Consider the following 57392-nt stretch of genomic DNA (forward strand, 5'->3'; position numbering starts at 1 on the left):
TACCGCGAAACCGAAGACAGCATCAAACAGCGAGAGTTGCGCGCCGCCGAACGCAAGGCGCATGGCCCCGGTGCCGATCTACTCAGCCGGGAACGTCCCACCAAGAAACAACGACGCCAGATTCACCGCTTCAAACAGCAAACCACATGAGCTTAACCAACATGCCTGACGCCAGCTGCGCTGATACTCTCAGCCGCTTTACCTTTGACGATTGCGCCGTGCGCGGTGAACACGTACTCCTGCAAAACAGCTTTCAGGAACTGCTGGCTGTTCACCACTACCCCCCAGTTGTCGCCAACTTGCTGGGGGAGCTCAGCGCCGCTGCCTGCCTACTGGCCGAAACCATCAAATTTGATGGCACCCTGACCCTGCAAGTGCGCAGCGAAGGCGAAATTCCGCTAATCATGACCGAGGTTACCAACCAGCAAAGTTACCGCGCCATTGCCCGGCAGGCCCAAGAGGCCACCAGCGAGGATTTCGCAACCCTGTTTACCAACGGCACCCTGTGCCTTACCGTGCAACCGCGCAGTGGCAAACCCTACCAGGGCATTGTGTCACTCGACGGCAACAGTCTCGCCAGCAGCTTGGGCAACTACTTTGAGCAAAGCGAGCAACTCGCCACTCGCCTGTGGCTGTTCGCAGACAAACAGCGCGCAGGTGGCATGCTGCTCCAACAAATGCCGGGCGACAACAGTAGCGACCAATGGCTCCACCTGATCCAAATGGCCAACACCCTGTCAGCGCAAGAGCTACTTGGACTCCCTCGAGAAGAGCTTCTCTACCGCCTTTACCACCAGGAAGCCCTGCGCCTACACCCTCAAAAAACCGTGCAATTTCAATGTACTTGCAGCCATGAACGTCTCGAAGCTGTACTGCTTTCCCTCGGTGAGGCAGAACTGCGGGACATCCTCGCCGAACGGTCATCCATCGATGTGAACTGTGAATTTTGCAACCGGTTCTACCAGTTTTCCGAAAGCGACATCGACGCACTGCTCGGGAAACAAACACCGCGCGACGCTCATTAAGAGGGGTTAGCGCTGGGGCAGCTTTTTTGACATAATGGCGCCCCCGAAAATTGGCTGCCCTGCAAGCCGGCAGCGGTTGCCCCAAAGTTAGGCCCCCAAACAAGAGCTGCAAGTCGCGACTTGAAAGCCAACGGGAGCGTTTTGACAGGACGAGAGAATGAGTGCAGAAACGATTGTGTATACAGATTTGGCGCCGTCGCGGCTGATCGAACAAGCGCTGGCGCGCGGCGAGGGTGAACTGGCCGACAACGGTGCCCTGGTTGTCACCACCGGCAAACGAACCGGCCGTTCTCCCGGCGACCGCTTTATCGTAAAAGAGCCCTCCACCAGTGACTCCATCGAATGGGGCAGCGTTAACCGCCCCTTCGACGCCGACAAATTCGACGCCCTCTGGAACCGCGTAGAAGATTATCTCGCCGACCACGATCGCTTTGTTTCTCATCTCCACGTTGGCGCTCATGACGAGCACTACATTCCCGTTGAAGTTCACACTCAGACTGCCTGGCAAGCCTTGTTCGGTCGCAACATGTTTGTGCGCCCACACAAGTACAACCCCAAAGGCAAAGAGCAGTGGACCATTCTCAATGTGGCTGGCTTTGTCTGTGATCCCGAGCGCGACGGCACCAACTCCGACGGCTGCGTCCTGATTAACTTTGCCCAGCGCAAAGTGCTGCTGGCTGGCATGCGCTACGCCGGTGAAATGAAAAAGGCCATGTTTTCAGTGCAGAACTTCCTGCTGCCTGAAAAAGACGTTATGCCGATGCACTGCTCCGCCAATGTGGGCGATGAAGGCGACACCACGCTGTTCTTCGGTCTGTCTGGCACTGGCAAAACCACGTTGTCTGCCGACCCTGACCGCTTCTTGATCGGCGACGACGAGCACGGCTGGGCCAAAGGTGCCGTTTTCAATATTGAAGGTGGTTGCTACGCTAAAACCATCAACCTGAGCCAGGAAAACGAGCCCATCATCTGGGACGCTATCCGCTTTGGCGCCATTGTTGAAAACGTCGTAATCGATGCCGATACCCGCACACCCGACTACAACGACACCAGCCTGACCGAAAACGGCCGCTGCTGTTACCCGCTGGAGCATGTTGACAAGCGCGTACCGCAAAACTCGGCTGGTGAACCGCAAACTGTTATCTTCCTGACCTGCGACGTATCCGGCGTACTGCCGCCCGTGTCCATCCTCAGCAAAGAAGCGGCAGCCTTCCATTTTCTCAGCGGCTACACCGCACGCGTTGGCTCAACCGAGCTTGGTGCAGAAGCTGGCATTCACCCAACGTTCTCAACCTGCTTTGGCGCACCCTTTATGCCGCGCCCCGCTGGTGATTACGCAGAATTGTTGATGAAGCGCATCGCCGACTTCGGCTCACGCGTTTACCTGATCAACACTGGCTGGACCGGTGGTTCAGGCGCCGCCGGTGGAACCGGTTCACGCTTCCCGATCCCGGTAACACGCGCGGTTGTCGCAGCAGCTCAAAGCGGCGCACTCAACAACGTGGAAACCGAGCACTTGGATATCCTTAACCTGGAAATTCCGAAAGCCATCCCCGGCGTCGACGAGAAATTCATCAACCCACGTAAATCCTGGGGTGACGAAGCAGCTTACGACGCCGAAGCCACAAAACTGGCCAAACTGTTCCAGGAAAACATCAAGAAATTTGATGTTGCGGATGCGATCATTGCCGCAGGCCCCAAAGCCAGCTAAGCAAGGCCCCACTCTACTCCAAAAGGCGCACCCGCAAGGCTGCGCCTTTTTTTATCCCCAAAACCGGGGTCGTATCGAGTATTTTTTGAACAGCCCAGCCCGCCAACCACCAAGCAAGAAGGCAATACCAAGCGACTCAAACAGTTAGAAAGAAGTGACGGGGCGCATTGATCAAAAAATACTCGATGCGACCCCGGTTTTTACGAGGCGAGCGCGTCGCCGAACCAGAAGCGACGTAGCGGGTTGCTGTTGAACGGGCGCCAATGACCTTCTTTTTGCGCCAGGCGTTCGGCGACGGCGTACATCACAGCTGCGTTGTGAGTCAGGCCCATGTGACTACCGGGCACCCTCACATTTTCGGTCTCACCGAAGGGTTCATCGTCTACGCAATAATGCCAGTCAGCAACACCATCGCTGGTGCTGTATATCGCGGTAGAGGGCACGGGTGGTGTTTCCCGCCAGGTATCAGCAGCATCCAGCATGGGGTCATCAAGTCCACCTGGGTTGAGAAACTCATAGAGCTTAGCCACCCCACCAGAAATACCATCCATTGTGGGCACATTGAACGGTGACCCAAGGGTGATTACCTGACGCACAAGGTCCGGCTCCGCATTCGCCAAGGCGCGCGCATAGACACCACCTAGGCTCCAGCCCACCAGGCTCACTGTAGCTCCGTTGTGCTGACTGGATATGTCACGCACGTGCTCTATCAATCCATCCAAAAATGCCTGACGGATTCCGGTGTTACGCCCCTGTTGCCAGCCATAACTAACAAACCCCGAAGCTTTCAGGTAGCGCCGCAACAACGCGGTGCCACCGTCACCAGTCATAAACGCAGGCACAACCACCACCGGGTGACCATCACCTCGCGCAATCCTGCGAAGCACCGGTTGAAACGACGCCGCAGCGGTTGCTTCAAGCAAAGCTCGCAGTTCCAGAAACGCTGAAAACAGATTAGGCCCGGTTGGGGCAGATTGATTCTTCATTGATACCTCTCTCGCGACAATGTGTCTTTTACTTGTTATCCGGTATGCCGCGTCTCCAGACTATAACTGTAGCGGTTACAAAATATCAAAACCTATTTCACATCGGGTGTAGATACGCACTTGCCGCATCTGTTCGTTTTTTCACCAATTGAAAATTTTACGCGATTAGTATGTTTATTCTAATTTTTCTCCGTATCTTTGCCCCCAGATTCAGAGAAGGTCGTTGGCTGCACCCTCTGAACAACTGACAACTCCCTATTTCCAGAGGTGTACACCATGAGCAAGAAACAAGCCGAAACCCAAAACGCGTTCGAAAAAGCCACTACCGTTGCCCGTGAACTGTTCCTGGCCAACCTGGGCCTGGCTGGCAAAGCCATCGAACAGGGTCAGGAGTACACTGAAAAAGCCCAGAAGTCTTACAAAGAAACTTCTGACAAAGTTCAGTCGCTGATCGAGAAGCGTGAAGAAATTTTTGCGGACCTGGTTAAGCGCGGCGAGAAAGTACAAGCCGACGCCCAAGCCAAATTCGACGAGCTTGCCGCCAAGCCCAAGTCGCTGGTAGAAGAGCAAGTTGAAGCTGTAAAAAGCTCTGTTGAGACGCTGAAAGAGCGCATCAACAGCCGCAAAACCGAAAACACGGCTGCTGCCGAAGCCTAAGGCTTCCCAGCAACCTGTTTGACAGGAATACCCATCAGGTCTTTTTTTTGCACGGTGCGTCTCAGGACCACCGTGCTTTTTTCATAACAAGACCCGGTGAGAAAGCCGTCAAAAATTCATCACGTTACGGAGTTACAGCAATGAGCAACGAAAAGACCTCTCAGCTGAAAGAAGTTAGCGATATGGCCAAAAACATCTGGTTGGCGGGCCTCGGCGCGTATGGCCGCGCTTTTGACGAAGCGCAAGAGCGTTACGAGCAAGCCAGCAAAGAATCTCCCCGCCTGTTCAACGAACTGGTCGAGAAAGGCCGCAAGCTTGAAACACAAGCGCGTACCGCTATCGATGATGTGACTGCCAAAAGTAAAGGCACTGCCACTTCCATCGAAGAGCGCATCAACAAAGTCCGCGCCAATCTTGGTCTCGGCGGTGTATCCGTAGAAGACTTCGAGCGCCTGGAAAAGAAAGTTGACGCATTGACCAAGAAACTCAACGCCATGTCAGCCGCTCCCAAAAAAGCGCCTGCTAAGCGCGCAGCGTCCAGCAAAACTACTGCCGCTGAGTAATTGAGTTACTGCTGCACAAAGGGCGACTTCGGTCGCCCTTTTTTGTGGACAGCCACGCATGAACATGGCAACGTTCGACGCACATTCCAATACAAAAGCCCATGAAAACTCGCGACCGCATACTGCTGACCAGCCTCGAACTGTTCAACACGGAAGGTGAACCCAACGTCACCACGGTCGACATTGCTAACGAGCTCGATATCAGCCCCGGCAACCTGTACTACCACTTCAAGGGCAAGGAAGACATCATTTCGGCGCTCTATGAGCACTTCCACGAAGAGCTTAGCGAAATCCTCAACGCCCCCATTGCCAAGCTCCTGAAGCCGGACGACGCCTGGTTTTACCTCTATCTCGTATTCGACGAGATCTTCAAGCAGCGCTATTTTTACCGCAATTTAACCGACATCTTGCAGCGCTACCCCGCTATAGATAAAAAATTTCGCCGTCTACTGGAACAGAAGGTACGCGCGGCCCAGGCCATCGCTATCACACTGGTGGAAAAAGGCGTTCTTGAGCTACAGCCCCACCAGCTGGACCGGCTTTGCGAAACCGTGACCATGCAGGTTACCTTCTGGCTAAATTACGACATGCTGCGCAGCAAAGACCTGCCTCAACAGCTACTTATCCACCAGGGGGTATTCCAGGTCATGTCGATGATTGCTCCCCACCTCACGGACACCTACCGCAGTTTCTACGACGACTGCTGCGCGCTCTACGAGTCTCTCATTGCAGATTTGATCTGATCGCGGTTGCGCAACAAAAACTTCGTCACAACCCCTCTGTCAAGACTCGCAGCACTGGCCGCCTTTCTGCATAATGCGGCGCTCGAATGTTAATAACACGCAGGTTGTTCGCGAATGAAACAGATCCTCCAGACCATCGCCCAGGAATTAAATGTACCTCAGCGCAATGTAGACGCCGCTGTACAATTATTGGACGAAGGCGCCACGGTCCCCTTTATTGCCCGCTACCGCAAAGAAGTAACTGGCGGTCTGGACGACACCCAGATGCGCGAACTGGAAAGCCGGCTGGGCTATCTGCGAGACCTGGAAGACCGCCGTGAAGCCATTCTGAACAGCATTCGCGAGCAGGACAAACTCAGCCCAGAACTGGAACAGAAGATTCTTGCCGCAGACACCAAAAGCCGGCTAGAAGACCTGTATCTGCCCTACAAGCCCAAGCGACGCACCAAAGGCCAAATTGCCATTGAGGCCGGGCTCGAGCCTCTTGCCAATGCCCTGCTTGGCAATCCAGAGCTCGATCCGGAAACGGAAGCCGCTGCCTATCTGAATCCCGAGCACAAAATCGAAACTGTGAAGGATGCTCTGGATGGCGCCAAGTATATTTTGATGGAACGCTTCGCCGAAGATGCAGACCTGATCGAAAAGCTGCGTAACTACCTCTGGGAGCAAGGCAAACTGACTTCGGCTCTGGTGGCCGGCAAGGAGCGTGAGGGCGAGAAATTCAGCGACTATTTTGAGCACAGCGAGCCGTTGAAAAACACCCCCTCACACCGCGCACTGGCCATGTTTCGCGGCCGCAACGAAGGCATTCTTTCCCTCAACATCCAGTTTGACGATGCCGACACCAGCCCCTGCGAAGCGATGGTTGCCGACCATTGGAAACTGCGTTTCGAAGGCCGGCCTGCTGACAAATGGCTGAACGAAGTTGTGCGCTGGACCTGGAAAATCAAGCTCTATATCCATCTGGAAACAGACCTCCTGAGCCAACTGCGCGAACGCGCAGAAAACGATGCCATTCAGGTGTTTTCATCCAATCTGAAAGATTTGCTGTTGGCAGCACCCGCTGGCCCTCGACCAACCATCGGCCTGGATCCCGGCCTGCGCACAGGCGTTAAAGTGGCGGTGGTAGACGCCACCGGTAAGGTGCTGGACCACGGCGCCATTTTCCCCAATCCACCGCAAAACCGTCAGGCCGATGCAGCCGCCGTCCTGCTAAAAATGATTAAACAGTACAACATTGAGTTGATCGCCATCGGCAATGGCACCGCCAGCCGGGAAACAGACAAGTTCGTTGGCGACCTGCTGAGTGCTCACCCGGAATTAAAAGCCAACAAGGTCATGGTCAATGAATCAGGCGCATCGATTTATTCTGCGTCCGAGTACGCGGCCAAGGAATTCCCGGATCTTGATGTAACCATTCGCGGCGCGGTCTCAATTGCCCGCCGCCTGCAAGACCCACTAGCGGAGCTGGTGAAAATCGAACCAAAATCCATCGGCGTCGGCCAATACCAGCACGATGTGTCTCAGTCTGCACTGTCTCGCTCACTGGACGCCGTTGTAGAAGATTGTGTAAACGCCGTTGGCGTGGACGTAAACACAGCCTCGCCTGCCCTGCTTACGCGTGTTTCCGGGCTGAATGCCTCCATCGCCGCCAACCTTGTTCAGTATCGCGACGAACACGGCATGTTCACTAGCCGCGAAACCCTCAAAAAGGTACCGAGACTCGGCGACAAAACCTTTGAGCAGGCTGCAGGCTTTTTGCGGGTTATGAACGGCGAAAACCCGCTGGACAGCTCCGCCGTCCACCCTGAATCGTACTCAGTGGTCGATAAGATTGTTCAGCAGTGTGGCCGGCAGGTCAGCCAGCTACTGGGAGACAGCACCTTCCTGCGGGGGCTGAAACCGGAACAGTATGTCGACGACAAGTTCGGCTTACCCACCATCCGCGACATCATCGCAGAGCTGGACAAACCCGGACGCGATCCTCGCCCAGAATTTAAAACCGCCACATTCAAAGACGGCATCGAGAAAGTCAGTGACCTGGAACCGGAAATGATTCTGGAAGGCTGCGTCACCAATGTCACCAACTTTGGCGCTTTCGTGGATGTCGGCGTTCATCAGGATGGGCTGGTACATATTTCTGCCCTTTCCCACCAGTATGTGAAAGACCCCAGAGACGTGGTGAAAGCCGGCGATATCGTCAAAGTGAAAGTCATCGACGTGGATATTGAGCGCAAGCGCATTGCCTTGAGCATGCGCCTGGACGACAAGGCAACCCCACAGGACAAAGCATCGCGCGGCGCCAATCGACGCAATAATACCGCGCCTAAACAAACGCGGCAGAAAACGACGGAACCGGCAGCTGGCAATGCGCTAGCAGCCGCTTTTGCCAATGCCAAACAGGGCAAGAGGCTTTAATTACAGCCCGGCGTCATGTAGATGCGATTCACAGGCAGGCCTTTCTCATTAGAGTTCGGCCTGCTCTTCGCCCAGTTATCGGGCGCACGCTGCACTAGGTGCGCCTGGCAATTCGTCGCCAGCCAGTTCCCGTGCGCTTTCCTCAAAGCGCACATCGCCAGGCGCCAACTGTATCACCCTGTCAATGATCTGCTGCGCCCGCGTGCGGCAACCCACTGCATGCAAGGCATACGCATAGTTGTTTAGCGCCAGGGGGTTATCGCTCTGCAGACTCAAACCGCGTTCATAGTATTCAACCGCGCGGCCGGGCTGATGCTGCTCCAGCAACCAGTTGGCATAGACAAACTGAGCGCTGGGCGACTCAGGCCAGTGCAGGGCAGCCTGCGACAACGCGACCTGTAGCTGATCATTGCCGATCGTTCGTGTCTGGCGCATCTTGTCGATACTGCTCAGATAAGGTAGCGCCGCCGCCGTTTGTGGAATCTGATCCAGGGGGGTCAGTACCAACCCCCAGTGATCCACACGGGCCCAGGTACGCATGAAAGTACCAGCGTCTATAGCATAGTATGGCCGCTCTCCGGAATGCAGCAGCAACGTTCGACCGTTTTCTGAATACCCTACCACCAGTGCATAGTGCCATTGCGGCCACCAGTTAAAGGCCAGATTCTGCAACACCAACACCGGATGACCAGCATCGAGCTCCTGTAGCAATGCATCCAGAGAAGGTTCAATCGGATAAGGCAACAACCCATTGCGGCGCGTGGCTGCCGTCATCTCCAAGGTCAGCGAACCCTTGCGCCCCGGCACATAGACCTCATCCACCAACGCGTTAAGGGTGGTAGGCACCGCATAATATTGCAGGGCTGAAGCCAATGCGGCTGGGCCACAGTGAGCCGCATCCTGAGACACGAAGGGTACGTCTAGTTTTAGCGCCTTTGCCTGCGGCGGTAGTATCGGACTAACACGGGCGCAACCACCGAGAAAAAACAACAATAGAAAAAAAACTCGCCGACAAGCGGCGAGTTTTTTATGCAAAGCCTTAACCATATTGGCTTCGACCTTTTCCAACAACGCTTATCGCGCCGATCAGTTTACCGGCCGAATAAACGGGAAGATATCAGTGGCACCAATCACATCGGTAATTACAAACACAATAAAGATCGTGAGCACCACACCCACCAAGCCTGCACCAGCAGGGGCTTCCTGCAGCGCTGTGTTGAGCTCAGCCAGTTCAGCTGGAGTCATCGCATCAATTCGAGAATCCACATCGGCTGGAGATACACCCATCTCCACCATTTGCTGTTTCACATCATCTCTATCGAGATAGGCCTTCAGCGACTGCTTGCTTTCAAACTGTTGTTGTTCGGCAATCATCTCTGCGGATGAAATAACGCCCGCTTGTGCCCCGGACACTAGCAGCCCGCTCCACACCAGCATAGCCGACAATATCAATGCGATCTGTTGTTTACATTTGCGTTTAAACATAAGCACTTCCTCCTGATAGGCAGGGTATCATTCTAACAGCGGATTCACCGTAGCGCTGCAGGTTGTTAATATTCACAGCACCTGTCAGCCACCGACCGACAACAGACTCCCATAGACAAGGACCTCAGCCATCTGTTGCGCAGCACCAAGGCTATCGCCGGTAAAGCCACCCAAACGTTCGCGTAATTGTGCGCTAAATCCCACTCGAAATACGGCAAGGATCACAGCCAGCATCAACAAAGTTTGCCAGTTAACTAAAAATACAACCGGGATCAAGGGAATGGCTGCCGTACGCAACGCGCCTTGATCGATAGAGTTAGACATGGGTTTGCTTTTGCCGTCAGTCTTGGCATATGGCAGTGACAACATCAGGCTGATAGCCAACCAGCGACTGACAACCGCAGACAGCACAATTGCCAACAGCGCTAAGGTAAACGGCAGCAGTGTCAAAGCGGCCACCCGCCAGCACAGCACAAACACCAAGCCCGCAACCCCAAAGGTGCCCAGCCGAGAATCGGTCATGATGGTCAGTCGCTGTGCCGTATCAGTACCACCGAAACTGTCGCAATAGTCAGCAAAGCCGTCCTCGTGGAAAGCGCCGGTAGCAACAACAACTGCAGCAACCGAACACAATGCGGCAAAAAATGCGTGTCCGAACACAGCGTTCGCCAACACGTAAACCAAAGCCTGAAACAGCCCTAACAACAAACCCACCCAGGGGAAAAAACGTGCGGCGCGATTGAGCGCTTCAGGAGAGTAGTCAATGGTAACCGGCGCAGGAAAACGGGTCAGAAAGGTCCATGCCAACCAGAACTCGTTACTGTTAGAGCGGAAAGCTGGCGATGTTTCAGGAGTGGTCATGGCATTGATTTCGCGCAAAACGCCAGCTTAGCCCGTCCGTGTGAACAGGGCCAGTACTCGGTGGGCCGGTGCGCACTGTCCGGCCCATGCTATCAGCCTGTAATCAATGCACGTTGATGGCGATACGACGTGGCTCGGCTTCACGAGATTTGGGTACAAAAATCGCCAGAACGCCATTGCTGTACTTGGCGTCGATATGCTCAACATCAGCGGTTTTCGGCAAGGTAAAGCGACGCAGAAAATCGCCACGCCAGCGCTCCTTACTCAGGCTACTACGCTCACCCTCTTCCCAATCGCGCTTGCCCTTCACGGTCAACTGCTGGGACTGATGGGTGATTTCCACATCGTCCGGGTTTACGCCCGGCAGATCCATGGTAATAAAATAACCGGATTCATCTTCCGCCAGATCAACAGCCGGGCTCCAGTTCTGCTGATCGTAACCAGCATTCACCAGTCGACTGAAATCACGACGAAAATCATCCAGCCATGCATAGGGTGTATAAGTAAATGCAGTCATAATTCACCTCCAGATACTCATTCAGGCACCGCGTCAAACGTCGTGCCTTATCCGCTTAATAAGGGCAAACAGCACAATTTCAAGCCCCACCCTCTTCAAGAGCTGTCGCTCAGAGAGTAGACTTACTGTCCTTCATGCGACCAAGGAGCAGGATAATGACAATCAGCACCGGCGATAAAATCCCGTCAGTCACTCTCAAGACGATGGGCAAAGAAGGTCCAACCGACATCAGCACCGACGATATTTTCAGTGGCAAAAAAGTTGTGCTGTTCGCAGTACCCGGCGCCTTTACGCCCGGCTGCTCAATGACCCACCTGCCAGGATTTGTGGTCAATGCCGACAAGATCAAGGCCAAGGGCGTAGATACCATTGCCTGCCTGTCGGTCAATGATGCCTTTGTTATGGGTGCCTGGGGCAAAGACCAGAATGCCGACGAAATCCTGATGCTGGCTGACGGCAACGCCGAATTCACCAAGGCGTGCGGACTGGAAATGGACGGTAGCGGTTTCGGCATGGGCACGCGCTGTAAACGCATGGCCATGATCGTCGAAAACGGCGTAGTGAGTCATTTCGCGATTGAACCACCCGGTGGCATCGTTGAAACCTCCGCCGAAAAAATCATGGAGCTGTTGTAAGAAATTGTCCGAGTCGATGCGGTGAACAATCTTGGTGAACAGTAATTTTTGTGAACAATAGCGCACCACGTGTTCTGGTATTTGACTCGGGCGTCGGCTCCCTCAGTATTGGCCGGGAAATTCACTCCCGGCTGCCTGCCCTGAACCTGCTTTATGCCCTGGACTCAGCTGGATTCCCTTACGGCGAGTGGGACGAGAACAAGCTTACCGAGCACATCTGCACAACCGTAATGGCACTGGTCGAGCAGACCAAACCCGACCTGATGGTTCTTGCCTGTAATTCTGCCAGCACAGCCGTGCTACCCGCCCTGCGTCAAAAGCTCAGTATTCCTGTGGTGGGTGTTGTTCCCGCAATCAAACCCGCCGCCAAATTGAGCCGCAGCGGCGTGATTGGCCTGCTGGCCACCCCCGGCACCGTGCGCCGCCCGTATACCGCTCAACTGATCACAGACTTTGCCCAGAACTGCACCGTAATTTCTGTGGGGAACGCTGAACTGGCACCGGCAATAGAGCGGTTGTACTGGAGCGGAGATCAGGCCGAAAGCCTATACGCTCGCATTGCCGATACCTTTGCTCAGCACCCGCGTTGTAACGAAATGGACACCCTAGTACTGGCCTGCACCCACTTCCCCCTGATAGCCGGCGAGCTATCGAAGCATTTTCCAGGTGTGCACCTGATCGATTCCGGCGAGGCCATTGCACGCCGGGTCGAACAACTATTAGCACCGCAGACGGGAGGTGGCCACGCCGAGCAGCGCGCCCTGATTATCGGTGACCGCCCTTTCAGTGAGACCTTCCGGCAACGGCTACAGGCGCTTGGCATAGAGCATGTTGTGCGAATCAGCGTGCGTTGACGCTATCCAACTGCCGATGAACCTGCCTTGAGATAGCGTCCATGTTATCAACGGTCCGATTGTAAGCGTTGAGACGCTCCAACAGGACCTCTACATCAACATCGGGCTCAGAGAGTTTCAGGGCATCGAGACAATCGAGATAGGACTGCGCGCTCTGCTGATAGGCTCGCATATCGCGATAGGCCGCTAGCATGTCCTCTTTCGTCGCAGAGGCGGCATCGGGAACCGTCGGCAAGGCGGGTTCCGTGCACTGGGCACCGGCCTGAGCAGACAGCACCAGGCTAAACATAGGCAAGAGTAGAAATCGGCGATGATGCCGCAAACTCACAGACATAATTATAATTTTACCGCAATTTTCGCGCCCCAACCTTAACAGGTTGCGCGCAAAAAGAAAGGAGGCATTTGCCTCCTTTCCCGATACTTGCTGTCGTTATGCTTGCGCGCTTTTTTAAAGTGCGCGCGGATCAAAGTCCACATAAAACTGGCTGTACCATTTGCGGAATTTTGCGATTGGACCATCGCCATCACAGAGGATCGGGAGCGGACGATAAATTTTGTGCTCCCAGATCGGCGCATCTTCTCCCAGCTGGCCCACGATATCTTTGACTATCGCGGCGTTAACACCACCTTTTTTCACCTCGCCATTCACTTTCGGCTGGGTAAAAGCAAAGCGGATTTGCACAGTCTCGTTGTCTATAGGCGTCGTCAGACCCATCAGGCAGGTTTCAGCAATCCCCTTAAATCGGGTATAGCCCTGGCCGGGACCAAAACTGGCCGTGTGGATTTCGCCTTTCACTTCACCACGCGGGGTAGGCATATTGGCTTTCTGCAAGCCGCGGGATTTCGGACCGTCGTAGGTGGTTTCCCACTCAGGAAAAGAAGCCGTCCCGTGTACATAGCGGAAGTGCGCTGGGTCGGCTGCATTCTCTGCCATTTCCTGCGGGTGGGTTTTCAGTGTCCACTCATAGCGATCCAGAGGTGACCAATCGTCGCTGTTCATTTCTTCGTGAGTTTCCACTTCCCACAATGGCTCAACACGCTCCGGGTGATACCAGGCCCAGATGATCTGGTTGGTTTCACGGGTTGGGAACGCATAGAGACATTGCTTGCCGGCAACCTTGGGCGGCATATTTTTGGCGTAAGGCACATCGGTGCACTCGCCTTTCTCGTTAAACTTCCACGCATGAAACGGGCAAACGATCGACTCGCCTTCAATACGGCCGCCCTTGCCTTCATTGCCATGGATGCCGTAGCCCAGGTGGGCCCCCAGGTGTGGGCAGTAGGCTTCAAGTAACACAGGGGTACCGCTCTCTGTGCGGAACAACACCAGATCCTGATTGAAGTAACGAACCGCACGCGATTCGCCAACGGCCAGCTCATCGGCGTAGGACACGGCGTACCAACCAAAAGGCATCGGCATAGGGTAACGTTCAGACATTGTATTCACCTCACTCGTCTGCCGGGCGATCCGGCATGGCTTTCAATGCCCGTAACTGTACGCTGATTGGCCGTGCAAACAATGACAAATCCTGTCATTTTCGTGGCGTCTATGGCCATAAAATGCCTAGGATGGAATTATTGTCCGATTTAGACAAGCACCGACACTAGATCAACACATAGGTTGCCATGGCAATAATGATCGCCCCCAACACACTCAGTACCACGCCCCGACGGGCCATATCGGCCACCCGCAGCAGGCCACTGCCGTAAACAATGGCATTGGGTGCCGTAGCGATGGGCAGGGCAAAAGCACAACTGGCACTGATTGCTGCCGGTACCATCAACTGCTCAATCCGCAAACCCAGACCCAGCGCTGCGGCCCCGAGAATTGGCATCAACAGGGTCGCTGTGGCCATATTGCTGGTGGCCTCGGTCAGAAAAGTGACGCACAAACACAGCGCCAGCAGTAGCAACCACAGCGGCCAGTGGTCAAGCGCAGAGACCAAACCGGCCACCTGCTCAGACAGCCCGGAAACCGCAAACGCCTTGGCTATACAGATGCCGCCGCCGAACAAGATCAGAATGCCCCAAGGCAATTCTTTGGTTGCTTCCCAGTCCAACAGGCGCCCGCCCTTGCCGTCACCAATGGCAAACAGGCTGGCTGCCGCCAACAAGGCAACCGTCGCATCGTTGGCGCCGGGCAAATTTAACCAATGTGACCAACCGCCAAAGGGTTCAGTGCGTGTAATCCATAGCAGCGCCGTTGCCGCAAAAACCGCCATTACCCGACGCTGCGCCGAATCCCATGGCTCCCTTTCTGGCAAATCTGCCGTAATCGGCGCCGAAAGCCCCCGAGACAGCCACCACATGGCTGTTGGCAGCAGCAACAGGACTACCGGTATACCCCAGCGCATCCACCCCAGAAAGCTAATTTCTTCACCGCTGATTTCAGTGTAGACCTGCATGAATACCAGGTTTGGCGGCGTACCAATGGGTGTACCAATACCGCCGATGCTGGCGGCATATGCAATACCGAGCAACAGGGGTATCGCCAGTGCTGGACGCTTGAGGCGATCAAGAATAGCCAACGCCACCGGCAACAACATCAAGGTGGTCGCTGTGTTAGAAATCCACATGCTCAGCATCGCTGAGGCCAGCATAAAACCAATCACCAGGCGCCGCTCACTGCCTGCGCCCACCCAGTGCAATGCCATGAGAGCCAGATGATAGTGGGTGCCCCGTACCGCCATGGCCCGCGACAGAATAAAGCCGCCCAGCATCAGCAGAATGATGGACGCGCCGTAGGCCTGCGCAACATCGGTGCTGCTGAGTACGCCAAACAGCGGAAAAACCGCCAGCGGTATCAGCGCCGTTACCGCAATGGGCACCGCCTCGACAAACCACCACCCGAGACAAAATGCAGTGACCACCAAGGTCACCAGTGCATCTCGCTCCAGCCCGGAAATCTGCCCAAGCACCGCAGCAACCAATGCCAGCAGCGGCCCCCAGAGCAAACGCAAATACGGCATGTCGAAAACCCTGTTATTGGTCAGGCTTAGGCACTTTTAGCAGCCTATTACCTGCGTAAGAACCGATATACCAGTAGTTACCCCACTCTACGGCAACCGTACCCGCACCCATCGGCGCACCTTTTTGTTCGAACATCACCTGCGACGTCAGTGTCTCGGGATCAACGGCCACCAGCTGAAAGCGCGACTCACAGGCACCGTTATGAACATCGCCACATAAACCAGGCAGCAGACTATCTCGAGGATGCGAGGCCACGAGCAAACGACCATTGGGCAGCCAACTACTGTTATCCGGATGCTCTATCGCGACCTCACCCAGATGCTCGCCGCTCGCGCGATCAATTTTGCGCACCACATTATTGGTGTAGAGATTCAGGAATAGCGTTTTACCATCAGCGCTAATCTGAATGCCGTTGGGAAAAGATCCCATACTGCCTGGCTGAATATCTATCCCAGTATCAGGCCGCCAACGCCAGACATGTCCTTTCTCTGCACCAAAAAACGTTCGCACCAGCGCCCAGAGGTTATCTTTCGGAAACATCTGCGTTACCAGTAAACCACCCTCCGGGAGAGCCACAGTATCATTGATAAAGGCACCCTCTGGCATCACCACACAACCGCGCCAGTGCAGGGCCGCCGGCTCCGCTTGCCATTCGAAGAACTCCACCGACTCACGACCACCATGATTCACCACCAGCAACTGCCAGCGGCCATCTGCACGCTGCGACAGGTGAATACCATGCGGGGAGATTGCCGCGCCCGGCGCACCCGGACAGTCGGCGCTGCCCCACTGCGCTGAAGCAACACGCTGACCGGCCTGCGGATACAATGGCAGTGTTGTGTCGGTTTTGGGGTCGAACAGCACCAGACTGCCTGCGCTATCACCCGTGATTCCGCCAAATTGAGAAAGTATCAATTGCTTTCCATCAGGCGTCAGTTCGATATCTTCCGGTGCCTGCAGATCACAGATCGGTACACGGTCCCCAACGCTTTCGCATGCAAAATCCCGCTGGGCATTACAGCCCGCCAGGCACACTGTCATCAGGACGAACGCCAAGCGCTTCATAGCCTCTTCCTTATTCGTTATTGGCACGCGCTACACACTAGCGAGCAGCGTAAGCCAGCGCAAGCCCTCCATAAAATCGGGGACAGACCCCACTTTCGAGCGCTGCGCTGACTGCATCTCCAAGCCAACAATCCAGAAAAAAGGGAGGCTGCCCTAGGTGTTGAATGACAGCCATACGAACAGAAACGCCACAAAAAGCAATGGAGCTTAACGCCTGACGGGGTTTCACCGCACAGTGCTACAGCGTGTGCGGGTTCACCATAATGCCGCCATCTACATCCAGCGTGGTGCCGGTTATAAACGACGCGCGATCGGAGCATAGGTAGGCTACCGCGTCGGCCACTTCCTCGGGCTCACCTAGCCGGCGCATGGCATGCACTTTCGCGGTGTGTTCCTCCGCACCAGGCACTTTGGCAAAATAGTCCACAATGGCCGGTGTGCGAATCCCTCCGGGATTTATTGCGTTAACACGAATACCCTTTTGGGCGTATTCGGCAGCAGCGGTTTTGGTCAGGGCAATCACGCCGCCTTTAGCTGCACTGTAAGGCGCCTGCATCGCTTCCCCTCGAACCCCAGAAAGCGATGCGATATTTACAATTGCACCACCACCCTGTTTCAACATCTGCGGTATCTGATACTTCATACATAGCCACACACCTTTCAGCGTGACATCTTGCGCCAGTTGCCAGTTTTTCGCCGTCACATCTGGCAACAGCGCAAAGCCACCACCGAAAGCCGCATTATTGCTGACACAATCCACGCGACCAAAGACGTCAACAGCCTGTTCGACCATGGCCTTCACATCGTCCTCATTCCCTACATTGGCGCGAATCGCCAGTGCTTCGCCGCCCGCTTGGCGCACTAACTCGACGGTTTCTTCGGCGGTTTCCAAGTGATAATCCACCACAGCCACCCGAGCACCGTCTCTTGCAAAGGTAAGCGCGGTGGCGCGACCAATCCCACTACCACCGCCCGTAACCAGACCAATTTTTCCTGACAGCAACATCTATGACGCCTCGGCAAACAGTTTTTTGTGCAATTGCGGTGCAAAAATTACCGCGCGATGATGATGTTCCAGAGCGGCTTCGCTACTGGCCAGCCAGAAGACAATATCTGCGATCGCCTGTGGCGGGGTTGGATTAAAGCGCGCGGCAATCTTGTCATCAAAGCCATTGGCCTTCATCACTTCAGTCAACACAAAGCCCGGCTCTACCGAAAAGAAACGCAGCGCGCTGTCTTTATGCTCCACCCGCAGCGAGGGCATCATGCGAATCAAGGCCGCTTTTGACGAGGGATAAACAAAACCCCAGCCGCCTTCATCCGCAGGTGCCGGCGGGTCATTTAACGCCGAGCCCGACACCATATTGATCACCGCTCCGCTGTTGCGCTCCAGCATACCCGGCAACAGTTTCTTCACGAGCGCGAGCGGCGTTAACACATTACCACGATAGACCTTTTCCGCTTGTTCCAGCTCTACATCCAGCACTCGCTGCATATTGCCTGGCCCTTGGTAACAGGCGTTATTGAATAACACATCCACCCGACCAAAATGGGTCAGGGCCTGATCGGCAGCAGCGAGCACAGAATCCGTATCGAGAATATCCGAACGAATCAGCAAAACATCAGCGCCATAAGCGCGAGCCTGTTCGGCGGTCGCTTCGAGTGAACCGGGCAGCGCAGTCGTTGTCGACTGCCAGCTGCCGTACTCGTTCTCTTCGCCTTCTTTTACTGTGCGCGCTGTGAGCGCAAGATCATATCCCTGCTTGGCAAACTCAATCGCCGTAACTGCGCCGATACCGCGACTGGCGCCAGTAATAAAGGCAACCTTTCGGCTCATGACTCACCTCCCAACGGACGATCTTCGGTCCACACAACGTTCAGATCGCGTTTCAAGTATTTGGCCACACCCTCACGAACTTCAATGGTTTCCTGATAGCGAATTCCCATATCCATCTTGTGTTCCACATCGTCCTTGACGTAAAAGTGGGAGGCAATGCAGTAAGTCTCGCCGCTGTACCTGTCGCCATCCCACTCACCAAACTGCGAGCCAATCAGGTGAAAGGTGCGACTGTATTGCCGCAGAAATTCCAGGTTATCAATAAACACCTGACGCGATTCTGCGCCAAATCCAGGGCCGTGCTGGGTGAAATCCGGCCACATGATATCTTCGGCTTCTTCAAAATTGCGATCATCCACAATGCGCACATATTCATTGGCCAGACGCCAGGGTTCATTATTCTTATCCATAGCTTTTCTCCCTTTAGGAATACTGTTTTTTCACTTCTGCCAGACGTCCAAAGAATTCGTCGAACATGGCGGCGTCGTAAACAAAATACAGTGGCAAGATTTCTATATAGGTGGCTCCCGCTTCCAACATTGCAGGAATGGTATCAATCGTGGCCTGATAATCCGGGTTGCCGTCGGCGCCAAACTTGTGCTCGACCATAGCGCGAACTTGAAGCTCGGCCGGATCGCGCCCAGCGTCTTCAAAAGCACGTTTCAATGCGGTAACGCCTTCGCCAAATACCTTGGGGTCTTGCTCAATGGGTATCCAGCCATCAGCCACTTGCGCAATGGCCTTGCAGTTTTCTTCATTAGCTTTTACGCCCACCCAGCACGGCACTGTGCTCGGCGCAGGACGACAATAAATATCGTTAAAGGCTATTTTCTCACCCTGATAGCTCGCCGGTGCATTAGCCCATAGGGCTTTCATGGCCGCGATCTGTTCAAACAGGTATTGCTTTCGCCCCTTAAACGGCAAGCCAGACGCCTCATACTCTTCACGCTGCCAGCCGGTACCTAACCCCATCACTACCCGACCCGGCGCCAGCGCGTCCAATGTGCCAACCTGTTTAGCCAACAGGGCCGCCGATCGCAAAGGTGCAATCAGCACGCCCTGTGACAACTCAATTCGGTCGGTGGCGCCGGCAATGGCAGACTCGATGGTCATCGGTTCCAGCCAGGGTGTTTCCGGTGGCGACGGAAATTCACCGTAGGGGTAGCGGTCAGTTCGGCTACCCATCACCACGTGATCGGTCATCGAAAGCTGATCAATGCCCGCCGCCTCGGCTTTTTGCGCGACTTCGATCAAACCACGCGGACTGCCACCGTAAAGGTTTTCCAACCCATAAATACCAACGCTCAATTTAAAACTCATCGCTTGCTCCTTTTTTGAATTCGCTCTATTTCCAATGTTATCAATGCCCCCAGTGCGGCAAGGGTACGCCGCAGAGACGTACCGCGATCAAGTTCGCCACGGCTGTAAGCCAACGCAAAATTCTTGGTAACGGCCGTGCAGTTATCGAGCAGCAACCGCGCGGACAGCGCGTCTACCCCCAGCTCCAGAAAATAGCGGTGCCAGCGGAACTCGTAACGCGCCACCAGTTCTCGGTGGTAGTCGCTGAAGTCTTCGTTGATTTCCGGGACCGCTCTAAGAATCAAACCGGCACAGCCGTATTCATCTATCACATCCCAGATCAGGGCTTCCAGGCTCGCACTGCGACTGCTGTCGCCCGCCAGAAAGCCCTTTATTGCCTGATACTGCTCTTCGCAGGTGAACTGCTGCTCGAGACGTTGATAAAAAGATTCGGAAATGGCGAAGTAAAGATCCGATTTCTTGGGAAAGTAGGAATAGACCAGCGGCCGGCCGCAACCGGCAAGCTCTGCAATGCGGGCGTGTTTGAGTGCGTCAATGCCTTCAAACTCAACAATATAGGCCGCCACCTTGATCAGCTGTTCACGCCGCTCTTCGCGTGATGCGCGTTGAGCAAGCTCAGCAATAGCGTTTAATCGATGTTGGGCGGCGGCGGTCACCGGCGAGTCCTCCGTTGGCGGGAGGATCACTTTCTCGCTTTATTGACAAAGTGTCAACAAGGTGAGGCTACGTCATTTGGATGAGTCGCGATGGCTAGCAGTACTCTACAGCGAGAGCAGCCTAAACGAAGGATCTGTGGTGTCACGCGCAGACACCGCATTAACGTAGCCACGATGCAGGTCGTGAATGGTCTGCATATCCAGCACATGTTCGCGATGATCTATGGCCCACTTGCCGTCACGTTTTGACCACTGGTCGAGATAGCGCCCCCGACCGATAATTTCACGCTGCCCGCCATCCTCATCCGGCAGCGACCACAGTACAACTGTCACGTAGGTCTCACTACATGCCAACTCGCCGTTCACCTGGATAATATGATTGGTAATCTGATGGGAATGGCGCTCCATCAAAGCATGAGCATCCCACACCCAATCTACAAATTCGCGCCCACTACCCTCAAATATATCGTGATAAAGTGCCGTACCGGCGTCATGCCACACCGAATAGGCTAGGGCTTTGTCCATACGATCAAGCCCCCGACAGTAGTTACAAAGTACTTCGTATATTGCCTGTTTTTCCTGAAGCGAATTCATTGCCAGCCACCCATAAGATCAATCCGGTATTTCACGAAAATACTGCAACCCACTCCATCCCCGCAACATACGCCCCCTTTATGGTTAAGGATCAATTACCGGGAATGAAAGGCTGTCGCCGGTTTAACAACGGACGCTGGTAGCTAGGATCATTTACATCCCGGCTTGGCACACCGTTCAACGGCAGATCGGCAACATCAGCAAATGGAATATCCATTGTCGGCACCGTACCCGACCATTCAATCGCATTATTTCTGAAGGCAATTTTCCACTGACCAGCACGATATTCCAGACGATCAATATAGCGGCCTCCCGCCATCCAGTTGGTGTCGTCGCGATTGCGGCCGACATACAGATAGTATGTTTCCGAGTGAGCAATATCCCCGTCAATGTCACAACTGTGATTAAGCAGATTGTGCTGGGTCGCGGCCTGCCCCTCGCTGTGCATCGACTGCGCCCATTCATACAGCGAAACGGGATCGCCGACGAATATGCCCGCTGATATTTGCGCATCTTCGTGAAAGGCTGACAAAAAAACCTCGCGATCAAACCGATCAATTCCGCGGCTGAACCGCACCAAACAGTCGTAAATTTCCTGTCGATGCAGTAGTTCTTCCAGCTTCGCCATTTTCTCAGGCGTCATTGATACTTGTGCGTCCGTCATGCAATACCCCGCGTGTTAGCTCTGTGCATTTTCAGTCGTCAATGGGCGCCCACAGTGGGGCCCCGCGCGATCCTCGCAACGAGGGTACGACTTTTCCGTCAATGTCTTTCACCCCGTATTCCTGGGCCAGTTCTGCGGTGATAAACGTGCCGCCCGAATAACGCAAGACCTGCGGATCACTTGCCAGCGCCGCAATGACACGCCCCGGGAACTCAGGCGAGCATGCATCATCGGGGCGAGTGGCAGCACCACCTTTCAGACCCGGAATATTTTCAAGATTGCGCTCTGCCCGCTCGGTCAGGGTAAGCCCCTGCCAAAGTGACAGCGACGTGATTCCATGAGGCTTCAGTTCAATAGCCATATCACGCGACATGCGATCTACCGCTGATTTGCTGGTACCAAATACAACACCGTAGGTGTATGCGACACCCGTATATCCGGAAATGGCCACGATCAAGCCCGAAGACTGGGGCGTCATGATTTGCGCAGCGTGCCAGGCTGCAACAAAGTTGGAGCGCACGCCAACGTCGATCATTTCCCAATTGGACAGGGGCTTTTCCCAGAAAGGTTTCTGTTCTGTGAGATCATCTGGGAGCGAGAAGGCGTTGTTCACAAGAACATCCAAACGGCCTTGTTCCTCGCGCACGCGATCGAATAATGCGGCCACATCACTGTCGCTGCTGTGATCCACCCTGACAGCAATGCCTTTTCCGCCACGTTTCGAGCAGGCTTGTGCAGTCTCTCCCACAGTACCGGGCAGTGCGTGCTCACCGTGTGCAACGGTTCGGCCTGTCACATAAACCGTGGCTCCCTCACTCGCCAAAGCCAGCGCAATGCCCTTCCCTATACCGCGGCTCGCGCCAGTTACAACGGCAACCTTTCCCTCAAGACTCGCCATTCGCTGCTCCCTTCTCACTTCTGCGCGTATCTGTGATCGCGCTATGCCCTACCAAAAAACGTCTTACTGTAATCATCTGTGGTTTTCCCAATAAAATGACTACCACTGAATGACTGTCCCATTAATCCCTGCGACCAGTCTGCCGCAGCACCCCAGTCCTGATGCCAGTCATAAAGCATGGTGCGCTGGTAAATACGCCACTCATTGCCCCGTTTTTCCAATGCATCCAGATAGCGCCCACCGATGACAATATCCCGAAAGCGGTCAGCTCCATCCTGACCACTATCAATACGGTGGTAAGACATGACATGTGTTTCCACCCTGCTGTTATCTGACGATGCATTTGTCGGGTTGTCCGAACTCAGCTCGACAAGTGACTGCCCGAGTATATGTTGTGTCAGCACAACTGCCGGAGAACCAGGAAGCACCCAATGCAGATACTCTTTCAATGTTCCCGCAAAGATACCGAAATCCAGCTGCGCATCCGGCCAGAAGCATGCAACAAGCTCCGCTTCACAGCGCCGGTCCTCACCGCGTGCCAGTCGTGCTATGCAGTCACGAATTTTTTCCCGGTCAATAACGTTAATTATTTCGTTGTGCTGTTCACTCACGAAACCTGATCCAGATAGCATTTCAAAAATAAAGCCGGGCTAATGCCCGGCAGTGAATCAAGACTGTTGACTTTAAAAGTTGTAGCGGAAATTCAACCCGATTTCGCGCTCGGGTGTGACGCTGATTTCACGGTAGGTTGATGAACGTGTTTCACCGGATGCTGATGTGAACGAAGGCGGTTGTAATACCTGTACGCCGACACCCGCCGGGGTAGCACCACGGCTCAGCACTTCTTCTTCGTCGGCAATGTTTTTGGCATACAACATCGCCTCCCATTTGCCCTCACTGCCGCGGACACCAGTGTAAAGATTCAGGATATTGTAGGAGTCCACATTGTCGAATGCATTCGTCGGGTCGTTCTTTGACGAACCATAGACAGTCCACAAGCCGCGCACGTACGCATTGAGACCGGCGACTTCAAAGCCATACTCGGAGGACAGGGTGGTGGTCCACAGCGGTGCGTAATTGGAGCGGTAATCCACATCACAGGCACCGACATTCTGGCCACCCGTAGCGGCATCAATCTGGGCGACTGTGGGTGCAGAACCACTGGAATCAGGCTGGCCATCTGCCGGCGCGTAATCGTTGCAGGGCACAGTGCCGCCGTCGATTTCACCCTTGGCATAGCTGAACAGGGCGCCCACCGACCAAACAGAGCTGACCTGATAACGGGTTTCCACTTCCAGCCCGTATACGTCTACCGGCACCGCAGCCACAAAGCTGTGCTGTTTGACAGAACGGGTTCCAGAGGAATCGGTTTCTACGTAGTACACACCTTCGCCACCCGCGCGATAGGGGTAGTTATCAAACGTCTGATAGTACAGCGCTCCGTTCAGTTGCATGCGCCCGTCCAGCAATGTGGATTTGGCACCAAACTCAATGGAATCCGAGGTTTCCGGATCGAGGCTCTCAAACTGTCGCTCGCGCGCACTTTTATTGCGACTGAAGTTGCCCACCACGTTAATACCCGGCCGCCAGGAGGAACCCGCTGTGGCGTATGCCATCAGGTCATCGCTGTAGTGATGCTTGTAAGACAGGGAGTAAATGGTCTCTGTCCAGTCTTCATCGGTATCGGAAATGGTAGCACCAGAGACCCTGACCTGGTTTTCGGTCTGGTAATCGATATATCGCAATCCGCCTGACAGTTCCGATTTCTCGTTCAGCATCCAGGTCACATTAGCGAAGACCGATTGCTCAGTGGATTCGCCCTGGGAGGTGACCGGCGTCTGAACCACAGTAGCCAGACCGCCGCCAGCAAAGGACGGCAGGAACACTGGGGTAGGCCGCATCAGTTCGGTATCGGATTCATTTTCCTGATACAGCACACCCACCACATAGCTGAATTTGTCATTGATCAATTCCGACGGCGAGAGTCTGAACTCATGACTATGTCCATTGGTTTCGGTATCTGTCACCTGTCCGTAGTCCTGCAGACGCGGATCAGAGCCCGGACCAAACACATCACCGGAATCGTCCGCATCTTTCCAGTTGACCATCATATCGGTTGACGAGCCGGCGTAGTTCAGCATCAGGCCGCCCACTTCCCAGCCCAGTTCAAATCCGAGCCGGCGCAGGTCGTGGCGAGATTCAGTGGCGATATCGCTGACCGCTTTGCGGTCACCAGCGTCAAAATCCCCCTGGGCAGGTGCTGGCTGGCTCGGGTCGGCGCGATTTGCCGATTCAACCTGCGTAAACAGCCTGCGTCGCGGCTTGATGCGCTGATACATCAGGTTCGCTTCCAGCTTTTCGTTCGGCGCATAGCGCAGCGAAATACGTGCTCCTCCCCCCTCGTACAAAGGGTCTTCATCGCTGTTGATACTTTCAACCCGGTTGCCTTCATTCTGTTCATAAAAACCCGCCAGCCGAACCGCAAGTACGTCGTCGATCAAGGGGCTTCCGACGGCAAATCGGGCGTTCTGACCACCGATATCCGTTGCCGTCAGATCAATATAGCCCTCCATTTTCTGCAGGTCAGGACGCTTAGTGGTCAGGGTAATGGCGCCAGAGGGAGAGGCGCGACCGCGCAGTGTACCCTGCGGCCCACGCAACACTTCAATCTGGCCGATATCGAACATGGCCTGCATCGCCGACAGTGACACGATGGGCGAGTCATTCATATAAAACTCGACCGTAGGGTTATTGCCACTGGCGAAGGTGTCGAAGCGCACACCCCGCACACTCGCATTGGGCGCAATGGTGTCTTCCTGCATGCTCAGGCCGGCGACCACGCTGGAAATATCCTCCAACTTGCGAATATTCAAGTCAGCAATTTTTTCAGAGGATACCGCGTTCACAGAAAGCGGCACCTCTTGCAGTGTTTCGTCTTTGCGGCGAGCAGTAACAATAACCTCTTCAATAATCTGTTCGTTTGCAGACTCGCTGGTTGATTGGGCCAGCAGGGTCATCGGAAAACCGGCCAGCATCGGCGCCAGCATCACTCCTAGCAGGCTGGCACCACTGCGATTGGAATCCCGCTGGCTGTTTTGTACTGAATCTTGTGTTGCCATAAAAATACTCGCTTCTTTGATGATCTCTTTGTCCGTACAAATCAGCACATGGAATAGCTGACTGACTGCAAGGGGCACTTTGGTAAAATGTTTCTAAAGCTAGGCTCTATCTGCCTGAGTTAAATTCAGAAACCTGAATCGAACCTTAAATTCGTAACACCGTCCTATATGCACTTATACTTATAGGTCGCGTTTTTACATCCGGTCAACTAATCAGTACACCTTATTCCGGATAGTTGTTTCGATAACCGGCCATTTCAGCCTCCATCAATGCAGCACAGAGCATGACATGAAAATTGGTATGAACCTGTTTCTCTGGACCACCCGAGTTACTGAGCAGCATTTCCCGCTGATAGAGCATCTCGCCAACAGCGGCTTCGATCTGATTGAGCTGCCCAACGCAGAGTATTCCCGGCATGAGATCAATGCGCTTCGCGGCCATCTGGACCAACTGGGCTTGGCCAGAACCGTTGCCACCCTGTGTCAGGAAGAGACGAACCCTATCGCGAACAACCCACAGGTACGGCAGCGCGCACTAGAGCAACTCCAGCGTGAGATTGATCTCACCGCACAACTGGGTGGCGAGGCCCTTATTGGCCCCATTCATTCGGCGCACAAGGTGTTTAGCGGGCAAGGGCCGAGTGACACCGAGATTGGCTACTGTGTTGAGTTCCTGCGAACCGCTGGCGAATACGCACAATCTGCTGGTATTGAGCTAAGCGTCGAGTTTCTTAACCGCTTTGAATGTTATTTCCTGAATACCAGTAAACAGGCGCAATCGCTGGTCAATGCTGTGGCTCTGGATAATGTTGGCGTGCTTTACGATACACACCACGCCCAGATTGAAGAACGCAATCAATATGATGCCCTTAGCGAAAGCATCGGCTGCATAAACCAGATTCATGTGAGTGAGAGTCACCGTGGAACGCCAGGTACAGGCACCGTGGATTGGTCAGGGGTATTCAGTGCGTTAAATCAACACCACTATAATGGACGCATCGTCATTGAAGCCTTCGGCAACACCGTGCCAGACATCGTGTCCGCCGTTAATATCTGGCGCAATAATTTCAGTTGCGAAGAAGAGGTGTACCGGGAAGGGCTGGCGTTAATTCAAAGTAAGCTGAGCTATTGATCAACCGACAAAATCAGCGCGGCCTCTGGTGAGTGTGGGTTTTGCGGTCAACATTAGCCTCCGGCAATCCGTCCCATAAATACCAACTCGCTGTCTGCCGCAAAGCGCTCCAAAAGCGGTCTCTGAATGATCATGCCGTCGATGGCGACGGCATATTTGTGCAGTCTTTCAGGAGACAACGCCGAATAGCGCGCGCACAGCTCCACGACCAATCCACGAAAATCCGACGCCACAACCTGCGTTTCTCGCTCGCCGGTAAGCTGTTGCAGATCGCTTGGAAAGATAACCCGCGCCATAAGAGATTTACCCTAGCTCATGGCCGCCAACAGTTTGGCGGGCGTGAGCGGCAAATCGCACACCGACGTACCGGCCGCCCTGTTTACGGCGGTCACCACAGCGGGCATTGGTGGCACAATAGGCACTTCGCCCACTCCGCGCACGCCGTAGGGATGCAGCGGGTTGGGCACCTCCACAATCTGGGTGTCGATCATGGGCAGATCTGACGCAACGGGCACCCGGTAATCGAGAAAGCCCGCGTTTTCCATCGAGCCGTCCGGGTTAAACATATACTCTTCATTTAACGCCCAGCCAATTCCCTGCACTGCACCACCCTGCATCTGCCCCTCGACGTAGGCCGGATGCACCGCCTTGCCCGCATCCTGAATGCAGGTAAATCGAGTAACCGTAACCTTTCCGGTTTCGGAATCAACCGCAGCGTCACACAGGTTTACTGCAAACGCCGGTTGCGCTGTATGGGCATTGAGGCGGGCAGTTACCGTTAGCGGCCCGCCAGTGGCGCCCGCCTGCATGGCCAATTCCTGCAACGTCAGTTGTTTTTCTCCGTCAGCGGCTACCGCTTTCCCATCACGCCAAGTCACCTGCTCCGGTTCGATCTGCCAGAGCTGGGCTGCGCGCGCCTTCATATCATCTACCAGCTGCTCAGCGGCCTGAATGACCGCGCCACCGGTGGCGAGCGTTGTGCGGCTACCACCTGTTACATCGCAAAAGCCGATAGAATCGGTATCCATTACAGCCGGCTGTATGCGATCAACGGGAATATCCAACACTTCGGCAGCCATCAGCGCCATCGACGCCCGTGAGCCACCAATATCAGGACTGCCGGTTAGCACTGCCACACGGCCGTCGTCGGCCACGTTGATGGTGGCACTGGACTGCATACCGGCATTGATCCAAAAGGCGGCAGCCACCCCCCTTCCCTGACCATCGCGCAATTGAGAACGATAGTGTGGATGGGCCTGCGCCGCTTCCAGACAGGCTTTAAGACCAATTTTCATAAACGGCATGCCGATAACGGTGACATCGCCTTCATCCATGGCATTGCGCAAGCGAAACTCGATCGGGTCGATACCCAATTTTTCCGCCAGTTCATTCATTACACATTCAACACCCACCGTGGGCTGCGGCAGCCCCGGAGCGCGATAGGCGTAGACGCGCGGTTTGTTGGTGACAACTTCGCGACCGAAACTGCGGATGTTGTCGCACTTGTAACAGGCCGTTGAAAACAATACCGCCGCCATCAGCGGGTGGCCACTGTAAGCCCCCGTGTCCATCAGGATATCGGTTTCAAATGCCGTAAGTCTGCCATCGTTAGTAACGCCGATTTTAACCCGGGTTTCGGCCGCCGCCGCCGGGCCAGTCGCGCGAAACACCTCCTCCCGGCTCATCACCATTTTTACCGGGCGACCGGATTTCTTCGCAAGCACGGTGGCAACCGGCTCCAGATAAACGGTGGTCTTGCCACCAAAACCACCACCAATTTCAGAGGGTGTCACTTTGATTTTTCCGACGTCCATTCCGGTGATGGCAGCTGTCTGGGCGCGAACAATGAATGCCCCCTGCGTACTACACCAAATATCGACCCGATCGTTCTCATCAACCTTCACCACACAGGCGTGAGGCTCAATATAGCCCTGATGGCACATGGGTACGGAATAGGTACGCTCAACGATGATATCGGCCTCGGCAAAGCCTTTGTCCAGGTCGCCACTGGCAAACTCAAGCTGGGTCCAGACGTTGGAGGGCTGTTCCGGCGGAGGCTCGACACCGTGCGTAATCAAATCTTCGTGTAGCAAGGGCGCATTTGGCTGCAACGCCTCATGCATATCCAGAACATGCGGCAACACCTCGTACTCAACCTTCACCAATTTCGCCGCCTCGTCAGCTACGCGTTGAGAGGTAGCCGCCACCGCTGCCACTGGCTGGGCGTGAAAATGTACCTTGTCCCGCGCCATCACCAACGGGACGATGTCTTTAACTTTAGTTTCTATTTCGCCGCCAGGGATGATCTTGTCACCAGGATCGGGCAGATCGTCACCCCCCATCACGGCAAGCACACCCGGCAGCTTTTCGGCGGCAGAAAAATCAATGGATTTAATCCGCGCGTGGGCATGCGGACTGCGCACCATGGCACCAAAAATCATGCCCTGCACATTAAGGTCAGCGCCGTAGCGAGCACGGCCAGTCACCTTGTCGGCACCGTCGGGCCGGATCGGGCGTGAGCCCACATATTTGAAATCGGTTTTTGCGTTCATACTTTAGCCCCCCGCATCTGTGCGCCCGCGTCGAGCACCGCGCGAATGATCTTGTCATAGCCTGTGCAGCGACACAGATTTCCCGCGAGCCAGTAACGGGCTTCTTCCTCACTGGGGTCAGGGTTTTTTTCCAACAGCGCTTTGGCAGCCACCACAATCCCCGGCGTACAAATGCCACATTGCAAAGCCGCGTGTTCCAGCAGTTTCTGCTGCACCGGATGCAACGCATTGCCCTCGGCAACACCTTCGACGGTAAGCACCGTTTTGCCCTCAACCTCAGCGGCCAGCACCAGACAGGCGCAGACGAGCGTTCCATCAAGCATTACGGAACAGGCTCCGCAATCGCCAGTTGTGCAACCCTCTTTGGTACCTGTCAGGTTAAGGTTTGTGCGCAATACATCTGACAGAACCTGCTGCGGCTCACATAAGAACTGCTCAGCTTGGCCATTGATCGTGGTCGAAACATGAATTTTCTTCAGTGGTGACATAAGATCCTGCCTCTTATACTTGGGCTTCAATACGGGCTTTGGCTTGAAGTGCAGCGCGCTTAACCAACACCCCTACCACCTGTTTGCGATACTCAGCGGTTCCGCGTTTGTCGCTGATCGGGTTGGCCGCTGCGCTGGCGGCTGCCGCCGCCCGGGTGAGAGCCGTATCATCGAGCTTACTGCCTAGCAGGGCATTTGCGGCCTCAGGCACCAGCAATGCCGTCGGCGCCACGGCGCCGATGGCAACACGCGCAGCGGTGCATTTTCCACTGGCGTCGAGCGTGAGGGATACACCAGCTCCCGCAATCGCAATATCCATTTCCGTGCGCGGAATCATCCGCAGGTAGGCATCACTCGTACGCGCGGCCGGTCGCGGAAAATCAATCGTCAGGAGAAACTCGCCGCGCGCCAGACAGTTTTTGCCGGGTCCGGTATTGAACTGCTCGACAGGCACCTGCCGGCTACCGCCCGATCCGACAATGGTGCAAACAGCGCGATTGACGATCATTGCCGGTACAGAATCCGCCGCCGGCGAGGCATTGCAAAGATTGCCGCCGGCGGAGCAGCGACCCTGCACCTGGCTCGAACCGATCATGTCCAGCGATTCGACAAAACCGGGATAAATGGCATTCAGTGCAGTATTGGCGCTTACCACCGCACCAGGAACAGCCGCCCCCAAACGCAAGCCCTGGGCAGACAGTTCAATCGACATCATTTCTGGAATATTCTTGATATCGATGATTCGGGTTGGCTGGCGTAACCCGAGCTTCATCTGAACGAGAAGGTCAGTTCCGCCAGCCAATACGTTCGCGCCCTCGCCATCACCCAAGGCTTTAATCGCCTCATCAACCGAAGCCGGCGCCAGATACTGCATCGCTTGCATACATCCTCCTCAAGAGGTCTTGTTTTTATAAGATCGTTCTGCAGTTTAATACCCTTATAAAGCACTAAGATCTGGAGATCTCTACCTTAGGTGCAGGTACATTCGCGTTTAACGTCAAAACGCCGCAGTTGTGCGGACTGGCCAACAATCACCATTCCATTAACAGGTCGGTACGAATAATGTATTTGGTGCCGGAAACAATCGGCTCGGAGCTGTGAACACAGTGCAGCGGGTGCGCACCGTGCGGAAAGCACAGCACGCCACCGGCCGGCGTGCGCACGTCCACTTCTGCCAACTCCGCAGCGCGCTGCGCAGGCCGGCGGCTGTCAGTCGCGTTCACCAGAAAACGCGTAGCACCGCCCTCATAATCACCATTGAGAAAAAGCAAAAAACTTGCCTGACTGTAGCGATCGTCATAGGCATTAGCAATCAACTCGCCATTGACCACCCGGCTGCCCGGCCAGGCACCGTCGCTGTGAAATCGAAAGTAGTCCTGTTCATTGTAGCGATAAAAGCGAAAGCGGGCGTTAAGCCCCATCGGTTTCCGGCTCTGATAGACCGCCACATCCCGACTTACCAGGTCCACGACACGCTGCCACAACACATCGTGAGTTGTATCATCGACCACCCAAACCACATTGTCGTTGTGACGCACCTCGCGCGGCAGCGACACAGCGGCGTCCTCCAGATAGCCCAGCGATTCACTCAATTGAATAAGTTGCAGGCACTCTTCCGGACTCAACACATTCAACAATTGATAGGCTGCCGGCACACCGGCCACCGGGACTCGCTCCACGGCTGTGGCGGGCGCCCTCGCCAACCCGGCCGGATTGGCGCAGTCATTGGCCCAGGTGGGAATAGCGGGGTTTTCGGCACCGGGTTCACGCGCTACCACATAAAACGACATGGTCAGGTCAATCACCTTCGCTGAATTTGGACACCCAGTGTAACGCAGTGATAGGCCGTGTGTTGATCTGGCTCGACTTGTTGCCCGCAGTTCAGCAACGTAAACTCCATCGCCTTTATCGGCATCAGCAGCATTATGAAACTGGAAAACATCAATATAGCCTACGGCCGACAGACAGTCGTCAGGGATATCAACTGGACACTTGACCCGGGCACCTGCTGGACTATTCTCGGCGCCAACGCCTCCGGCAAAAGTGCGCTTGCGCAAGTTCTCAGCGGCGCACTCAAACCCGTCAGCGGCCAAATATTACAGTCGCCGGAAAAGGTACTGTGGGTTTCTCTGGAATCCCAGCAAGCGCTCTACGAAGACGAACTCTACCGCGACGAAAGCGACCTGATTAACGAAGTGGACGAAGGCCGCACGGTGCGGCAATTGCTGGAAGAAATTTCGCCCTGGGATAGCGATCACGAGCACGCTTGCAAGGCACTTAATCTAGACCATCTGCTCGACCGCGGTTATCGCCGTCTTAGCAGCGGCGAGGGGCGCCGCACGTTGCTGGCACGCGCCCTGCTCGAAAAGCCCGATTTATTGATACTGGATGAACCCTTCGAGGGATTGGACCAGACTAACTACGCGCACCTGCACGAGGCACTCAATGCATTGGTAGATGCCGGTCAATGGCTTGTTCTGGTGGTGAATCAGACCGCACATATCATTGAAAAATGCCAACACATCGCTCTGTTGGATGAAGGCAAACTGGTCTATCAGGGCGAACGGCCAGCAGACCTCGAAGCAGTCTGGCGCCATCTGGATAATCACCGCGAAAGCCTGCCAGAACTGCCACCGCGCTCCGCCGAGTTCCAGTTACCCGCCTGGCCCGACGACAGGGCTTTGATCCGCATTGAGAATGGGTTTGTTCAATACGGCGACGATTATCAGTTCCGCGATTTCAGCTGGCAGCTGCTACCGGGAGAACACAGCCGAATTCACGGCCCCAATGGCTGTGGAAAATCCACTCTGCTCGGATTGATCACCGGAGATCACCCACAGTGTTATCGCAACACTATGCATGTGCTAGGTTTCCAACGCGGCAGCGGTGAAAGCATCTGGGAGATCAAAAAGCATATCGGCTATGTATCCGGGAGTCTGCACCGGGACTATCGCGCCTCAGCCAGTGCCCTAACGGTGGTCATTTCCGGGCTTACGGATTCCATTGGGGTGTATACCGCCGTTGGCGAAAAGGAAAAGGCACTTGCCATGGCCTGGCTGGACATACTGGATCTTACCGATCGCGCGCATACACCATTTCGCAGTTTGTCGATGGGACAGCAACAACTGTTGCTGATTGCCCGCGCACTGATAAAACAACCGCCGCTGATTATTCTCGACGAACCGACCGAAGGCCTGGACGACTTCAACCGTTTCTACGTATTAAAACTGGTCGAGAAACTGATCGCCGCGGGCGATAGCACTTTGCTTCTGGTATCACACCGGGGCGATGAAATTCTCACGTGCATCCAGCATACGCTCGAGTTCCGGGCGTGCGCGACGGAGAAAGTACGGTTTGAAATCGTAAAGACATAACCGTGCCCGACACCGCCCATTACTGAATCGGGTAGCAAGGGGCGCAGCTCGCCAAGTTTGGAACCCGCCCTGCAAACAGGGCCGATCAGTTCTGAATCTGCAATGTTTCGTCTCCGCGGTCCGGGACGTCATCGCTCTGCCGCACCGATCCAGCCGGACGATCCAGCCAGCGCAATACTTTAATCGGCTCCATACCGATCTGCAGCTGGGCCGCGCGACGATGCAGATCACTGTCTTCCAGCGTCCGACGATTACGCAGGCGCAAATAATCATGCCAGGTAGGACATGTGAAACGCTCGATCCATTGTTCCGGGTCAGCAATATTACGTGACAACGACCATTCATACGCGCCGTTGCGTGACCGCGCTTTCTGTTGCTCACGCATGATGTAATAAAAATCACGCGCCTTATCAGCCGGAATGCGGTACTGCAATTCAATTGTGATCGGGCCGCTGCGTCCACTGATACCAAGCTTCACTTCGGGATCATCCAAAGATTCTTCATCCAGCTCGGTGGAGTTATCCCGATCTGCGACAGGTAGAAAACGCCCCAATGCCATGGAAAAGATCAAGGTCGTCGCCGCAATTTGGAAGGCCACTACCACGCCATAGTCGCGCGCTACCAACCCCCAGACCCAGGAGCCGATTGCAACCCCCAGCGTAATCGCAGCGGTAGACGTGGCAATCGCCCGTCCCATCACCCAGCGCGGCACAAACAGCTGCACCATGACACTAATGGTGGTGGTGATCATCATCCACGCCAGACCAGCAACCAGCAAAGCGGCAAAATCAATCCACTGGGTGCGACTGTAGCCAAGTACAACCAGACAGCCGGCCACCGCAAGGGTGCATATCTGCAGCGTCTTTTCATTGCCAAAGCGATCGCGCATGGGCTGCAACACGAAGATGCCCGCCACCGCGCCCACTCCGAAAAAACCCAGCAAAAGACCAAACGTGCTGGCGGTGCCATTGAGCAGATCTTTTGCAATCAACGGCATCAGGGACGGCAGCGCCGCTCCCAACAGGCAAAGAACAAACGCGCGAGAGACTGCAAGTCGCACCGGCTGCATGTTAATCACATAGCGCACACCGGAGTTCACCGAGCGCAACAACCCCTCCGGTGGCAAACGGGAAATTTCCTTCTCCCGCTCCCAACGCCGCAGGGATTCCAGCATCGGTAGAAACGACAGCGTGTTTACGGCAAATGCGATCGTGGCACCAAAGGCAGCCACCAGCATACCCCCCACTGCCGGACCAACACTGCGCGCTAGGTTATAACTGATATTGTTGAGTGCCACAGCTTGGGGAATCAGCGCACTGGGCACCTGCTCGGCGACCGAGGCACCACGCGCCGGCGCGGCCAGCGCACCGCCAGTACCGACCAGAAAACATAACCCCAGCAAGACCCAGGGTGTCAGCAGATTGAACCAAGAGGCCGCCGTCATGATCGCCGCAGCTACCAGCGACAGCGTAAAGAAAACGATTTGAACCTTGCGCCGATCGTAGATATCGGCAATGGCACCGGCGGGCAGGGCAAACAGCGCCATCGGCAGAAAGGTCGCTGTCTGCACCAGCGCTACGTGATCTGCAGTCGAGATACTTGCCATAACCCAGGCAGCCGCAACACTTTGAATCAGGCCGCCAGCATTGGTAATGGTGTTGCTGAACCACATGCCGCGAAACGTCGTGTGATTCAGTGGCGAAAACACCCCCGCGCCGGCTTTCGCTGCTGTGCGCTCTGCGTTGGGGGTGTTTGTGTTAGCCATAAGAGCTCAATCCGCGTTCTTCATCCAGTGCGACTACTATAGTGAGATCACTCGCTGCTGAACAGTGGTGTTGAACAACTACGATATGCTGGGCATACCTCAAGCTTCAATTTCCACCAGAATTTCGCCCGGTGTTACGCGATCACCTTTGGCTACATGAATCGCTGTTACAGTGCCGTCTATGGTGGCTTGTACTTCGGCCTCCATCTTCATGGCTTCGGTCACCAGCACCGGCTGGCCGGCTTTAATTTCATCGCCAACAGACACCAGCACCTCAACAATGTTGCCAGGCATTCCGGTGGTCACATGGCCAGGTTTAGAGGCCTGCTTACGCCCACTGCCGCCTTCAGCCTGATATTCATTCATGGCTTCGAACACCACTTCTTGGGGCACACCGTCGAGTGTCAGGTAAAAATGGCGCTTACCGGTCCCTTTCACACCTACACCGGTAATTTCCACCTGATAGCTTTCGCCGTGCACATCAATGACAAACTCAGTGGGCGTACCGCCAACGGCTGCCTGCTGCCCCGCCTGCTCCACGGGCAGCAGGACTTCGGGTTCCAGAGTTCCAGCAGCGCGTTGCTCCAGAAAGGTCTTGCCCAGATCCGGAAACATGGCATAAGTCAAAACGTCTTCTTCGGAGCGGGCCAACTCGCCTATGTCGGCGCGCAGTTTGTCCAACTCCGCCGGCAACAGGTCGGCCGGCCGAACCTCAATCACTTCTTCACTGCCAACGGCCTTGCGCCGCAATTCTTCATTGACCACCCCCGGCGCCTTGCCGTAGTGCCCCATGAGATATCGTTTCACTTCATTGGTGATGGTTTTGTAGCGCGCACCGGCCAGTACATTCATCACGGCCTGGGTGCCGACAATTTGTGAAGTGGGCGTCACCAGAGGAGGGAAACCAAGGTCTTCCCGCACCCGCGGAATTTCCGCAAAAACCTCGTCGATTCGGTTGAGCGCACCCTGCTCTTTCAGTTGGTTGGCGAGATTGGACATCATTCCGCCCGGCACCTGATTGATCTGCACCGATACATCTTCGCGGGTAAATTCACTTTCAAACTGATGATACTTCTTTCTAACCTGCCAAAAGTGGCGCGCAATTTCATTGAGCAGCGTCAGATCGAGACCGGTGTCGTACTCGGTACCCTTGAGGGCCGCGACCATCGATTCTGTGGCTGGATGACTGGTGCCGTTAGCAAAGGCTGACAGCGCCGTGTCGATATGGTCGACACCGTTTTCAATCGCTTTCAGCTGGCACAAGGCCGCCAGGCCAGAGGTATTGTGGCTGTGCAAAAAGATCGGCAATTCCAGCTCGGCCTTCAACGCCCCGATCAGCTCACCGGTAGCAAACGGGGTCAGCAGCCCCGCCATATCCTTGATGGCGATGGAGTCGCAGCCCATCCCCGCCATCGTTTTTGCCTGTTCGACGAATGCCTGAACCGTATGCACCGGACTGGTGGTGTAGCACAGCGTGCCCTGTGCGTGTTTGCCGCTTTTCTTGACCGCCCTGATGGCTGTTTCGATGTTACGAACATCGTTCATCGCATCAAACACACGAAATACATCAATACCGTTTTCAGCAGATTTTGCGACAAAGGCTTCAACCACGTCATCGGCATAGTGGCGATAGCCCAGCAGGTTTTGACCACGCAGTAGCATTTGCAACCGCGTATTGGGTAGCGCCTCACGCAACTGCCGCAGGCGTTCCCAGGGGTCTTCTTTCAGAAAACGTACACAGGCATCAAAGGTTGCCCCGCCCCAAACTTCCAGCGACCAGAAACCCACGCTGTCGAGCTTGTCGCATACCGGCAACATATCTTCGGTACGCAAACGCGTGGCAATCAGCGACTGATGACCATCGCGCAAGACCACGTCGGTAATGTGTACAGGCTTACTCATGAGATTCTCCAACAATTAGACGCCGGCATAGGCGGCAATAGCAGTAGCGATAGCCAGGGCAATATCCTCTGGCCGGCTTTTTTCCGAGTACTGCATCAACTCCGGGTGTTGATCGACGAAACTGGTATCGAAACGACCTGAGCGAAAATCAGGGTGCTGCAGTATTTGCTGATAATAGGGCGCGGTGGTTTTGATACCTTGCAGACGCATGTCATTCAGGGCGCGCACAGCTCGATCCAGCGCATCTTCCCACTGCAGACTCCAGACAATGAGCTTCAGGCACATAGAGTCGAAATACGGAGGAATGTCGTAGCCGGTATAGATGGCCGTATCAACCCTGACTCCAGGGCCACCGGGCGCATAGTAGCGGCTGATCTTGCCAAAACTCGGCAGAAAATTGTTTTTTGGGTCTTCCGCGTTAATCCGCAACTGCAAGGCATAGCCCCGGTAACTGATGTCCTGCTGACGAAAGCCAAGTGGCAAACCGCTGGCAATGCGAATCTGTTCGCGCACGATGTCCACCCCAGTAATCTGCTCGGTGATGGTGTGCTCCACCTGCACGCGGGTATTCATTTCCATAAAGTAGACTTGATTGTCTGACAGCAGGAACTCAACCGTGCCAGCATTTTCATAGCCCACCGCCTCCGCGGCTGTAACTGCCAACTCTCCCACATAGGCCCTCTGCTCGGGTGTGAGCTGGGGTGACGGTGCAATTTCAATCAACTTTTGATTACGTCGCTGGATGGAACAATCGCGCTCATAGAGATGAACCACGTTGCCATGGCTGTCTGCCAGCACCTGCACTTCAATGTGCTTGGGGTTAACGATGCATTTTTCCAGAAATACATCGGCATTCCCGAACGCTTTGGTAGCTTCGGATATCACACGCTCATAATTACGCTCGAGTTCGGCTTCGTTGTCGCAGCGGCGAATACCCCGGCCACCGCCGCCCGACGTTGCCTTGAGCATCACCGGATAACCAATACGCTCGGCTTCCTGCTTGGCCTCGGCCACGTCTGCGAGGTTACCCTCACTTCCGGGCGTCACCGGAACACCGGCCTTGACCATGGCCTGACGGGCCTGGGTCTTATCGCCCATACGATGTATCACGTCCGCCGACGGTCCAATAAACAGAATGCCTCGCTGCGCACAGATACGCGCCAGCTCGGCGTTTTCCGACAGGAACCCATAACCGGGATGCACCGCATCGCAACCTGTTTCAACCGCCAGGTTCACAATGTGGTGCGGATTGAGATAGCCCGCCAGCGGGTCACTGCCCAGACTGTGGGCCTCGTCAGCCCGCTTCACATGCAGGGCGTAACGATCCGGGTCGGTGTATACCGCCACCGAGCGGATATTCATTTCGGCGCAGGCTCGGACGATGCGGACAGCTATCTCGCCCCGGTTGGCGATCAGAATTTTTTTGATCATGCGGCTCTCGATAATCGAGTGAATCAGGCACCCACCCTAAGACATTCCACCGGAAAGGAAAAATTGATATTAATGTGATTTACTATAAGCAATTACTTATAGACAAATGACATTGCCGTGCAGCCCTCATTTCTTCATCGCCTGACTCTGCGCCAGATCGAAATCTTTCTAGCAGTCTGCCGTCTCCAAAGCTATTCGCGCGCCGCTGAGGATCTGGCCCTGACACAACCTGCCGTCAGCGCGCAGATACGACAGGTAGAACAGGTGGTCAACGACACACTGTTTGACTACGTTGGAAAACAGCTACTGATCACACCGGCAGGCAAACTATTGGAACGCGCCGCCCGCGATCTGCAACAACGCCTGGTCAGCCTAGAGATGGAGCTGGCTGAATTGAAAGGTGAAGTGCGCGGCACACTGTCCATCGCCGCCGAAACCAGCGCCCAGTATTTTCTGCCCAGCGTGATAGCACCGTTTCTACAACAAAACCCCGCCATCGATGTGCAGCTCGCCTTCGGCAACCGGGCGCAGGTACTGAAACGCCTCGCGGACAACCGCAACGAACTGGTGATTACCGGCTCTCCGCCCAACGACCGCACCTATCAATTTGCCCCGGTGCGCGACAATCCCTTGCTGGCCGTTGCAGCACCCGCCCACCCACTGACCGGGCGACAGCCGCTGAGCTTTCTGGAACTGATGCAGCAGACCCTGCTATTGCGCGAGCCCGGATCCGGCACTCGGCTAGCCATAGAAGACTACGCTGCCACACGGGCTGTGAAGCTGTCCCGGACTTTACAGCTGGGCTCGCTGGAGGCTATCAAGAGCGGGGTAATGCAGCAGCTTGGCGTCAGCATTCTGCCCAGCGATGCTTGCCATCGTGAAATCGCCCACGGCGAGCTGGTTGCGTTGACTGTGGAAGGCTTTCCCTTGCGACGCTCCTGGTGCGCACTCAACCATCGGCGGCGCCAGCTAACACCCGTTAGCGCGCGCTTTCTGGACCACTTGCTGCAACACGGCATCGGCCCGACAACCGCCACCAATCCGACAAGGTAAAGCGCGACCAGCGAGCGGCCTAGCATCACCACAAATCGGCAACCAGCAAACGAAAAAGAAAGCCCCGGCGGAATTACTGGGTCAGGCAATCGACCCCGTCAAGGATCATGTGAATACTCAAACCCAAGCCCACCAAACGAGTGCGTGGCAGGAAACACAAGGCCAGATACAGAGGAAAAACCACCGCCTGATGCAAGGGGTGAAAACCAATACTGCAGCGCTGCGGGTCGTACACGGGCTCTGCCAGTAGATGATCAACATCCACCAGCATGGTTGCCAGCATAATCAGCAAGGCTCTGCGCCAATTGCTGCGATAGAAAACCACCGCAACCAGCAATGGCACCATCACATGCAGCACCAAATGCAGCATCAGTTAGCGACAGCAGCGCCAGCGTGCCCCGCAATCATTTCGACAAAATCCGACAACAACGGCTCGGGCAGATCATGCCCCATGCCATCAATCACCTCGAGACGGGCACCCGGAATATGTCGTGCGGTATCTTCGCCACCCTCGACTGGCACCAGCGCATCGTCCCTGCCATGAATCACCAATGTCGGTGCAATAATGCGCTTGAGTTCATTCACGCGACTGCCGCACGCTGCGATGGCCGCCAACTGACGGGCCGTGCCTCCGGGGCAGTAACTGCGGCGATAGCCGGCCAATAATCGAGCACGCAGGGCCTCATCATTGGGAGGGTATGCGGGGCTGCCTATCAGGCTCCAGGTTCGCATCGCGTTGCGCAGGTAGTCTTCCTCGCTGCGTGCAGCGGGCGTCATCAACACTTTTAGCACCTCAGCTCTGGGCTGAGGTAATTGGCGCGCACCACTGGTGGACATGATCGAGGTAAGACTGGTTACCCGCTCCGGATACAGCGCTGCAACCAATTGCCCGATCATTCCGCCCATCGACGCACCCACTACATGAGCTGCACCAATCTGCAAAACGTCAAGTAAATTGACCACATCACTTGCCATATCCCGCAACTGGTAAGGCACTTTGACTGACAACCCGAGTTTGCGGCTGATCAACAACTTCAGCGGACCGGGCGCGCGCTGGTGCTCAAATTTTTGTGAAAGGCCGGAATCCCGGTTATCAAATCGAATCACTCGATAACCTCGTTCAGCCAAGCCCGCACACAGCGGGTCCGGCCAACTGATCATCTGCATGCCAAGCCCCATAATCAAAACCAGGGCGGGCTGTTCAGCGTCACCAAACTCCTGAACATTCAGGGTAAGGCCGCCGACATCAACAAGACGCTCTTCCGACACTTTACTCATTTATTGCGATCCTTCAGCGAATGGGCGCCAGCCAATGCTGGCGCCGCCTCGATGCTTATACCACCTCAAACAAGCCAGCAGCACCCATGCCGCCGCCGACACACATGGTGACAACAACATACTTCACACCGCGACGCTTGCCTTCAATCAGCGCGTGCATGACCATCCGTGCACCGCTCATGCCGTAAGGGTGACCAATGGAAATAGCGCCACCGTTAACGTTCAGGTTCTCGTTGGGAATGCCCAGCTTATCGCGACAGTAGATAACCTGCACCGCAAAAGCTTCGTTCAGCTCCCACAGGCCAATGTCATCCATTTTCAGACCGGTGCGCTGAAGCAGTTTGGGGATCGCGTAGATAGGGCCAATACCCATTTCATCCGGCTCACAACCCGCAACAGCCATACCGCGATAAATACCCAGCGGCTCCACATTGCGCTGTTCGGCCAGCTTGCTATCCATCATGACAACCGCAGCGGCGCCATCAGAAAGCTGAGAAGCATTGCCCGCCGTGATAGACCCGCCGTCGCGAACGGCTTTCAAACCCTGCAGGCTTTCCAGTGTAGTCGAAGGACGGTTACCTTCGTCCTTGGTCAGGGTCACCTGTTCTTCACTGGTCTCACCGGTTTCCTTGTTCATTACCAGCTTGGTTGCGGTTACTGGCACGATTTCATCGTCAAACTTACCGGCTTCCTGTGCCGCAGCAGTGCGCTGCTGGGATTGCAGGGCATACTCATCTTGCGCATCACGAGAAACGTTATAACGATTGGCGACCACCTCAGCGGTATCGAGCATGCCCATATAAATGTGCGGTGCATTGCCAATGGATTTCGGGTCAACCATGCGGTGCACATTCATGTGCTCGTTCTGCACCAGCGAAATGGATTCGCAGCCACCTGCAATCAGCATCGGCGCACCATCCATAACGATCTGTTTGGCGCCGGTGGCAATTGTCATCAAACCCGATGAGCACTGACGATCAATGGTCATACCGGAAACGCTGACCGGCAAGCCCGAGGCCATGGCAACGTGACGCGCCAGGTTCGCGCCCTGACTACCCTGTTGCAGCGCCGCACCAAATATACAGTCGTCGATTTCGTTCGGATCAACCCCGGCACGCTCAACGGCGGCCTGCACTGCAAAAGAAGACAGCGATGGAGCTTCCAGATTATTAAATGCACCACGGTAGGCTTTGCCAATTGGGGTGCGAGCAGCAGATACAATAACAGCGTCTTTCATTATTCCCTTCCTAAACAGGTCTGTGACGCCCCTCCGCAGGAGAGGCACCTAATTATTACTTCAGTGATTCCAGGTAAGCCTGGGCTTTGAGCAGAAACTTCTCTGACTGCTTCATGCCCGCTTCGATGGTGCCTTGGCGGCCAGTATCATTAATGGCTTCCCAGTTGGCCAGCACACCTTCAGGCGTTTGGTCTTGCGGCGCCAGATACACACCATCGGTTTCAAACACGCGCGCACTGGCATAGCCACCACCACCTGCCGCAAGAATCATGCGGTTGGGGGCATCGTCGTGACACAGGGTCAGAGCGCCGGCGGTAACTGCTTCAGGCACCAGCATGTCGAGTATTTCCTGAGGCATCAGATCTTCAGTCATACGCGTAGCGGCGGTCGGCGCCAGTGCATTGGTGCGCACATTGTATTTAGCGCCTTCAAGGCCCAGCGTATTCATGAAGCCAACAACGGCCATTTTCGCCGCGCCATAGTTGGTCTGACCAAAGTTTCCGTACAGGCCACTGGAGGATGTCGTCATAACGATGCGGCCATACTCCTGTGCCTTCATGATTTCCCAAACCGCCTTGGTGCAGTTCACGGATCCCATCACATGAACATCCATCACCAACTGGAAGTCCGCCAGATCCATTTTTGAAAAGGATTTGTCGCGCAAAATACCAGCGTTATTGATCAGAATGTCAACGCGGCCCCACTTGTCCATGGTCTGCTTGACCATGTCTTCGACTTCAGCCATCACCGCCACATTGGCGCCGTGCGCGATGGCTTCACCACCCTTGGATTCAATCTCAGCCACCACCGCTTTAGCGGCATCAGAAGAGGCACCACTGCCATCACGGGCACCGCCCAGATCGTTAACCACCACCTTGGCGCCGCGCGCGGCCAGCTCCAGTGCATGTGATTTACCCAGACCGTTACCGGCACCAGTAACAATGGCGACTTTGCCATCAAAACGTACAGACATTGATTTCTCCTTTATGCGACAACTTGAACGGTGAGCCACTCGGCGATCAGCGCCGGCTTGTCTTCACCTTCTATTTCTACGGTAACTTCAGATTTCATTCGGAACTGCCCCGGCTTGGTCTCGTCGATAGCCACTACCCGCGCATTGGCACGGATGCGTTTACCCACTCTCACTGGCGCCAGAAAACGCACCTTATCGAAACCATAGTTGATACCCATTTGCATACCATCAATCACGAGACTGTACTGCTCAGAAAAATGTGACAGCAGAGACAGACTTAAGAAGCCGTGGGCGATTGGCCCACCAAAAGGCGTTTGCGCGGCTTTTTCCGGATCTACGTGAATAAACTGATGATCAAGCGTGCAGTCGGCAAACTGGTTTACACGATCCTGAGTCACTTCCAACCAGTCCGACGGGCTCAGCTCTTTGCCAATCCAGCCTTGAAGGTCTTCTTTTTTTACGACTTGCATGCGTGCTTCTCCTTATTGATTGGGGAATTCCCTAAGCGTACTCCCCTCTCGATGAAAGAGGGGATTATAAAACGGTATCGCTCCTGAGTACTGTCACCTTAATTACACAACAGCTACACGACAGGTACGCGAAAGTGACGTAAAGGGGCGCAACACCCTATTTAAAACCACTCATCCTGCATATCCAGGCAAGTACTGTCCAAATCTCGAAGAACCTTAGACCACACCTCGATCAGCGGCAGTTCATAGCGGAAAAAGTAGCGCATCGCCTGCAGCTTGCCCTGATAGAAACCGGGGTCGGATCCGAGTTTCTGCTGGGCAATCAGGCCCTGCTTCAACCACAACCAGGCGATAACGACATGACCAAACATATCGAGGTATTTCACCGAATTGGCCAGCGCCAGATCAATGGGCTTTTCCATCATCGCGCCCAGCAGGCTTTCTGTGGTTTTCTGTAAGGTCGCCAGTGCATCGGTCAGCTGCGCCGCTTCAGCAGCCAGCTCTCCGCCTTCGGCCTGACTGATCGTCTTCTGAATCTCGGCAAGGCAGGCTTTGTAGCCGGCGAGATTATTCATCGGTACTTTGCGCGCCAGCAAATCCAGCGACTGAATACCCGTTGTGCCCTCGTGAATGGGATTCAGGCGGTTGTCGCGGTAGAACATTTCTACCGGATGCTCGTTGATGTAGCCGTGACCGCCCAATACCTGAATCGCCAAGTCGTTGGCTTCCGGCCCGTATTCCGACGGCCAGGATTTGATCATCGGCGTGAGAAAATCCAGCAACAGGTGTGCCTGCTGTCGCTCTTCTTCCGTGGGTGCCGTCTTTTCGTCATCCGCCAATTGTGCCCCGAGCAGACATAGCGCAAACCCGCCCTCTGCGAAGGCCTTTTGGGCCAACAGCATACGCCGCACATCGGCGTGTTCAATGATATTCACCGGCGGTGAATTGGGGTCTTTCTGGGAGGGAATACGGCCTTGCGGGCGTTCGCGGGCATAGTGCAGCGAATATTGATATCCGGTCAGCGCCATGACTGCCGCACCGGTTCCCACCATAATCCGGGCTTCGTTCATCATATGGAACATATAGGAAAGCCCTTTGTTTTCCTCGCCCACGAGGTAGCCGACAGCCCCGTCTTTTTCACCAAAGCTCAAGGCGGTAGAGGTCTGCCCCCGACCACCCATCTTGTGGAAAAGACCAGCAAGCGCCACGTCGTTGCGCTCACCCAGCGAGCCGTCCTCATTGACCAGAAACTTAGGCACAATGAACAGCGATATTCCCTTCACACCTTTCGGCGCCCCTTTCACCCGCGCCAGCACCAAATGAACAATGTTCTCGTTCAGTTCATGGTCACCACCGGAGATGAAAATCTTGGAGCCGGTAACGCGATAGCTACCGTCATCTGACTTCACCGCCGAGGTGGTCAGATCCGCCAGGCCAGAGCCCGCACCGGGCTCTGTCATGGCCATGGTGCCAGCAAAACGCCCTTCTCGCATGGGACGCACCCAGGTCTCAATCTGTTCCTGCGTGCCATGAGCTTCGATCAGGTTGCAGTTGGCGTTGGTCAAACTCAAATAACCCAGCGTTGTGCTGCCTGCGGCTGTCAGGTAGGCAGAGGCTGCCGATGCGACAATCGGTGGCAGTTGCATACCGCCCAGCTCATAGTCAGCTGTCGCTGACACAAAGCCGGCCTCTGTCGCCGCATCAACCGCTGTTTTTATTTCCGGGATCATGTGCACTTTTTCGCCGTCGAAGGTCGGCTGGTCGGTATCGACCTTCTGGCGAATTGGAATGAAATACTTTTCCGCAATCTGACGGCCGGTATCGATGGAGGCATTAAAGGTTTCGCGGCTATGGTCGCTATAGCGAGGCCGCTCAGTCAGGGCTTCTGCGTCGAACAGCTCATAAAGCATAAACTGCAGATCACGTTCGCTGAGTATTGGTGCTGCCATGGTGTCCCCTAACGATCAGAATAAACGAGCCGCCTATTCTGTCTGCTGGGGCCTGGCGCGTACACGACATGGCATGTCAGTGGACGCGCTGGGTCCTGGAGGGTCCTGGAGAGTCCAGACGTGTCTTCAACCGACAGGGCACAAACCGTTAAATGCCCGCCCTGCGGGCGTTTGCCGCCGATTAGGCAGGCAAATCGCCTCGCGTCTGCAGGGCCTGAGCGAAACGCCAGAGCTCTTCAGCAAACACCTGCGGTTGCTCCAGCGCGGCGAAGTGGCCACCTTTCTCCGCTTCAAACCAGTGTATGAGATTGTAGCTCGCCTCAGCCCATGCCCGTGGCGGCCGCACCAGTTCACCGGGATAAATAGTGGCTCCAGTGGGCAGTTTCACCCGCTGCACCGTGTCTTTGTGTCGGCGATGCTCGTAATAAAGCCGCGTCGATGAGGTAATGGACTGCGTAAACCAGTACAGGGATATATTGGTCAGTAAGCGGTCCCAGCTCACCGCATTGCGAATGTCGCCATCGCAGTCCGTCCAGCTGTAAAACTTTTCGGTAAGCCAAGCACACAAGCCTACCGGCGAATCATTCAGCCCATAGCCGAGCGTTTGCGGCCGCGTGGCCTGCAGCTTGTAGTAACCCATCCCTTCTTTGGCAAAGGCGGCATCGCCCTGCAGCCGCTGTCGCTCCTGCTCGCTGACTCCGGCCATAGGATCGCCGTCTGCCGGCGGCCCGGCCAGCAACATATTGAAGTGCACACCTTTACAGTGTTGTGGGTCAAGATCGGCTAACTGCCGGGTAATCATGGCTCCCCAGTCGCCACCCTGGCACAAGTAGCTGTCATAGCCCAACAGCGCCATCAATTTGCTGTGCCGCTCGGCAATGGCGCGGGTGTGCATGCCCGGTGACTTGGCGGCCTCTGAAAAAGCATAGCCGGGCAGTGAAGGCGCAACCACATGAAACGCGTCTTCAACGCGACCGCCAAATTTTTCCGGCTCCAGCAGGCGCGGCAGCACGTCGAGGAACTCCACAATAGAGCCCGGCCAGCCGTGGTTAATCAACAAGGGAGTGGCGTTTGCGTGGGGTGAACGCTGGTGAATAAAGTGCGTGGTAAGACCGTCGAACGCCAGCGTAAACTGGTTGTAGCGATTCAGCGCCGCTTCCTGCTGGCGCCAATCGAAATCGTGCCGCCAGTAGTGCACTAGTGCTTGCAAGGTAGCCAGGTCGGTGCCGTAAGCCCAATCTGAGGTATTAAGCTGATCTGGCCAGCGAGCTCTGTCTAGGCGCTGATGCAGATCGACAATGTCATCGTCGCTAATCGCAACTGTAAACGGTTTGGGTGCCATGCGTTCTTCCATCGGATTGTACGGCGCCCCGGATTAGGAGGTTTCCTTAAGCGACAGCGTGTCCAGAATCTGGTCCACCACTTCCCGATCCATCATCCGGTTTTCAGGATCGCAGTCGTAACTTACCAAAAGCAGACAGTGCTCGCTGCCCAGATACCACTCACGCACCCAGTCGTCACCGTCGACAAATTCCTGATAGAAACCATCGAAATCGCCCAGCATCGTCGGTTCAACCGACTTGAGGTTTACATCCAGAGATTCCAGCAATGCGTGAATACCGGCCTCGATATCGCGTTCACCGTCGGTAATCAGAGAGGTCAGGGTGATCACACCGACTTCGTCCGGGTCCGTAATGACAATGCTGTCGTCATCCTGATCAACTACCCAGTCCTCCGGCAACGACAGAAACCACCAGTCGGTTTCCAATTCACGCATGCTACTGCTCCTTCCGTTGTAATTGGCAGAGCAAAACCAGCGCGTCTTCACGCCCGCCTGCCACTGGGTAATAATTTTTGCGCTCGCCAATACTGGCAAAACCGAGCTTTTTGTATAGCGCCAACGCAGCCGTATTTGAACGCCGCACTTCCAGAAAACAGTGTTTCAGATGTTGTGCAGCAAACGCTGCAAGACAGTGCTGCAACAGGTGGCTGGCATAGCCCCGCCCCTGACAGGCTGCAGGCACCGCGATATTCAGCAGGCTTACCTCATCGCAGACCACAGAAAATGCCGCGACCGCCAGTAATTCATTGTCTGCAACCAGTTTGTAGCATAAATCCTGCTCCAGGCTGCTTTTCCAGTCTGCCTTGCTCCAGCAGTATGGCCCAGCGCTGCGTTCCAGTGTCATTACCGCGTCGAGCTCGTCGACGCCCAGCGTATCCACCTCTGGCGAGGAAAGGCTCAGCCCCATGCCTGCAGGCTCTGCCACAGTGCCCGTTTCGCCAGTGGGTTCATCAGAAAATGGGATACGCTGTGACTGCTCAACACTCGACAATGAGAATAATCACCCGCACCAAAGTCTGCCGCTTGTTCACCCAGCAGCAGTATTCGGGGAATTGCATGGCGTTCACAGTTGGCCTGCACCGCTGCCGTGACGGCCTCGCGTGCCGCTGTGGCGCCCTGTTCAATCTGGGCATTGCCTACCAGAGGCCAGCGAAACAGGTGATGGTGAAGGCTGTCTTTGATGCTCCCTTCCCATTCTCCGTCCAGACGCGATATTGCCAACAGCAGGTTGGCCGTAAACCGCACAATTGCGGGCTCTGGTGTGGCCGCAGGTGAGCTGTCAACAATCATGGCAAGACCGGCCACCTGATAAAATCGCAGGGTGAACTGAAGCCTTTCTTGCGGTTTTGCTTCGGCTGTTGCTGGCTTTGTGGCTGCCGCTGTCGGCGCCGATTTTTCGCGCGGCAGCAGGTCTTTCAGCAAGGCTTCCCTATTGATCTCGGGCGCCGCAGACGTGGCAGGCCGCACAGAAACCGGTTCCACGCCAGCCGCTGGCGGGCCTGCATCTGTAGTCACCGGCTCTGGCAGGGTTTCACACAGTACCGGCGGCGGCGCGCCTGGCAAAGCGATACGCGGGAAGAAGCTTTCCACGCCCATCGCGTCCAGATAGGCGAGTCGCTTGCCTTCCGGTAGTTGCTGAAACATTTACACGCCTTCTTTCTGGGGGTGAGTGCGCATAATACCGGATGCCAGCAAATTCAGGGCATTGAGGTAGGCTTTGACCGAGGCCACGATGATATCGGTATCGGCGCCGTTGCCATTCACAATCACATTATCTTTTTCCAGACGCACCGTCACTTCTCCCTGAGAATCAGTGCCCTGGGTGATCGCGTTGACCGAATATAGCTTGAGGGTGGCACCGCTATTGGCCAGCTGCTCGACCGCCTTAAAGGCCGCATCTACCGGACCATCACCTTCAGCCTCGACAAACTCTTCGCTGCCATCGACCGCAATTCGCAATTTGGCCTGTGGTTTCTGCCCGGTACGAGAATGGGATTCCAACCCAACGAAGCGGTATTTCTCCCCAGAATCAGCCGGTACAACTTCGCTGACCAGCGCCTGCAGGTCTTCATCAAAAATTTCGTGTTTCTTGTCGGCCAGATCCTTGAACCGGGTGAAGGCGTCGTTAAAGGCCTCATCGCTGGCAAAGCTGATACCCAGTTCCGTCAGACGGGCTTTAAACGCGGCACGACCGGAGTGCTTGCCCAATACCAGTTTATTGGTATTCCAGCCTACATCCTCAGCCCGCATGATCTCGTAGGTTTCACGGTATTTGAGCACGCCATCCTGGTGAATGCCGGATTCGTGGGCAAACGCATTGGCGCCAACAATAGCCTTGTTGGGCTGCACCGGGAACCCGGTCACCGTCGACACCAATCGCGAGGTCGGTACGATCTGGGTGGCATCGATCCGGGTTTCAACCGGAAAGACGTCGGCCCGGGTGCGCACCGCCATCACAATTTCTTCGAGCGAGGCGTTGCCCGCTCGCTCACCCAAACCGTTAATGGTGCACTCGACCTGACGAGCACCTTCCAGCACCGCAGCCAGAGAGTTGGCTACTGCAAGCCCCAGATCGTTGTGGCAATGCACGGAAAACACTGCCTTGTCGGCATTGGGTATCGCCTGCATCAGGCGGCCAATCAAACGTCCATACTCCTGAGGCTCAGCGTAACCCACCGTGTCGGGCAGGTTGATGGTGCTGGCTCCCGCGGCAATGACCTGCTCAATAATTCGGCACAGGAAATCAAACTCGGAGCGAGAGGCATCCTCACAGGAGAACTCTACGTCGTCGGTCAGATTGCGGGCGGTCTGCACGGCACGCACGGCCTCGCTGACCACCTGATCCGGTTTCATCCGCAGTTTATAGTCCATGTGAATGGGCGAGGTGGCTATAAAGGTGTGAATACGCGACAGCGCAGCAGGCTTGAGGGCTTCACCCGCGCGCTCGATGTCTTTAGTGGCAGAGCGCGCCAAAGAGCAGATCCGGCTGGTTTTGACCGCCTCTGCAACCGCCTTAACTGACTCAAAATCACCCTGACTGGCAATGGCAAAGCCGGCCTCGATCACGTCGACACCCATTTTTTCGAGCATTTTGGCGATGCGCACCTTCTCGTCTCGTGTCATCGACGCGCCGGGGCTCTGCTCGCCATCTCGCAAGGTAGTATCAAATATGATCAGTGAATCTTTGGCCTGCTCGTTCGCCATTACCTTCTCCCGCCAGAGTCCTTATGTACTGTTAGGCTATTTTCACACAGAATGCGTGTAAAGCAGAGGGCGATATCGTCCTTGATCGGGCAAGAGCACGGATTCAAGCCATTGTAGACAAACCGAAAGTTCCATTGATACACGTGCATATTTCGCAAATTCTTCACAGCAGACCTATAACACTTAGGATAAAGTGCGCACACATTCACTCAGGGTAAAGTGGTTTATGATTCGACTCCATCGCGGTCTCTTGTTCGGCAGTGCGCTGCTGGCCAGCTTAAGCTGGGCAACTGAGCGTGTTTCTGACGTTGAACCCATCAAGCCCGAGCTCCCTATAGATCGCTCTACCCAGCGCCCTCTGCTGGGCAAGCCCATCACGCCTGGCATTCTGGATCGGCGCGCGTGGTCTGCGGGCCAACCCCTATCCGGGCTGGCTCTTCCCACGCCAGTACTGATTGCGGCGGGCAACACACCCGGCCCAACCATGTGTCTGACCGGCGCCGTTCACGGCGACGAGCTCAATGGGGTAGAGATTATCCGGCGCATCATGTTCGCACTGGATACCGAGAATCTGACCGGTACGGTGATTGCAGTACCCATCGTCAACCTCTACGGTTTTCAGCGCAACTCACGCTACCTGCCCGATCGCCGCGACCTCAACCGCTATTTTCCCGGCAATCCCACCGGCAGCTCCGCCGCGCGCATCGCTCACCACTTTTTCCAGGATGTGATTAGCCACTGCCATGCATTGATCGACATTCACACTGGCTCGTTCCACCGCACCAACCTGCCCCAGCTGCGGGCAGACCTGAGCAACCCAAAGGTAGCGAAGCTGAGCCAGCTGTTTGACAATTTTGTGGTACTGCACAGTGTTGGCGCTGTGGGCACGCTGCGACGTGCGGCCGTGGAAGCAGGCATTCCAACCGTTACCCTTGAAGCTGGCGAACCACTCTACCTGCAGCCGGAAGAGGTGGCCCAGGGGGTGCGAGGCGTACTCTCTGCGATGCGTGGTTTTGGCCTGATGGGCGAATACAACAAGGTCGCCTCGGATCAGAAGGTGTTCTTCGAATCAATCTGGCTGCGCGCAGATCAAAGTGGCGTATTGTTCAGCGAAGTGAAAGTGGGTGATTCGGTTAAAAAAGGCGAGATACTCGGCTCCGTGACCGATCCCATTACCAACCGCAGCACGGTGATCCGCGCCAAAGCCAAGGGCACCATCATAGGTATGGCCCTGAACCAGATGGTGATGCCAGGTTTTGCGGCCTATCACCTTGGCCTGCACAAGACCGAAGGCGCCGCCGTTGACAAGGCTGCCGAGGGCGCCGCAGATGCGGCACTGGAAAGCGTGCGCAAGGTTGTGCATGAAGTCGCAAAAGAAGCGGCCGCAAGCGCCAGTGAAAGCGGGGATGATCCACAGGCCGTGAATGAGGCGGCGCGCAAGGCCGCCGAAGAAGCCACTAAATCCGTGATTACCAAGCCGCTGCCGGTACGCGGCAAGGGGGAGGACACCTCCGAAATGGAGCCGCCCGCCCCCGAACCCGACGATCACCCAGAGTAAGGAGGAGCTATGTCGACCTGGATGAAGACCACACTGACCGGGCTATTACTGGCACTTGCTGCCAACCCTGTGCTGGCCGAAAAAGACCGAGCCGGCAAGGTCATTGCCGGCTGGGTTGAACGCGTCACCGTGCTGGACATACGCGACACCCCAATCAAGGCGAAGCTGGATTCGGGCGCCAACACGTCGTCTATTCACGCTATTAATGTAAAAGAGTTTGAGCGCGACGGCAACGACTGGGTGCGTTTCAAATTTGTCGATAAAGACGGCGACACCAAGGAAATGGAGCGCCCTCTGGTCCGAGGCGTGAAAATCAAAGATCTCGACGGTGGTGCTGACCGCCGCCCGGTGATAGAACTGGATATGTGTTTTGACGGCCGCGTTCATACAACCCAGTTTACGCTTAGCGACCGTGGCGAATTCAACTACCGTATCCTGCTGGGTCGGCGCTTTCTCGGCGGTGTAGCCGTCATCGATTCAAGCGCTACTTACCTGACTAAAGAGCACTGCCGTGAGGTAGAGCAAGAAGATTAATAACGGGCTGAACAGCGCCCGCATGGGGATAGCCAATGCGCGACTTAAAACTGAGAATTCTCGCTGCCATACTGTTTGCGGTTGGCTTGGGGCTTTGCATCTACAAAGTGAATGTCTTCGGCCTGCCACTCAAGCCGGGACAAGACGAAGAGGTCTGGACCGTACAGGCTCGCATCGCCTTCAAGGGTACAGGCAAACCCACCAAGGTACAGTTTGCAGTGCCGCATCAGGCGCCTGGCTTTGTCACGCTTGATGAAGACTACATCTCCGGCAACTACGGACTGGCTATCGAAAACGACCGGGAAAATCGCTGGGCCAACTGGGCGGTACGCCGTGCCAATGGCCCACAAACGCTTTATTACCGGATTTCCATCGCCCGCGACAGCAACAGCAATGAGCTCACTGGTCCAACTCCCCCCTTTCCCCAAGCACCGGTCTACCCGGAGCCGTATAACTCGGCCATCAAAGCTATTCTCGACGATGTGCGCAATGAATCAGCCGATATCGCCACCTACACCCGCGAACTGCTACTGCAACTCAATGCGGACAAACCCAATGAGAATGTCGCTCTGCTGCGCGGACGCGCCAACAATGATGAAGCCTGGGTCTATGAAATCAGTGAAGTCCTCAAGGGTTCCCGCATACCCAACCGAATACTGTATGGGCTGGAGCTGAGCGAAACCGTCAATAACGCACAACTTAAGCCCTGGATTCAGGTACACAACGGACGGCGCTGGTTATCGTTTAACCCGCTCACCGGCCAGCCCGGACTGCCGGAAAACTTTCTGGTATGGCGTATCGGCGAAGGCCCACTGGTCTGGGTTGAAGGCGCTGGCGCTGCCGAGGTGATCTTCTCGGCCGCTCGTAATTACCGCGAAATTGTCGACATCGCGCGAAAGCGGGCTGAGCGCATGGGCTCGTCGCTCATTGATGCCTCCCTGTTCAATCTGCCACTGGAAACCCAGAATGTTTATCGCATTCTGCTGATGGTACCCATGGGCGCGCTGCTGGTTGTCATTTTGCGCAATGTGGTAGGCATACGCACCTTTGGTACCTTTATGCCCGTCCTGATTGCACTGGCCTTTCGGGAGACCCAGTTATTATGGGGGATCATTTTATTTACCTTGATGATCGCTGTGGGGCTCTCAATTCGATTTTATCTGGATCGGCTGATGCTACTGCTGGTACCGAGGCTAGCGTCGGTGCTGATTATCGTGGTGATCATGATGATTCTCATCAGCATACTGACGCACTATTTCGGTGGCACCCGCGCCATGTCAGTAGCGCTGTTCCCGATGGTTATCATGGCCATGACCATTGAACGCATGTCCATCGTCTGGGAAGAACTCGGCGCCGGCGATGCCATGAAAGAAGGTGCCGGCAGTCTGTTCACCGCGGTGCTCGGCTACCTGCTGATGACCAACGACATTCTTGTTCATATGTTTTTCGTGTTTCCGGAGCTGCTGCTATGCATGCTGGCGATCACTTTGCTGTTTGGCCGCTATACCGGCTATCGGCTCACGGAACTGTGGCGCTTTCGCGCGGCACTCAAGTTTGACCCACCGGAGCCGAAATCATGATTACCTGGGCCAGGCGCCTGCGTGAGCGCGGCATTGTCGGTATTAACCAGCGCAATGCCGAGTTCATCATGCCCTACAATCCGCGCAACCAGTTTCCACTCGTAGACGATAAGAAACGCACCAAACTGCTGGCAATTGAAAACAATATTGCCGTACCCGAGCTCTACGCCACCGTGGAAATCGAACACGATGTACGCAACCTGAGCGATACGCTCAAGCCGTACAGCAGTTTTGTTATCAAACCCAACAACGGCAGCGGCGGCAACGGCGTACTAGTGGTCACCAGCCGTATTGGCGACCACTTTGCCAAAGCCAGCGGCCAGATTATGAGCAGCCTGCAGGTACAGCGCTACACCTCCAACATTCTCAGTGGCATGTACAGTCTAGGCGGTGTACCCGATACCGCGATTATCGAGTATCGGGTGGAAAGCGACCCCTTCTTTGACGCCATCAGCTACCAGGGCGTGCCGGATATTCGGGTGATTGTGTTTCGCGGCGTGCCGGTGGCTTCCATGCTGCGCTTGCCGACAAGGGATTCCGACGGCAAGGCCAACCTTCATCAGGGCGCCATCGGAGTCGGCATTGATATCAAAACAGGGATAACCCGCAGCGGCGTGCGCGCCAATGACGTGACCAAAGTCCACCCGGACACCCTCCAGCCCATCGACGGTCTGCAACTGCCCTACTGGGAAACTATCATGACACTTGCTGCGCGTTGCTCGGAAATGGTGGGGCTGAACTATATTGGCGTCGACCTGGTGATCGACCGGGACAAGGGACCACTGATGCTGGAACTGAATGCTCGTCCCGGGCTTAACGTACAGTTGGCCACAGGTCGCGGCCTGCTGTTCAACCTCAGGCTGGTTGAGCAGATGGAGAACATTCCAACGCGCGCCGAAGACCGCGTGGCCTTGGCGTGCGAAAAGCTGTATTGAGCCATTTCAGTTTCACGTTTTGCGCGGCAAGCGCATAAAAAGGGCGACACGATGGTCGCCCTTTTGCTACGTCGTTTTTTACATCACTGGGTTACTCAGCGTTTTCTTCACCGGCTGCGCCCTCTTCTTCAGCTGGCGCCTCTTCAGGCTCTGCAGGTTTGGGCTCCGGCGCCTTGATCAGACCAGCGTCTTTAAGAATCCGCACTTTCTCTTCTGCATTGATCCAGCTTCGGCCTTTACCCTGAACACCAAAACGACCATTGCGCTTTTTCACAATGGTGTACTCGCTGGTACGCTTTACAATTTCCATCACAGCTTTCCTTTATCCGTTTGACATGAAGCCACGGCTAGGCCGCAGCGAAGGCAGTGTAACGGATTCAAATTAGCGGGAAAAGTTAGCCCACCAGCGCCATCAAACGATGCTCCGGCGTTTGCAACTCAATCGTGTAGTTACCCGCGTTGCGGGCACGCATCAGGGCATCGGCAGCCGCTTCCAGCAACCTTGTTTCCGATTCGAAATGCAGTTCGCCAGAGCTGCCCGCCACGCCGGCACTCACCTCCAGCGCAACCTTACTACCACTGGCTACGGCATAACGTGCCTCACGAAACAGTTCGGCAATGCGCTCGACGATACGCGCAGTATCTTCTATCGAAGAACCAAGCAAAATAAGGGCAAAGGTGTCTCCGTAGCGACTGACAAAGTCCTCGATCCGTATCTGTTCCTGCAGCTTGCGACTGACAACCCGGAGCAACAAACTAGCTACTTTACGGCCGTGCTCCTTCTCTAGTTGCTTAAGGTTATTGATAGACAGAAACGCAACACTGATCGGCCGGCCACGGAGCATCTTGAAACTGTTTTTTAGGCTGTTTTCAAAGGCCTTACTACTCATGATGCCGTCCAGCTCGCCTTCATCGTCCAGGTAGGTCTCCCGACTCAATGAAACAAAAGCTTCCGGTTGTTTAGCACGCGGACTGGAAGAAATCGACGTCGCGTCCGCTGCGACATCAACACGGGTGTCGCCAGTCGATTTAACAATGCTGGAAAATAGTGAAGACGCGTGGTTAATGGCTATATCAATGTCCATTATCAGTTGCATACACTGGGAATCGCGAATACTGAAATAGCGGTACAGCGTTTTACTGAGGCGTTGATACGCGACCTTACCACCACCGGCCAGAAAAAAATCGGCAATCATACCCGACGCCGCAACACAGGCAAGAAAGCCCTGCTCAGTCTGACTCTGATCGTCATGACTACTTACAACGGCCATTACCGTGCGGTCATGCAGCCCCCACTTCTTCAACAGTGCGGCACCGAATTTAGCGTGATCGAACCCCAGCGACGCCATCTCGGTCGCGCACACCTGCTCATGGTTGCATTGACCGTCGGCCAATGTCTCGTACACATGGGCTTTAACGCGATCCAGCGCCAGCATGCCAATATCCTGTAACAGCGCCGCCAGAAATAACTCATCCAGAGCCTCTTCACGCTGTACACTTCCCAATTCACGGGCGGCAACAGCCGCTATCAAACTGCGCTTCCAGAACTGGTTGTAGTCGAGTGACGGTCCAGCTTGCTCAGTCAGCGATTTGATCAGCGTCAGCGACAGCGCCACATCTAACACCGCCTTGAAACCCATGATAATCACAGCACGCTCGACTGACTCTACCGTTGCCCCCAGATTGTGGGCAGGGGAGTTGGCATAACGCAGTAACGTTCCAGCCAGCGCCACATCCAGCGACACAACCTGCACCAATTCCTCCAGCGTTATGTCCGGTTGCGAACGCAAGGCGATCAACTGCCGTCCAATTTCGGGCATGGTCGGCAATTGAGCTTCTCCGCTCATAATTTTTGCAATGTCTGAATCTGACAAGATTAATCCCTGAAATACCAATAACCTCAAGCTTAGATGAGCGAATGACACAGCGACATCCGTACTGTCCGCAAGTGCTTGCACACTGGGGTGTCACGCCTTGCCAACACCTCGCCTATTTCCCTAACATGCAAAAAACATGAGGATTTTTCGATGACTCACAAACCATTGAGCGGCAAGCGAATTCTGGTTACCCAGGCTGGCGAATTCATGGGGCCCGCGCTGTGCCAAACCCTGGCAGACCAGGGCGCAGACGTGGTGGCTAACCATGACAGCCTGATAGACATCGACAAACCCGCCGCGCTACTGGCGGAAGCGGGCGAGATTGACGTGTTGCTCGCCAATCTCGCCCTGCCAGCGCCCAGCACCCCGGCGATTGAGGTGGAAGAAGACGAATGGCAGCAGGTCTTTGCCGCGCTGGTTGACCCGCTGCCCCGGCTCTGCAAGGCGGCCTTGCCGAACATGATCCAGCGAGGACAGGGAAAGATACTCTTGATGGGCAGTGCCTCGGCCCTGCGTGGCATGAAACGCGCTTCCACCTACAGCGCTGCCCGGGGCGCGCAGTTGGCCTATATTCAGGCACTGGGTGTGGAAGTGGCGGCGCAGAATATTCAGGTAAACGCTATTGCCCAAAACTTTGTTGATAACCCAACCTACTTTCCCCCAGAGGTGCAGGCCAACCCGCGCTTTCAGGAGCGACTAAAGCGAGAAGTTCCGCTGGGCCGTTTGGTCGGCGCGCGCGAAGACGCTGAATTCGCGGCTTTTCTCTGCAGCGACGCAGCTAACCATTTTGTCGGACAGGTATTTCCTGTATGCGGAGGCTGGGTGCAGCGATAGTACGCTGCATAAAAGACAAGCAACCCACCTTATGAGTGTGCAACTTTGTATGTGTTTGCGCGCCTGGTAGAAACTTGTCCGCTTTGCCTACTCGATCAGTGGAGCTGGCCTTGATCCATCACGCAAATCCCCAGCGCCTCCAGCTGCTCGCGCAAGCGAATATCACCTGTGGCACGCCAACGCTCATACAGCCCCAACACATCCGAGGCGTCGAAAAGCTGCTCTTTTGAGCAGGCCTGTTCCACCAGATGCAGCATGCGGCTAAAGGTTTCGGCCAGCTCTGAAAAGATATGACGATTCTTTGGCGCATTTTCAGACAGGTAGCTGTATGCGCCTCCGCCCATAC

57 protein-coding genes and 1 pseudogene (1 of these 58 running past the window's edge) are annotated in these 57392 nt (G+C 55.3%); 17 read left to right on the forward strand and 41 right to left on the reverse strand.

All coding sequences use genetic code 11. The features are described from left to right. The 3 genes and pseudogenes from AC222A_RS05295 to AC222A_RS05305 all read left to right on the forward strand — a co-directional run. A pseudogene (locus AC222A_RS05295) lies at positions 1–150 on the forward strand (RNA-binding protein); the annotation flags it as partial. Continuing rightward, positions 147–1025: an Hsp33 family molecular chaperone HslO gene (hslO, locus tag AC222A_RS05300; protein WP_486774707.1), complete on the forward strand. Its 879-nt coding sequence runs from the start codon at positions 147–149 to the stop codon at positions 1023–1025. The pseudogene AC222A_RS05295 and the gene hslO, both read left to right, overlap by 4 nt. A gap of 157 nt (positions 1026–1182) precedes the next feature. After that, complete coding sequence (locus AC222A_RS05305; protein ID WP_372764833.1) at positions 1183–2736, forward strand: phosphoenolpyruvate carboxykinase; 1554 nt, start codon at positions 1183–1185, stop codon at positions 2734–2736. 200 nt (positions 2737–2936) lie between these two features. Here the strand turns inward: AC222A_RS05305 and AC222A_RS05310 are convergent, their stop codons facing one another. Further along, the gene (locus AC222A_RS05310; protein WP_372750041.1) at positions 2937–3722 is read right to left on the reverse strand and encodes an esterase/lipase family protein; all 786 of its coding nucleotides are present in this window, start codon (positions 3720–3722) and stop codon (positions 2937–2939) included. 276 nt (positions 3723–3998) lie between these two features. Between AC222A_RS05310 and AC222A_RS05315 the strand changes: the two genes are divergently transcribed. The 4 genes from AC222A_RS05315 to AC222A_RS05330 all read left to right on the forward strand — a co-directional run bounded on the left by AC222A_RS05315 (position 3999) and on the right by AC222A_RS05330 (position 8103). Next, a complete protein-coding gene (locus AC222A_RS05315) occupies positions 3999–4379 on the forward strand; it encodes a hypothetical protein (RefSeq protein WP_372750042.1) in 381 nt (126 codons plus the stop codon). Between the two features lie 140 nt (positions 4380–4519). Next, complete coding sequence (locus AC222A_RS05320) at positions 4520–4942, forward strand: phasin family protein (RefSeq protein ID WP_372750043.1); 423 nt, start codon at positions 4520–4522, stop codon at positions 4940–4942. Positions 4943–5043: 101 nt separating this feature from the next. Further along, a complete protein-coding gene (locus tag AC222A_RS05325) occupies positions 5044–5685 on the forward strand; it encodes a TetR/AcrR family transcriptional regulator (RefSeq protein ID WP_372750044.1) in 642 nt (213 codons plus the stop codon). A 114-nt stretch (positions 5686–5799) separates the two neighbouring features. Further along, positions 5800–8103: a Tex family protein gene (locus AC222A_RS05330; protein WP_486774708.1), complete on the forward strand. Its 2304-nt coding sequence runs from the start codon at positions 5800–5802 to the stop codon at positions 8101–8103. Between the two features lie 75 nt (positions 8104–8178). Here the strand turns inward: AC222A_RS05330 and AC222A_RS05335 are convergent, their stop codons facing one another. The 4 genes from AC222A_RS05335 to AC222A_RS05350 all read right to left on the reverse strand — a co-directional run bounded on the left by AC222A_RS05335 (position 8179) and on the right by AC222A_RS05350 (position 10966). Then, a complete protein-coding gene (locus AC222A_RS05335) occupies positions 8179–9171 on the reverse strand; it encodes a PA2778 family cysteine peptidase (protein WP_486774709.1) in 993 nt (330 codons plus the stop codon). A gap of 18 nt (positions 9172–9189) precedes the next feature. Further along, the gene (locus AC222A_RS05340) at positions 9190–9588 is read right to left on the reverse strand and encodes a PA2779 family protein (RefSeq protein WP_372748567.1); all 399 of its coding nucleotides are present in this window, start codon (positions 9586–9588) and stop codon (positions 9190–9192) included. A gap of 84 nt (positions 9589–9672) precedes the next feature. Continuing rightward, positions 9673–10449 carry an adenosylcobinamide-GDP ribazoletransferase gene (gene cobS / locus AC222A_RS05345; RefSeq protein WP_372748566.1) on the reverse strand — a complete coding sequence of 259 codons (777 nt, stop codon included), beginning with the start codon at positions 10447–10449 and terminating at the stop codon, positions 9673–9675. A 103-nt stretch (positions 10450–10552) separates the two neighbouring features. After that, positions 10553–10966 carry an Hsp20/alpha crystallin family protein gene (locus AC222A_RS05350; RefSeq protein WP_372748565.1) on the reverse strand — a complete coding sequence of 138 codons (414 nt, stop codon included), beginning with the start codon at positions 10964–10966 and terminating at the stop codon, positions 10553–10555. A gap of 155 nt (positions 10967–11121) precedes the next feature. On the opposite strand from AC222A_RS05350, the gene AC222A_RS05355 reads away from it, so the two are divergent. Both AC222A_RS05355 and murI read left to right on the forward strand, forming a co-directional pair. Then, positions 11122–11601: a peroxiredoxin gene (locus AC222A_RS05355; protein WP_372748564.1), complete on the forward strand. Its 480-nt coding sequence runs from the start codon at positions 11122–11124 to the stop codon at positions 11599–11601. 50 nt (positions 11602–11651) lie between these two features. Beyond that, positions 11652–12455 carry a glutamate racemase gene (gene murI, locus AC222A_RS05360; RefSeq protein ID WP_372748563.1) on the forward strand — a complete coding sequence of 268 codons (804 nt, stop codon included), beginning with the start codon at positions 11652–11654 and terminating at the stop codon, positions 12453–12455. Here the strand turns inward: murI and AC222A_RS05365 are convergent. From AC222A_RS05365 to AC222A_RS05430, 14 genes are all read right to left on the reverse strand, one after another. Continuing rightward, positions 12442–12789 carry a hypothetical protein gene (locus tag AC222A_RS05365; RefSeq protein WP_372748562.1) on the reverse strand — a complete coding sequence of 116 codons (348 nt, stop codon included), beginning with the start codon at positions 12787–12789 and terminating at the stop codon, positions 12442–12444. The genes murI and AC222A_RS05365 overlap by 14 nt on opposite strands. A 114-nt stretch (positions 12790–12903) precedes the next feature. Beyond that, complete coding sequence (locus AC222A_RS05370) at positions 12904–13893, reverse strand: Rieske 2Fe-2S domain-containing protein (RefSeq protein WP_372748561.1); 990 nt, start codon at positions 13891–13893, stop codon at positions 12904–12906. A 166-nt stretch (positions 13894–14059) separates the two neighbouring features. Next, positions 14060–15424 (reverse strand): SLC13 family permease, encoded by a 1365-nt coding sequence (locus tag AC222A_RS05375; protein ID WP_486774710.1) that lies wholly within the window; start codon positions 15422–15424, stop codon positions 14060–14062. Positions 15425–15437: 13 nt separating this feature from the next. Further along, positions 15438–16490 (reverse strand): SMP-30/gluconolactonase/LRE family protein, encoded by a 1053-nt coding sequence (locus AC222A_RS05380; protein ID WP_372797464.1) that lies wholly within the window; start codon positions 16488–16490, stop codon positions 15438–15440. 238 nt (positions 16491–16728) lie between these two features. Beyond that, complete coding sequence (locus AC222A_RS05385) at positions 16729–17496, reverse strand: SDR family NAD(P)-dependent oxidoreductase (protein ID WP_372750285.1); 768 nt, start codon at positions 17494–17496, stop codon at positions 16729–16731. Beyond that, on the reverse strand, positions 17497–18327 hold the full coding sequence (locus AC222A_RS05390) for an SDR family NAD(P)-dependent oxidoreductase (RefSeq protein WP_372750284.1): 831 nt from the start codon (positions 18325–18327) through the stop codon (positions 17497–17499). Next, complete coding sequence (locus AC222A_RS05395; RefSeq protein ID WP_372758871.1) at positions 18324–18737, reverse strand: nuclear transport factor 2 family protein; 414 nt, start codon at positions 18735–18737, stop codon at positions 18324–18326. Before AC222A_RS05395 ends, AC222A_RS05390 begins: the two co-directional genes overlap by 4 nt. Before the next feature lie 13 nt (positions 18738–18750). Then, entirely contained in the window at positions 18751–19647 is an 897-nt protein-coding gene (locus tag AC222A_RS05400) for a TIGR03619 family F420-dependent LLM class oxidoreductase (protein WP_372749617.1), read from the reverse strand. Further along, positions 19644–20303: a TetR/AcrR family transcriptional regulator gene (locus AC222A_RS05405; RefSeq protein ID WP_372749618.1), complete on the reverse strand. Its 660-nt coding sequence runs from the start codon at positions 20301–20303 to the stop codon at positions 19644–19646. Before AC222A_RS05405 ends, AC222A_RS05400 begins: the two co-directional genes overlap by 4 nt. A gap of 105 nt (positions 20304–20408) precedes the next feature. Then, positions 20409–20897: a nuclear transport factor 2 family protein gene (locus AC222A_RS05410; RefSeq protein WP_372749619.1), complete on the reverse strand. Its 489-nt coding sequence runs from the start codon at positions 20895–20897 to the stop codon at positions 20409–20411. Positions 20898–20988: 91 nt separating this feature from the next. Then, positions 20989–21561 carry a nuclear transport factor 2 family protein gene (locus AC222A_RS05415; RefSeq protein ID WP_372749620.1) on the reverse strand — a complete coding sequence of 191 codons (573 nt, stop codon included), beginning with the start codon at positions 21559–21561 and terminating at the stop codon, positions 20989–20991. Between the two features lie 31 nt (positions 21562–21592). Further along, the gene (locus AC222A_RS05420; RefSeq protein WP_372763809.1) at positions 21593–22459 is read right to left on the reverse strand and encodes an SDR family NAD(P)-dependent oxidoreductase; all 867 of its coding nucleotides are present in this window, start codon (positions 22457–22459) and stop codon (positions 21593–21595) included. Between the two features lie 41 nt (positions 22460–22500). Beyond that, a complete protein-coding gene (locus AC222A_RS05425; protein ID WP_372749622.1) occupies positions 22501–23070 on the reverse strand; it encodes a nuclear transport factor 2 family protein in 570 nt (189 codons plus the stop codon). Between the two features lie 72 nt (positions 23071–23142). Continuing rightward, positions 23143–25578, reverse strand: a complete 2436-nt coding sequence (locus AC222A_RS05430; RefSeq protein ID WP_372781007.1) for a TonB-dependent receptor — start codon at positions 25576–25578, stop codon at positions 23143–23145. Positions 25579–25867: 289 nt separating this feature from the next. Between AC222A_RS05430 and AC222A_RS05435 the strand changes: the two genes are divergently transcribed. Further along, positions 25868–26710 (forward strand): sugar phosphate isomerase/epimerase family protein, encoded by an 843-nt coding sequence (locus AC222A_RS05435; RefSeq protein WP_372749040.1) that lies wholly within the window; start codon positions 25868–25870, stop codon positions 26708–26710. Positions 26711–26763: 53 nt separating this feature from the next. On the opposite strand, the gene AC222A_RS05440 is transcribed toward AC222A_RS05435, so the two are convergent. The 5 genes from AC222A_RS05440 to AC222A_RS05460 form a co-directional block, all read right to left on the reverse strand. Continuing rightward, positions 26764–27006 carry a hypothetical protein gene (locus tag AC222A_RS05440; protein ID WP_372749041.1) on the reverse strand — a complete coding sequence of 81 codons (243 nt, stop codon included), beginning with the start codon at positions 27004–27006 and terminating at the stop codon, positions 26764–26766. 12 nt (positions 27007–27018) lie between these two features. Then, complete coding sequence (locus tag AC222A_RS05445; RefSeq protein WP_372749042.1) at positions 27019–29262, reverse strand: xanthine dehydrogenase family protein molybdopterin-binding subunit; 2244 nt, start codon at positions 29260–29262, stop codon at positions 27019–27021. Beyond that, a complete protein-coding gene (locus AC222A_RS05450) occupies positions 29259–29741 on the reverse strand; it encodes a (2Fe-2S)-binding protein (RefSeq protein WP_372797798.1) in 483 nt (160 codons plus the stop codon). The genes AC222A_RS05445 and AC222A_RS05450 overlap by 4 nt, the downstream gene beginning before the upstream one ends. Positions 29742–29763: 22 nt before the next feature. Beyond that, the gene (locus AC222A_RS05455) at positions 29764–30624 is read right to left on the reverse strand and encodes an FAD binding domain-containing protein (protein ID WP_486774725.1); all 861 of its coding nucleotides are present in this window, start codon (positions 30622–30624) and stop codon (positions 29764–29766) included. A 157-nt stretch (positions 30625–30781) separates the two neighbouring features. Continuing rightward, positions 30782–31540 (reverse strand): prolyl hydroxylase family protein, encoded by a 759-nt coding sequence (locus tag AC222A_RS05460; protein WP_486774711.1) that lies wholly within the window; start codon positions 31538–31540, stop codon positions 30782–30784. 135 nt (positions 31541–31675) lie between these two features. Between AC222A_RS05460 and modF the strand changes: the two genes are divergently transcribed. Then, positions 31676–33124, forward strand: coding sequence for a molybdate ABC transporter ATP-binding protein ModF (gene modF / locus AC222A_RS05465; protein ID WP_486774712.1), 1449 nt, complete (start codon positions 31676–31678; stop codon positions 33122–33124). 85 nt (positions 33125–33209) lie between these two features. On the opposite strand, the gene AC222A_RS05470 is transcribed toward modF, so the two are convergent. The 3 genes from AC222A_RS05470 to AC222A_RS05480 form a co-directional block, all read right to left on the reverse strand. Continuing rightward, positions 33210–34889, reverse strand: coding sequence for an MFS transporter (locus tag AC222A_RS05470; RefSeq protein ID WP_372749915.1), 1680 nt, complete (start codon positions 34887–34889; stop codon positions 33210–33212). A 99-nt stretch (positions 34890–34988) separates the two neighbouring features. Beyond that, positions 34989–36791 carry a sodium-extruding oxaloacetate decarboxylase subunit alpha gene (gene oadA, locus AC222A_RS05475; RefSeq protein WP_372759225.1) on the reverse strand — a complete coding sequence of 601 codons (1803 nt, stop codon included), beginning with the start codon at positions 36789–36791 and terminating at the stop codon, positions 34989–34991. Positions 36792–36806: 15 nt separating this feature from the next. Continuing rightward, on the reverse strand, positions 36807–38222 hold the full coding sequence (locus tag AC222A_RS05480; protein ID WP_372749789.1) for an acetyl-CoA carboxylase biotin carboxylase subunit: 1416 nt from the start codon (positions 38220–38222) through the stop codon (positions 36807–36809). 117 nt (positions 38223–38339) lie between these two features. Between AC222A_RS05480 and AC222A_RS05485 the strand changes: the two genes are divergently transcribed. Further along, positions 38340–39275, forward strand: coding sequence for a LysR family transcriptional regulator (locus AC222A_RS05485; RefSeq protein WP_486774713.1), 936 nt, complete (start codon positions 38340–38342; stop codon positions 39273–39275). Positions 39276–39348: 73 nt separating this feature from the next. Here AC222A_RS05485 and AC222A_RS05490 read toward each other — a convergent pair whose 3' ends face one another. The 11 genes from AC222A_RS05490 to AC222A_RS05540 form a co-directional block, all read right to left on the reverse strand. Beyond that, positions 39349–39645 (reverse strand): DUF6122 family protein, encoded by a 297-nt coding sequence (locus tag AC222A_RS05490; protein WP_486774714.1) that lies wholly within the window; start codon positions 39643–39645, stop codon positions 39349–39351. Beyond that, positions 39645–40553, reverse strand: coding sequence for an alpha/beta fold hydrolase (locus tag AC222A_RS05495; RefSeq protein WP_372749181.1), 909 nt, complete (start codon positions 40551–40553; stop codon positions 39645–39647). The genes AC222A_RS05490 and AC222A_RS05495 overlap by 1 nt, the downstream gene beginning before the upstream one ends. 55 nt (positions 40554–40608) lie before the next feature. Continuing rightward, on the reverse strand, positions 40609–41790 hold the full coding sequence (locus AC222A_RS05500) for an acetyl-CoA C-acyltransferase (RefSeq protein WP_372749185.1): 1182 nt from the start codon (positions 41788–41790) through the stop codon (positions 40609–40611). 55 nt (positions 41791–41845) lie between these two features. Next, positions 41846–42763, reverse strand: a complete 918-nt coding sequence (locus tag AC222A_RS05505) for an SDR family NAD(P)-dependent oxidoreductase (RefSeq protein WP_372749182.1) — start codon at positions 42761–42763, stop codon at positions 41846–41848. An 11-nt stretch (positions 42764–42774) separates the two neighbouring features. Next, positions 42775–43233: a MaoC family dehydratase gene (locus tag AC222A_RS05510; protein WP_372749183.1), complete on the reverse strand. Its 459-nt coding sequence runs from the start codon at positions 43231–43233 to the stop codon at positions 42775–42777. 161 nt (positions 43234–43394) lie between these two features. After that, positions 43395–45182 (reverse strand): acyl-CoA dehydrogenase, encoded by a 1788-nt coding sequence (locus tag AC222A_RS05515; protein ID WP_372749184.1) that lies wholly within the window; start codon positions 45180–45182, stop codon positions 43395–43397. A gap of 181 nt (positions 45183–45363) precedes the next feature. Then, positions 45364–46524, reverse strand: a complete 1161-nt coding sequence (locus AC222A_RS05520) for an epoxide hydrolase (protein WP_372758775.1) — start codon at positions 46522–46524, stop codon at positions 45364–45366. A gap of 33 nt (positions 46525–46557) precedes the next feature. Continuing rightward, a complete protein-coding gene (locus AC222A_RS05525) occupies positions 46558–46959 on the reverse strand; it encodes a hypothetical protein (RefSeq protein ID WP_372750014.1) in 402 nt (133 codons plus the stop codon). Between the two features lies 1 nt (position 46960). Beyond that, complete coding sequence (rimI, locus tag AC222A_RS05530; RefSeq protein ID WP_372750015.1) at positions 46961–47449, reverse strand: ribosomal protein S18-alanine N-acetyltransferase; 489 nt, start codon at positions 47447–47449, stop codon at positions 46961–46963. After that, the gene (locus AC222A_RS05535; protein ID WP_372750016.1) at positions 47422–48168 is read right to left on the reverse strand and encodes a hypothetical protein; all 747 of its coding nucleotides are present in this window, start codon (positions 48166–48168) and stop codon (positions 47422–47424) included. Before AC222A_RS05535 ends, rimI begins: the two co-directional genes overlap by 28 nt. Next, on the reverse strand, positions 48169–49728 hold the full coding sequence (locus tag AC222A_RS05540; protein WP_372758777.1) for a 2-isopropylmalate synthase: 1560 nt from the start codon (positions 49726–49728) through the stop codon (positions 48169–48171). Between the two features lie 226 nt (positions 49729–49954). Here AC222A_RS05540 and AC222A_RS05545 point away from each other — a divergent pair, with 226 nt between their 5' ends. Genes AC222A_RS05545 through AC222A_RS05560 form a run of 4 tightly spaced genes read left to right on the forward strand, consistent with a single transcriptional unit; the run spans position 49955 to position 54335 of the window. Further along, entirely contained in the window at positions 49955–51286 is a 1332-nt protein-coding gene (locus tag AC222A_RS05545; protein WP_372747396.1) for a succinylglutamate desuccinylase/aspartoacylase family protein, read from the forward strand. A 9-nt stretch (positions 51287–51295) separates the two neighbouring features. Then, a complete protein-coding gene (locus AC222A_RS05550) occupies positions 51296–51820 on the forward strand; it encodes an ATP-dependent zinc protease family protein (protein WP_486774715.1) in 525 nt (174 codons plus the stop codon). A 35-nt stretch (positions 51821–51855) separates the two neighbouring features. After that, positions 51856–53400 carry an inactive transglutaminase family protein gene (locus tag AC222A_RS05555; RefSeq protein WP_372798756.1) on the forward strand — a complete coding sequence of 515 codons (1545 nt, stop codon included), beginning with the start codon at positions 51856–51858 and terminating at the stop codon, positions 53398–53400. Beyond that, positions 53397–54335 (forward strand): alpha-L-glutamate ligase-like protein, encoded by a 939-nt coding sequence (locus AC222A_RS05560; RefSeq protein ID WP_372747399.1) that lies wholly within the window; start codon positions 53397–53399, stop codon positions 54333–54335. The genes AC222A_RS05555 and AC222A_RS05560 overlap by 4 nt, the downstream gene beginning before the upstream one ends. Before the next feature lie 91 nt (positions 54336–54426). Here AC222A_RS05560 and AC222A_RS05565 read toward each other — a convergent pair whose 3' ends face one another. After that, on the reverse strand, positions 54427–54645 hold the full coding sequence (locus AC222A_RS05565; protein WP_372747400.1) for a hypothetical protein: 219 nt from the start codon (positions 54643–54645) through the stop codon (positions 54427–54429). Positions 54646–54730: 85 nt separating this feature from the next. Then, positions 54731–56209, reverse strand: coding sequence for a sensor domain-containing diguanylate cyclase (locus AC222A_RS05570; RefSeq protein WP_372747401.1), 1479 nt, complete (start codon positions 56207–56209; stop codon positions 54731–54733). Positions 56210–56362: 153 nt separating this feature from the next. On the opposite strand from AC222A_RS05570, the gene AC222A_RS05575 reads away from it, so the two are divergent. Then, on the forward strand, positions 56363–57046 hold the full coding sequence (locus AC222A_RS05575; protein ID WP_372764102.1) for an SDR family oxidoreductase: 684 nt from the start codon (positions 56363–56365) through the stop codon (positions 57044–57046). Positions 57047–57141: 95 nt separating this feature from the next. Here the strand turns inward: AC222A_RS05575 and AC222A_RS05580 are convergent, their stop codons facing one another. Beyond that, on the reverse strand, positions 57142–57392 hold the 3' portion of the coding sequence (locus AC222A_RS05580) for a hypothetical protein (protein ID WP_486774716.1). 343 nt of this gene lie beyond the right edge of the window; the window shows 251 of its 594 coding nt (coding positions 344–594); the start codon falls outside the window, past its right edge; it ends in the stop codon at positions 57142–57144.

Source organism: Litorivivens sp. (assembly GCF_057445395.1).

What these genes read in the sequence shown, in the direction of transcription:
- AC222A_RS05390 (WP_372750284.1), bottom strand. Translation starts at nt 18,327, where the DNA reads ATGAGCCGAAAGGTTGCCTTTATTACTGGCGCCAGTCGCGGTATCGGC.
- AC222A_RS05455 (WP_486774725.1), bottom strand. Translation starts at nt 30,624, where the DNA reads ATGCAGTATCTGGCGCCGGCTTCGGTTGATGAGGCGATTAAAGCCTTG.
- AC222A_RS05550 (WP_486774715.1), top strand. Translation starts at nt 51,296, where the DNA reads ATGTCGACCTGGATGAAGACCACACTGACCGGGCTATTACTGGCACTT.
- AC222A_RS05310 (WP_372750041.1), bottom strand. Translation starts at nt 3,722, where the DNA reads ATGAAGAATCAATCTGCCCCAACCGGGCCTAATCTGTTTTCAGCGTTT.
- AC222A_RS05320 (WP_372750043.1), top strand. Translation starts at nt 4,520, where the DNA reads ATGAGCAACGAAAAGACCTCTCAGCTGAAAGAAGTTAGCGATATGGCC.
- AC222A_RS05540 (WP_372758777.1), bottom strand. Translation starts at nt 49,728, where the DNA reads ATGGCGAACGAGCAGGCCAAAGATTCACTGATCATATTTGATACTACC.
- oadA (WP_372759225.1), bottom strand. Translation starts at nt 36,791, where the DNA reads ATGAGTAAGCCTGTACACATTACCGACGTGGTCTTGCGCGATGGTCAT.
- AC222A_RS05575 (WP_372764102.1), top strand. Translation starts at nt 56,363, where the DNA reads ATGACTCACAAACCATTGAGCGGCAAGCGAATTCTGGTTACCCAGGCT.
- AC222A_RS05380 (WP_372797464.1), bottom strand. Translation starts at nt 16,490, where the DNA reads ATGAAGCGCTTGGCGTTCGTCCTGATGACAGTGTGCCTGGCGGGCTGT.
- AC222A_RS05420 (WP_372763809.1), bottom strand. Translation starts at nt 22,459, where the DNA reads ATGGCGAGTCTTGAGGGAAAGGTTGCCGTTGTAACTGGCGCGAGCCGC.
- AC222A_RS05355 (WP_372748564.1), top strand. Translation starts at nt 11,122, where the DNA reads ATGACAATCAGCACCGGCGATAAAATCCCGTCAGTCACTCTCAAGACG.
- AC222A_RS05505 (WP_372749182.1), bottom strand. Translation starts at nt 42,763, where the DNA reads ATGTCTGTACGTTTTGATGGCAAAGTCGCCATTGTTACTGGTGCCGGT.
- AC222A_RS05515 (WP_372749184.1), bottom strand. Translation starts at nt 45,182, where the DNA reads ATGGCAGCACCAATACTCAGCGAACGTGATCTGCAGTTTATGCTTTAT.
- AC222A_RS05545 (WP_372747396.1), top strand. Translation starts at nt 49,955, where the DNA reads ATGATTCGACTCCATCGCGGTCTCTTGTTCGGCAGTGCGCTGCTGGCC.
- modF (WP_486774712.1), top strand. Translation starts at nt 31,676, where the DNA reads ATGAAACTGGAAAACATCAATATAGCCTACGGCCGACAGACAGTCGTC.
- AC222A_RS05510 (WP_372749183.1), bottom strand. Translation starts at nt 43,233, where the DNA reads ATGCAAGTCGTAAAAAAAGAAGACCTTCAAGGCTGGATTGGCAAAGAG.
- AC222A_RS05350 (WP_372748565.1), bottom strand. Translation starts at nt 10,966, where the DNA reads ATGACTGCATTTACTTATACACCCTATGCATGGCTGGATGATTTTCGT.
- AC222A_RS05370 (WP_372748561.1), bottom strand. Translation starts at nt 13,893, where the DNA reads ATGTCTGAACGTTACCCTATGCCGATGCCTTTTGGTTGGTACGCCGTG.
- AC222A_RS05395 (WP_372758871.1), bottom strand. Translation starts at nt 18,737, where the DNA reads ATGGATAAGAATAATGAACCCTGGCGTCTGGCCAATGAATATGTGCGC.
- AC222A_RS05565 (WP_372747400.1), bottom strand. Translation starts at nt 54,645, where the DNA reads ATGGAAATTGTAAAGCGTACCAGCGAGTACACCATTGTGAAAAAGCGC.
- cobS (WP_372748566.1), bottom strand. Translation starts at nt 10,449, where the DNA reads ATGACCACTCCTGAAACATCGCCAGCTTTCCGCTCTAACAGTAACGAG.
- AC222A_RS05385 (WP_372750285.1), bottom strand. Translation starts at nt 17,496, where the DNA reads ATGTTGCTGTCAGGAAAAATTGGTCTGGTTACGGGCGGTGGTAGTGGG.
- AC222A_RS05535 (WP_372750016.1), bottom strand. Translation starts at nt 48,168, where the DNA reads ATGTTTCAGCAACTACCGGAAGGCAAGCGACTCGCCTATCTGGACGCG.
- AC222A_RS05445 (WP_372749042.1), bottom strand. Translation starts at nt 29,262, where the DNA reads ATGAACGCAAAAACCGATTTCAAATATGTGGGCTCACGCCCGATCCGG.
- AC222A_RS05410 (WP_372749619.1), bottom strand. Translation starts at nt 20,897, where the DNA reads ATGAATTCGCTTCAGGAAAAACAGGCAATATACGAAGTACTTTGTAAC.
- AC222A_RS05520 (WP_372758775.1), bottom strand. Translation starts at nt 46,524, where the DNA reads ATGGCACCCAAACCGTTTACAGTTGCGATTAGCGACGATGACATTGTC.
- AC222A_RS05555 (WP_372798756.1), top strand. Translation starts at nt 51,856, where the DNA reads ATGCGCGACTTAAAACTGAGAATTCTCGCTGCCATACTGTTTGCGGTT.
- AC222A_RS05340 (WP_372748567.1), bottom strand. Translation starts at nt 9,588, where the DNA reads ATGTTTAAACGCAAATGTAAACAACAGATCGCATTGATATTGTCGGCT.
- AC222A_RS05525 (WP_372750014.1), bottom strand. Translation starts at nt 46,959, where the DNA reads ATGCGTGAATTGGAAACCGACTGGTGGTTTCTGTCGTTGCCGGAGGAC.
- AC222A_RS05430 (WP_372781007.1), bottom strand. Translation starts at nt 25,578, where the DNA reads ATGGCAACACAAGATTCAGTACAAAACAGCCAGCGGGATTCCAATCGC.
- AC222A_RS05470 (WP_372749915.1), bottom strand. Translation starts at nt 34,889, where the DNA reads ATGGCTAACACAAACACCCCCAACGCAGAGCGCACAGCAGCGAAAGCC.
- AC222A_RS05325 (WP_372750044.1), top strand. Translation starts at nt 5,044, where the DNA reads ATGAAAACTCGCGACCGCATACTGCTGACCAGCCTCGAACTGTTCAAC.
- AC222A_RS05440 (WP_372749041.1), bottom strand. Translation starts at nt 27,006, where the DNA reads ATGGCGCGGGTTATCTTTCCAAGCGATCTGCAACAGCTTACCGGCGAG.
- AC222A_RS05315 (WP_372750042.1), top strand. Translation starts at nt 3,999, where the DNA reads ATGAGCAAGAAACAAGCCGAAACCCAAAACGCGTTCGAAAAAGCCACT.
- AC222A_RS05415 (WP_372749620.1), bottom strand. Translation starts at nt 21,561, where the DNA reads ATGACGGACGCACAAGTATCAATGACGCCTGAGAAAATGGCGAAGCTG.
- AC222A_RS05365 (WP_372748562.1), bottom strand. Translation starts at nt 12,789, where the DNA reads ATGTCTGTGAGTTTGCGGCATCATCGCCGATTTCTACTCTTGCCTATG.
- AC222A_RS05400 (WP_372749617.1), bottom strand. Translation starts at nt 19,647, where the DNA reads ATGAGTTTTAAATTGAGCGTTGGTATTTATGGGTTGGAAAACCTTTAC.
- AC222A_RS05490 (WP_486774714.1), bottom strand. Translation starts at nt 39,645, where the DNA reads ATGCTGCATTTGGTGCTGCATGTGATGGTGCCATTGCTGGTTGCGGTG.
- AC222A_RS05480 (WP_372749789.1), bottom strand. Translation starts at nt 38,222, where the DNA reads ATGATCAAAAAAATTCTGATCGCCAACCGGGGCGAGATAGCTGTCCGC.
- AC222A_RS05375 (WP_486774710.1), bottom strand. Translation starts at nt 15,424, where the DNA reads ATGCCGTATTTGCGTTTGCTCTGGGGGCCGCTGCTGGCATTGGTTGCT.
- AC222A_RS05460 (WP_486774711.1), bottom strand. Translation starts at nt 31,540, where the DNA reads ATGTCGTTTTATGTGGTAGCGCGTGAACCCGGTGCCGAAAACCCCGCT.
- AC222A_RS05560 (WP_372747399.1), top strand. Translation starts at nt 53,397, where the DNA reads ATGATTACCTGGGCCAGGCGCCTGCGTGAGCGCGGCATTGTCGGTATT.
- AC222A_RS05500 (WP_372749185.1), bottom strand. Translation starts at nt 41,790, where the DNA reads ATGAAAGACGCTGTTATTGTATCTGCTGCTCGCACCCCAATTGGCAAA.
- AC222A_RS05305 (WP_372764833.1), top strand. Translation starts at nt 1,183, where the DNA reads ATGAGTGCAGAAACGATTGTGTATACAGATTTGGCGCCGTCGCGGCTG.
- AC222A_RS05435 (WP_372749040.1), top strand. Translation starts at nt 25,868, where the DNA reads ATGAAAATTGGTATGAACCTGTTTCTCTGGACCACCCGAGTTACTGAG.
- hslO (WP_486774707.1), top strand. Translation starts at nt 147, where the DNA reads ATGAGCTTAACCAACATGCCTGACGCCAGCTGCGCTGATACTCTCAGC.
- AC222A_RS05330 (WP_486774708.1), top strand. Translation starts at nt 5,800, where the DNA reads ATGAAACAGATCCTCCAGACCATCGCCCAGGAATTAAATGTACCTCAG.
- AC222A_RS05495 (WP_372749181.1), bottom strand. Translation starts at nt 40,553, where the DNA reads ATGAGTAAAGTGTCGGAAGAGCGTCTTGTTGATGTCGGCGGCCTTACC.